This is a genomic window from Pseudomonas sp. NPDC096950, from assembly GCF_044762525.1.
Lineage (GTDB): Bacteria > Pseudomonadota > Gammaproteobacteria > Pseudomonadales > Pseudomonadaceae > Aquipseudomonas.
This window is the reverse complement of the sequence record NZ_JBIWEL010000011.1, coordinates 72,599-127,202: the sequence shown is the minus strand read 5'-3', so window position 1 is coordinate 127,202 and position 54,604 is coordinate 72,599. Positions and strand designations below refer to the sequence as shown.

Sequence of the window (54,604 nt, the reverse complement as noted above, 5' to 3'; positions counted from 1 at the left end):
TCGAAACCGGCTTCTTTCAAAATATTCGCGGCGTGCCGGGCGACTTCTTCAGCCGTGCCGTACACCGAGCCGGAAAGGATGGCGACTTTCATCAATCTGATCCTGAAGCTGTAAAAGACGGGCGATATTAACAGCACCGGCAAAAAACCTGCGATCGCCTCTCAATAAGTGCTGGTGGCCAGTAGACAGCCACTTTTGTTCTTCTAGAATGCAGCGCTTAATCAACTCGGAAAGGATTCTCTGATGATCAACGCCCAACTGCTGAAAATGGTGATCAACGCCTCCAACGACGGCATCGTGATTGCCGAAAAGGAAGGCGAGCAAGACAACATCCTGATTTACGTCAACCCGGCCTTCGAACGCTTGACCGGTTACACCAGCGAAGAAATCCTCTACCAGGACTGCCGCTTCCTGCAATCCGGCGACCGGGATCAAGAAGCACTGGCGACGATTCGCCAGGCACTGGACAGTGGCGGCTCGTGTCGGGAAGTGCTGCGTAATTACCGCAAGGATGGCACTCCATTCTGGAACGAGCTGTCCCTTTCGACGGTTAAAAACGAAAGTGACGGACAAACGTACTTTGTGGGTGTCCAAAAAGATGTAACGGTTCAGGTCAAGGCGCAGCAGCGAGTTACGCAGCTGGAAGCGCAGGTGGCTGAGTTGCAGGCCGAGCTGGCGGCGCTCAAAACGACGAACGGCGAAAACAAAACTGCGAATTAATTGTCATTAACTACAATCACCGATGACTTTGTAACTTTTATTTACGAGCAAGCCATGCAACGCGACGCACTCTTGACCCAGGATGAGCTGGATTTTATCCAGACCATGCAGCACAACCCGCAGCTCAATGTGCGGGATGCAACGTCGAGCCTGCTCGTCAACGGTGGATCGCAAATCCGTGATCTGCTGACGCGCCTCGCCGCCCATGAGCAGGTCACCATCCAGGCCAACTTCGAAAACCAGCAAATGACTTTCCCCCTGCACCTGGTGGAGGACGAGTTCCACGCGCTGCATTTGCGCCTGGGCGTGCCGAGTATTTTTGAAGACGGGCCAATGGTCCGGCCATGGCGCCTGACACTCGAAGAACCGGTCGCGCTGGAGAATGCCAAGGGCCAGCCCGGCACGATGTGGGTCCACGAAGTGTCGTTCAAAGGGGTTTTGCTGGAAGTTCGCAACAAGACCAAACCGCCGAAGCATTTCGCGTTGTGGTTCAGCCCGTCAGGCTATGAACGGATCGCGTTGCGCGGCACGTTTGAACGGGAAACCGAACAAGGCTTCTTCGCCTACCAGTTGAGCCAAAGCGACAAGGACGAAACCGAACGTCTGCGTCAATTCATCCTGCAGCAACATCGCCTGACCCATCCTGCCTTGCACGTCTGAGCTTCAAGTATCCAGGTTACCCGCCAGGAATTGCTTCAGACGCTGACGCATCAACAAGCCTTCGTTACCCAGACAACCGATTGATGACCCGGCCAGGTTTTCCTGCGCCAGGTCGGATGCATCGCCTGCGAGCATCAACTGACAATCCAGGCTCATGGCCAGGCGATTCAGACGTCGTGGCAGCTCGGGTGCGGGGACGTGGTTGGAAAACAGCACCAGCGCCTGGGGCTGGATTCTTTCGCACACCAGCGTCAGCTCATCGAATGGCTGGCCGATCGTCAGCACACGAACTCCCGAATTCGCCCCGCTCAAAAACAGCGCCGCCACCAGCAATTCCAGTTCACGGCACTGGCCGGCCAGCGCGCTGACAACGATCCGGCGCGGTGAGGTATCACGAATCAGTAACAGGCGCTGCGCCACCCGTGATCGCAGAAACGCGTCGAAGAACAACCATTCACTGGTCTGGCCGAATGCTTCCTGACGCTGCAACAGTTGCTTCCAGAGCGGCATCAGAATGTCCTGGAACACCACCGGCAGTGAGTAACTGGAAAAAATCTGCCCGTAGACCCGCTCCAGCTGCACATCGTCAAACGCACTGACCGCCGTCTGAACCTGCTGCTGCCACTGGCTGTAGTCAGCGAGCACCAGTTCATTGGGAATGATGTGCGCGAGCGCCTTGAGCGGTTCGGTCTTGGCCAGTATCTTGCCGACCTTGCTCACTGCCACACCGCGATCGATCCAGTCCAGGATGCTGCGGACCGTCTCGATATCGGCCATGGAATACAGCCGATGCCCACTTTCGGTGCGGGTTGGCTGAATCAGGCCATAACGACGCTCCCACGCTCGCAGTGTGACCGGATTGATCCCGGTAAGCCGTGCCACTTCTCTAATCGGAAAAAGTTCTTCCCGTTCCAGGGAAGCAGCTGGCAGCAAGCCAGGGACAACGTCAGTCAGGACAGGCATTTGGGCGTGATCGTCCAAGGTCTAATTGGATCCTATTCTAGCGCTTAACCCCCGTAATCATTCAACCCATTGATGGATGCCACACAGGAGAGTGATGGCCGATGAATGCCTCTGGTGTAATTTTCATAATCAGGAATAATCCTTGCTTGTCCCAGGACGCAGCCCATCACCCCGGCGCTGCGTCTGGCGAAACTCCTACCCGGAGCGACGCAATAGCCTTACGGAGATACACAATGTCTACCTCACCCGTCACGCTGATGGTGGCGCGCCGCGTTGCCGATGGACGTTATCAGGACCTGATCGCCTGGTTGCGTGAAGGCGAACAACTGGCCACTGACTTTCCCGGTTATCTCGGTTCAGGCGTGCTCGCTCCGCCACCCGACGATGACGAATTCCAGATCATCTTCCGCTTCGCCGACGAACAGACCCTGCACGCCTGGGAGCATTCCGTCTCGCGCACTGCCTGGCTGGGCCGTGGCAGCGACTTGTTCGCCCATCCGACGGAACATCGGGTCAGCGGCATCGAAGGCTGGTTCGGCGCTGTCGGTCAACGTCCGCCACGCTGGAAACAGACCGTGGCCATTTGGCTGGCGTTCTTCCCGGTCTCGCTGTTGTTCAACTTCGTCCTGGGGCCGTTGCTGGGTGAAATGAGCCTGCTGCCGCGTGTGCTCATCAGCACGTTGTGTCTGACGCCGTTGATGGTCTATTTCTTTATTCCGTTGTCGACCCGCCTGTTGGCCAACTGGCTGCACAGCACGCCGGCGCGGCCATTGCCTGCGGCACCCACTACCCAAAACCACTGATCTCCCTGTGGGAGCGGGCTTGCTCGCGAAGGCGGCGTGTCAGACAACATTGATGTCGACTGGCATGGCCCCTTCGCGAGCAAGCCCGCTCCCATACAAGCCAGCTCCCACAATAGGTGTACGTCGCCGCGCGCTGGTATAGTTTTGCTCTCACCGCGACGCGAGCCGTTCATGACTTCTTCCGCAGCCCCAATCCTCATCACCGGTGCCGGCCAGCGTGTCGGCCTGCACTGCGCCCGGCGTTTGCTCGAAGACGGCCACGCCGTGATCTTCAGCTACCGCAGCGAACGCCCCGGCGTGCAAACGTTGCGCGATCTGGGCGCGACGGCGGTGTTCGGGGACTTTTCCAGCGAAGCCGGCATCCTCGCGTTCATCAGTGAACTCAAGACCCACACCGACAGCCTGCGGGCGATTGTCCATAACGCCTCCGAATGGCTGGCCGAAACCCCGGACACCGACGCCCAGGCATTTACCCGAATGTTCAGTGTGCACATGCTCGCGCCCTACCTGATCAACCTGCACTGTGCCGACTTGCTCGAACGCTCGAGCCCTGCCGATATCGTGCACATCAGCGACGACGTGACCCGCAAGGGCAGCAGTCAGCACATCGGCTATTGCGCCAGCAAAGCCGGGCTCGACAGCCTGACCCTGTCCTTCGCCGCGAAATATGCGCCAACGATCAAGGTCAACGGCATCGCGCCAGCCCTGCTATTGTTCAATCCCGACGACGACGCGGCGTACCGCGCCAAGGCCCTGGCCAAGTCCGCGCTGGGCATCGAACCCGGCAGCGAAGTGATCTATCAGAGCCTGCGCTATTTGCTCGACAACCCTTATGTCACCGGCACGACCCTGACCGTCAACGGCGGACGGCACGTCAAATAAGCCGCCCCCGCGAGGATGCACCATGACGTTATCCCTGCCCCAGAACGCCTTGTCCCAGAGTTATCGCGAAATCCTCATCGGCCTGGGTGAAAACCCCGACCGCGAAGGCCTGCAAGACACCCCGATGCGCGCCGCCAAGGCCATGCAGTACCTGTGTCATGGCTACGAGCAAAGTGTCGAAGAGATCGTCAACGGCGCGCTGTTTTCGTCCGATACCGACGAGATGATCATCGTCGCCGACATCGAGCTCTATTCGCTGTGCGAACACCACATGCTGCCCTTCATCGGCAAGGCCCATGTGGCTTATATTCCGACGGGCAAGGTGCTGGGCCTGTCGAAGATTGCGCGACTGGTGGACATGTTCGCCCGTCGCCTGCAGATTCAGGAAAACCTCACCCGGCAGATCGCCGAAGCAGTGCAACATGTGACGGACGCCGCCGGTGTCGCCGTGGTGATCGAGGCCAAGCACATGTGCATGATGATGCGCGGCGTCGAGAAACAGAATTCGACCATGAACACCTCGGTGATGCTCGGTGCCTTCCGCGAGTCGAGCAACACCCGCCAGGAGTTCCTGCAATTGATTGGACGGAGCAAGTAGCAATGCCACAACTTCAACCAGGAATGGCGCGCATCCGGGTCAAGGACCTGTGCCTGCGCACCTTCATCGGCATCAACGAAGACGAAATCCTCAACAAGCAGGACGTGTTGATCAACCTGACCATCCTGTACGCAGCGCAAGAAGCGGTGCGCGACAACGACATCGATCACGCGCTGAACTACCGCACCATCACCAAGGCGATCATCGCCCACGTGGAAGGCAATCGGTTTGCCCTGCTCGAACGCCTGACCCAGGAAATTCTCGATCTGGTCATGGTCAACGAATCGGTGCTGTACGCCGAAGTGGAAGTCGACAAACCCCACGCCTTGCGATTTGCCGAGTCGGTGTCGATTACCCTGGCCGCAAGCCGCTAAGCCCGTCTGGCGCATTAGTCGTCAGGCTTTTATCATCCGCGCCACGATTTGATTGCACAGAGCCCGCCATGAACGATCAACAACGCCTGGAACTTGAAGCCGCCGCCTTTCGCCGGCTGGTCGCCCATCTGGACAGCCGCAAGGACGTGCAGAACATCGACCTGATGAACCTCTCGGGTTTCTGCCGCAACTGCCTGTCGAAGTGGTACAAGGCCGCCGCCGACGAACGCCAGATCGACGTCACCCTCGACGACGCCCGCGAAGTGGTCTACGGCATGCCGTACGCCGAATGGAAAGCCCAATACCAGCAAGAAGCCAGCGCCGAACAACAAGCGGCGTTCGCCAAAGGAAAACCCAATGAGTGATTTGAACACCCTGCGCGCCAGCCTCAACAGCGGCGAACACGCTTTCGCCGACACCCTGGCTTTCATCGCCGCCGGTTACGACTATCAGCCGCAAGCCTTCAACAACGGTGGCGTGGAAAACGCCGCCGGGCAGAACGAAGGTTCGTGCAAGACCTTGGGCCTGGCGCTGCTGGAAGGCTTGAGCGATGAAGAAGCGTTACTGGCGTTTGGCGAACACTATCGCTCTGTAGTGGCGACGCCTGAGGGCAGCGATCACGGCAATATCCGCGCATTGATCGCCCATGGTCTGGCCGGTGTGAAATTCACCCAGCCCCCCCTGACCCGCCGCTAACCGCTTTTTCTGTGGGAGCGTGGCTTGCCCGCGAAGGCAATCTCAAGACCGCCATCGCCGGCAAGCCGTGCTCCTGCAACACATCCCGACTTTTAAGATTGACCCGGCGACTTTATTTCGTTTGCCGCTTCCCCCTGCTCACGGCTTAGATAAAAAGAAGCATCCCTTCTTCTGAGTCAGGTATCCATGAGCAGCGAAACCATCAGCCAGTCGATCAACGTCGTGCATCCCGTCACCCTCAGCCACGGCAAGAATGCCGAGGTGTGGGACACCGAGGGCAAACGCTACATCGACTTTGTCGGCGGCATCGGCGTGCTCAACCTCGGTCACTGCCACCCGCGCATCGTCGAGGCCATTCGCGACCAAGCCACCCGGCTGACCCACTACGCGTTCAACGCCGCCCCGCATACGCCCTACATCGAGTTGATGGAGCGTCTGACGGCGTTCATTCCCGTGGACTACCCGGTCAGCGGCATGCTCACCAACAGCGGCGCGGAAGCGGCGGAAAACGCCTTGAAGATCGTGCGTGGCGCCACCGGCCGCACGGCCGTCATTGCGTTTGATGGCGCCTTCCACGGTCGCACATTGGCCACCCTCAACCTCAACGGCAAAGTCGCGCCCTACAAACAGAAAGTCGGCGTATTGCCAGGCCCGGTTTACCACCTGCCGTTCCCGAGCAAGGACAGCGGTGTGAGCTGCGCCGAAGCCCTGAAGGCAATGGATCGGTTGTTCAGTGTCGAGATCGACGTCAATGACGTGGCGTGTTTTATCCTCGAACCGGTACAGGGCGAAGCGGGTTTCCTGGCGCTGGACGTGGAATTCGCCCAAGCGTTGCGGCGCTTCTGTAACGAGAAAAACATCCTGCTGATCGCTGATGAAATTCAGTCCGGTTTCGGCCGTACCGGTGAACGTTTTGCGTTCTCGCGACTGGGCATTGAACCGGATTTGATCCTGCTGGCTAAAAGCATTGCCGGCGGTATGCCGCTGGGTGCGGTGGTCGGGCGCAAGTCATTGCTCGACACCTTGCCCAAGGGCGGACTGGGCGGCACCTATTCCGGCAACCCGATTGCCTGCGCTGCAGCACTGGCGACCCTGGACGAGATGACCGATGCGAACCTGCACACCTGGGGTTCGCAGCAGGAAGAAGCCATCGTCAGCCGTTACGAAGCCTGGCGCGCCAACAAACGCTCACCGTTTCTGGGACGCCTGACTGGCGTCGGCGCGATGCGCGGCATCGAGTTGAGCAACGCTGATGGCACGCCGGCCTCAGCGCAGTTGACGCAATTGCTGGCCTTGGCACGGGATGCGGGGTTGCTGTTGATGCCTAGCGGAAAGTCGCGGAACATCATTCGGCTTTTGGCGCCATTGACCACCGAGGCTACGGTGCTGGAAGAAGGCTTGGATATCCTCGAGGCGTGCATAAAGAAACTGACCTGATCACAAATCCCCCTTGTGGGAGCGGGCTTGCTCGCGAAGGCGGCATAACATTCAACATGGATGTCGACTGACACACTGCATTCGCGAGCAAGCCCGCTCCCACACTAGTCCTGTATTGACCATGAAATCGCGTGCACAAAAAAACCGGCCGAAGCCGGTTTTTTCATTTCAACGCTATCAGAACTTGGCGTTCTGCAGATCGTCGAGGTAACGCTCTGCATCCAGTGCCGCCATGCAACCAGCGCCGGCGGAGGTGATCGCTTGACGGTAAACGTGGTCAGCCACGTCACCGGCGGCGAAGATGCCTTCCAGGTTGGTTGCAGTGGCGTTGCCTTCACGGCCGCCGTGCACCACCAGGTAACCATCTTTCAACGTCAGTTGGCCTTCGAACAGCGAAGTGTTCGGGGTGTGGCCGATGGCGATGAACACGCCGTCGACTTTCAACTCGTCGAAGCTGCCGTCGTTGTTCTTCAGGCGAGCACCGGTCACGCCCATGTTGTCGCCCAGGACTTCGTCCAGGTTCGAGTTCAGCTTCAGGATGATCTTGCCTTCGGCAACCCGTGCATTCAGCTTGTCGATCAGGATCTTCTCGGCGCGGAACGTTTCGCGACGGTGGATCAGGGTCACGGTGCTGGCGATGTTGGCCAGGTACAGGGCTTCTTCCACAGCGGTGTTACCACCACCGACCACAGCCACTGGCTTGTTGCGGTAGAAGAAACCGTCGCAGGTCGCGCAGGCCGACACGCCTTTGCCCATGAACGCTTCTTCCGACGGCAGGCCCAGGTAACGAGCGCTGGCGCCAGTGGCGATGATCAGGGCGTCGCAGGTGTAAGTCGCGCTGTCACCAGTCAGGGTGTACGGCTTGGCAGCGAAGTCCACGGCATTGATGTGATCGAACACGATCTCGGTTTCAAAGCGTTCGGCGTGCTCTTTCATCCGCTCCATCAACGCCGGGCCGGTCAGGCCGTGGGCGTCGCCCGGCCAGTTGTCGACTTCGGTGGTGGTGGTCAGTTGACCGCCGGCCTGCATGCCAGTGATCAGCAGTGGCTTGAGGTTGGCACGGGCGGCATACACCGCAGCGCTGTAACCGGCAGGGCCGGAACCGAGAATAATCACTCGCGAATGACGGACTTCAGACATGACCTGCTCCTGTTAACCGGCCGGAACTCTGGCGCGGAACGCCGGGTTTGCCGGCGGGAATAAAAAAGGACTGTTGAAAGCACTTGGGGAAGGCTTGAGCTCGACAGTCCTGTAAAAAGAATGGGTGCAGCGTATCGAGGGGGCGAAGATTAAGGAAATACGGTTTAACAATCCAGCTCATAGGCGGTCTCTATCCCGTTACGGTGATTTTATAGACGCCTTTGTTACAGTGAATGTCGATGCCGCTGCCGCGCTTTCACCCGCCCGGCAAAGTCGGTAAGGTCGGCGCGTTTACCCTCTGCTCGGAGCACGCTATGCCCGCCCCTGTTCTGTCCGGCCCGCAATACCTGCGCGAAGGCCTCAAGCTGGTCCTGAGCCCGGGCCTGCGTTTGTTCGTGTTGTTGCCCCTGATGATCAACCTGGTGCTGTTCGTCGGATTGATTTACCTGGCCGGCCATCAATTCAGTCTGTGGGTCGACACACTGATGCCGTCCCTGCCCGACTGGCTGAGTTTCCTCAGTTATATCCTCTGGCCGATTTTCGTGGTGCTGGTGGTGCTGATGGTGTTCTTCACCTTCACCATGCTCGCCAACGTCATCGCCGCGCCATTCAACGGCTTCCTCGCGGAGAAAGTCGAAGTGGTGGTGCGCGGCACCGACGACTTCCCGGCCTTCAGCTGGGGCGAACTGATCGAAATGATCCCACGCACCCTGGCCCGGGAAATGCGCAAACTCGGCTACTTCTTGCCCCGGGCCATCGGGCTGTTCATCCTCTCGTTCATCCCGGTGGTGAACATCATCGCCGCACCGCTATGGCTGTTGTTTGGGGTGTGGATGATGGCGATCCAGTACATCGACTATCCGGCGGACAACCACAAGCTCGGCTGGAACGAGATGCTCGCCTGGCTGCGGCAGAAGCGCTGGCAGAGCATGAGTTTCGGCGGGATTGTTTACCTGGTGTTGCTGATTCCGGTAGTCAACATTCTGATGATGCCCGCCGCTGTGGCCGGAGCGACTTTGTTCTGGGTGCGTGAGCGCGGGGCAGAGAATCTGGTGGTGCAGCGCTGAGCCCGTCACAAATCCATCATCGAAACGCCACAATGACGACATAGCCTCAGCCGACACTGAGGTCATGACGACAGCTCTGCATATCACCCTGATCACCGAAACCTTCCCTCCGGAAATCAACGGCGTGGCCAATACCCTTGGCCGCTTGTGCGACGGTTTGCGTGCGCGTGGGCATCAGGTCGAGTTGGTACGACCACGTCAGGGCTGTGATCAGCAGCAAGGCAGTGACGATGCGTTGCTGCTGTGTCGCGGCTGGCCGCTGCCGGGTTATCCGGGGTTGCAGTGGGGCCAGTCGTCGATGCACAAGTTGCTGCGGCGCTGGAAACGCCATCGCCCGGACGTGCTGTACATCGCCACCGAAGGGCCGCTGGGTTTGTCGGCATTGCGTGCGGCGCGACGCCTGGGGATTTCGGTGGTCAGCGGTTTTCACACCAACTTCCAACAGTACTCAAGCCAGTACGGGCTTGGCCTGCTGGCGCGGTTGCTGACTCACTACCTGCGCTGGTTCCACAACCGCTCGACGTTGACCCTGGTGCCCAGCGTCAGCCAACGCCTGGAATTGGAGCGCCGGCAGTTCGAACGCCTCGCGCTGTTGTCCCGGGGCGTCGACAGCCAATTGTTCCACCCGACCAAACGCCTGAATGCGCTACGTGAGCAGTGGGGTTTGGCGGACGATGAAATTGCCGTTATCCACGTTGGACGCCTGGCCCCGGAGAAAAACCTGGGATTGCTCAAGCGTAGTTTCGACGCACTGAAGGCGACTTATCCACAGCGCAACATGAAGTTGATCGTGGTCGGCGACGGACCGCTGCGGATGGCCCTGGAGAAAGAATTACCGGAAGCGATTTTCTGCGGCTCACAGCGCGGTGAAGCCCTGGCCAGTCACTATGCGTCAGGGGATGTTTTTCTATTTCCGAGCATGACCGAAACCTTCGGTAATGTGGTGCTTGAGGCGCTGGCCTCGGGGCTGGGCGTGGTGGCGTACGATCTGGCGGCGGCGGGTCAGCACATTCGCCACGGCTATAACGGCGTGTTGGCCATGCCCGGGGATGAAGAGGCGTTCTGCGATGCGGCGCGCTGGTTGCTGGAGGAACGGGAAACCTTGCGCTGCGTGCGGCTGAATGCGCGTCAGCATGCGAGTCGCCAGGGGTGGGCGGCGATTATCGAGCAGTTTGAGGGGCAGTTGCGGGGGGCTTGTGTGGGAGAGCAGGTGGTGCCGAATGCGCCGACCTTGCCTTGATTTTCGGTGACCGTAAGTAGGCCTTCGCGAGCAAGCCCGCTCCCACAATTGATCTCATGTGGGAGCGGGCTTGCTCGCGAAGAGGCCCTTCCAGCCGCTGCTTAAACCAGCGTCATCAACGCCTCACGGCTGAACGGCAGAATGTCTTCTTCACGACCATCACGCACTTTCTGCGCCCAGTCCGGGTCGACCAACAGCGCACGCCCTACCGCCACCAGATCAAACTCGTCGTTATTCAAACGTTCCAGCAGTTTTTCCAGGCTGGCCGGTTGGGCGATCTTGTCGGTGTTGACCATGAACTGCAGAAACTCGCCGTCCAGGCCAACGCTGCCCACGGTGATGGTTGGCTTGCCGGTGAGCTTGCGGGTCCAGCCAGCCAGGTTCAGTTCGGAACCGTCAAACTCCGGCTCCCAGAAACGTCGCGTCGAGCAGTGGAAAATATCCACACCCGCGTCGGACAGTGGCTTGAGGAATTCGCCCAGGGCTTCCGGGGTCTGCACCAGGCGTGCGGTGTAATCCTGCTGCTTCCACTGGGAGAAACGGAAGATGATCGGGAAACCTTCGCCGACTGCAGCGCGCACGGCCTGAATCAATTCGATGGCGAAGCGCGAACGGTTGGCCAGGCTGCCGCCGTATTCGTCGGTGCGCTGGTTGGTGCCTTCCCAGAAGAACTGGTCCACCAGATAGCCATGGGCGCCGTGGATTTCCACGCCGTCCATGCCGATGCTTTGTGCATCCTTGGCCGACTGGGCGAACGCGGCGATCACGTCCTGGATATCTTGTTTAGTCATGCCGTGAACCACGACCTGACCGTCCTTCAGTTTTTCCGACGGGCCGTAACCCGGAACGCTGGCGTCCGGCTCGGTGCCGATGCGACGCACGCTGCCCACGTGCCACAGTTGCGGGACGATCTTGCCGCCTTCGGCGTGTACTGCGTCGACGACTTTCTTCCAACCGGCCAGCGCTGCTTCACCATAGAAGTGCGGCACGTTCGGGTAGCCGTTGGAGGCCTTGTGGCCAACGGTGGTGCCTTCGGTGATGATCAGGCCTACACCAGCAGCGGCGCGGCGACGGTAGTACTCGATCACTTTGGAATTGGGTACGCCGCCCGGGGAGAAGGAGCGGGTCATTGGCGCCATGACGACGCGGGTCGGCAGTTCGAGGGTGCCGAGGTGGAACGGTTTGAACAAGGCTTTGACGGGCATGGGACGCTCCACGGGGAAATGACTTTATGACGGCGATAATATGGAGAGTTGCCAGCCTTGAACAGCACTATTGATTTAAGTGATTAAGGATTAGAAACGAAAAGATCGCAGCCTTCGGCAGCGCCTACACGGGAATGTGAACACCCGAAGGCTGCGATCTTTAGATCTTACGGATTCAGCTCAGCGCTTTTTCAATCGCATGCACAATCGTCGGATCATCCGGCGCCGTGCGTGGCGAAAACCGCGCCAGGACACGCCCGTCTTTACCGAGCAGGAATTTTTCGAAGTTCCAGGTGATGTCACCCGGAAACTCCGCGCCCTCGCCCGCCAGCAAACGGTACAACTGATGACGCTCATGACCGTTGACTTCCAGCTTGCTGGACAACGGAAAGGTCACGCCATAGTTGAGGCTGCAGAATTCCTGGATCTCTTGCTCGGTGCCCGGTTCCTGTCCCGCAAACTGGTTGCACGGCAAGCCCAGCACGCTGAAACCTTTACCTTTGTATTGCTGGTAGAGGTTTTCCAGCGCCGCGTACTGTGGGGTCAAGCCACATTTGGAGGCAACGTTGACCACCAGCACGACGTGCCCCTTGAAGGGCGCCAGAGGTAGCTCCTGACCATCCAGGGCTGTCAATTTAAGGTCGTGGAAAGCACTCATGACGAACTCCAAATTCCCGTGTTCTTCTCGAAACAGCCACCTGGCGGCGTCGCCTTGGGACAGCCGCGGACTAAAAAGGCGCCCTCGGGCGCCTCTCCAGTTCTCTGAGCTTAGCGCAGAAATCAGTGGTGATGGCCACCTTCGCCATGGACGTGACCATGAGCGATTTCTTCCTGGCTGGCGTCACGGATGTCAACGATCTTGACCTGGAAATTCAGGCGCTGACCGGCCAACGGGTGGTTGCCGTCGACGGTGACATCGTCGCCGTCCAGGTCACGGATGGTGACAATTTGCATCTGGCCGTCCGGCGCGGAAGCGTGGAACTGCATGCCCACTTCCAGTTCGTCGACGCCTTCGAACATGCTGCGGCTCAAAGTGCTGACCAGTTCGGCAGCGTATTCGCCGTAGGCATCTTCAGGTTCTACGGCAACGGTCAGTTCGTCACCGACGGTTTTGCCTTCCAGGGCTTTTTCCAGGCCCGGGATGATGTTACCTGCGCCTTGCAGGTAGACCAGCGGCGCGCCGCCGGCGGAGCTGTCGATGACCTCACCAGCGTCGTTGGTCAGGGTATAGTCGATGGAGACAGCCTTATTGGCGGCGATCAGCATGGGGCGAGACCTTTTGCAGAAGAATATAGAAAGAACGAGTTTAGCGAAGCAATCGCCCGAAAGCGAACACAACCCGGACAGACGGATGACGGCGCCAGGCTCGACGATCACAGGTTTCCATCAGGATGAGGATGGCCATTGGGTGGCAGAGCTTTCCTGTGGCCATACGCAACACCTGCGTCATCAGCCGCCCTGGCAATCCCGGGCCTGGGTCCTGGACCCGGCGCAACGTATTGAAAAAATAGGCCAGCCCTTTGCTTGCGGTTGGTGCGCACAAGGCTCGGTTAGCGATAACCTTGGCGACTGAAATTCGGCAGATCGTCAGACATAGATGATCGCCACTGCCATGCACCTCCAGAGAATCCGCATGCAAACTTTTTTTATCGCGCCCACCGATTTTGGTGTGGGTCTGACCTCCATCAGCCTCGGGCTGGTGCGTACCCTTGAGCGAGCCGGGCTGAAAGTCGGCTTTTTCAAACCGATCGCCCAGCCCCATCCGGGCGACACCGGCCCTGAGCGCTCCACCGAACTGGTGGCGCGCACCCACGGCCTCAAGCCGCCGCAACCCCTGGGCCTGGCCCATGTCGAGCGCATGCTTGGCGACGGTCAGCTGGATGAGCTGCTCGAAGAAATCATCACCCTGTACCAGCAGGCCGCCATCGGCAAAGACGTGCTGATTGTTGAAGGCATGGTCCCGACCCGCAGCGCCAGTTATGCCGCGCGGGTCAATCTGCACCTGGCCAAGAGCCTCGATGCCGAAGTGATCCTGGTCTCGGCGCCGGAAAACGAAGTGCTGACCGAGCTGTCCGGCCGGGTGGAATTGCAGGCGCAATTGTTCGGCGGGCCGAAAGACCCGAAAGTCCTCGGCGTGATCCTCAACAAGGTCAAGACCGATGAAAGCATGGAAGCCTTCGCCTCGCGCCTGAAGGAACACTCGCCGTTGCTGCGCAGTGGCGACTTCCGTTTGCTCGGCTGCATCCCGTTCCAGCCGGAATTGAACGCGCCGCGCACCCGCGATGTGGCCGACCTGATGGGCGCGCAGATTCTCAATGCCGGTGACTACGAAACCCGGCGCATGACCAAAATCATCATCTGCGCCCGCACCATGCGTAACACCGTGGAGCTGCTCAAGCCCGGTGTGCTGGTGGTGACGCCGGGCGATCGCGACGACATCATCCTCGCGGTCAGCCTCGCCGCCATGAACGGCGTACCCCTGGCCGGCCTGTTGCTGACCAGCGACACCCTGCCCGACCCACGGATCATGGACCTCTGTCGCGGCGCCTTGCAGGCGGGTTTGCCGGTGTTGTCGGTGAGCACCGGTTCCTACGACACCGCCAACCAGTTGAACGGCCTGAACAAGGAAATCCCGATCGACGACCGCGAGCGTGCGGAGATCATCACCGACTTCGTCGCCAGCCACCTCGATGCCAAGTGGCTGCATCAGCGTTGCGGCACGCCACGGGAAATGCGCCTGTCGCCTGCCGTGTTCCGCTACCAACTGATCCAGCGCGCCCAGGCCGCCAACAAGCGCATCGTGTTGCCCGAAGGCAGCGAGCCGCTAACCGTGCAAGCTGCCGCGATCTGCCAGGCCCGTGGTATCGCCCGTTGTGTGTTGCTGGCCAAACCGGCCGACGTCGAAGCCGTGGCCCGCGCCCAAGGCATCGAGTTGCCGCCGGGTTTGGAGATTCTCGACCCGGATCTGATTCGCGGTAACTACATCGAACCGATGGTGGCCCTGCGCAAAAGCAAAAGCCTCAACGCGCCAATGGCGGAGCAGCAACTGGAAGACACCGTGGTGATCGGCACCATGATGCTGGCGCTGGATGAAGTCGATGGCCTGGTGTCCGGGGTCATTCACTCCACCGCCAACACCATCCGCCCCGCCCTTCAGTTGATCAAGACTGCACCGGGCTGCACGTTGGTGTCGTCGGTGTTCTTCATGCTGTTCCCGGAAGAAGTGCTGGTCTACGGCGACTGCGTGATGAACCCGCACCCGAGCGCCAGCGAACTGGCCGAGATCGCGTTGCAAAGCGCCGACTCGGCGGCGGCGTTTGGCATCACGCCACGCGTTGCGATGATCAGCTATTCCAGCGGTGAGTCGGCCAGTGGCGAAGAAGTCGAGAAGGTCCGCGAAGCGACATTGCTCGCCCACGAACAACAGCACTCATTGCTGATCGACGGTCCGTTGCAGTACGACGCCGCCGCCAACGAAACCGTGGCCAAGCAATTGGCACCGAACAGTCAGGTCGCCGGTCGCGCCACGGTGTTCGTGTTCCCGGACCTGAACACCGGCAACACCACCCACAAAGCCGTACAGCGCAGCGCCGATTGCGTGAGCCTCGGGCCAATGCTGCAAGGCCTGCGCAAACCGGTGAACGACCTGCCGCGCGGCGCGCAAGTCGATGACATCGTCTACACCATCGCGTTGACCGCGATTCAAGCAGCCAACCGACCTATGGATCTTTAAATGCTGGATTTCCTGCCTGCCGCTGTGCGCGGTGTGATTGCTTCGCTATTGCTGGCCCTGAACACCATTCTGCTGTGCTCATTCCTGTTTATCGTGGCGCTGTTCAAAGTGTTGCCCTTCGCCCTTACCCGGCGCTTCACGCTCTGGCTGATGAGCCACACCCACGAAGCCTGGATCAGCAACAACAAAGCCTGGATGAACCTGGTCTGCCGCACCCGCTGGCATCTCAGCGGTCTTGAAGGGCTGGACTATCAGCACTCGTACCTGATCACCAGCAACCACCAGAGCTGGGTCGACATCATGGTCCTGCAATACGTGCTCAACCGACGTATCCAGCCGTTGAAGTTCTTTCTCAAGCAAGAGCTGATCTGGGTTCCCGTGATTGGCCTGGCGTGGTGGGCGCTCGGGTTTCCGTTCATGAAACGCTACTCCAAGGCCTACCTGGAAAAGCACCCGGAGAAGAAAGGCAAAGACCTGGAAACCACCCGCAAGACCTGCGACAAATTCCGCAACAACCCGGTGGGGATTTTCAACTTCGTCGAAGGCACGCGCTTCACCGAGGGCAAACACGCCCAGCAGAAATCGCCGTTCAAGTACCTGCTCAAGCCCAAGGCCGGTGGCATTGCGTTTGTGCTGGATGCGATGGGTGAACAGCTTGAGTCCATCGTCAACGTGACCATCCACTACCCTGCTGGCCGTCCTGGCTATTGGGATTTGCTCTGCGGGAACGTGAAGGATGTGGTGGTGCATTTTCAGGAGCTGACAATACCGCCGCAATTCGTTGGCAAGAATTACGACCAGGATGGCGAGTACCGATTGCAGTTCCAGGGCTGGATCAATCAGCTGTGGGAAGACAAGGATGCGTTGCTGGGGCAGATGCACCGCGAATACCCAGGCAAACACTGATCCCCTGTGGGAGCGGGCTTGCTCGCGAAAGCGGACTGACATTCAACATTGATGTCGACTGACACACCGATTTCGCGAGCAAGCCCGCTCCCACATTGGAAAATCACCTGGCACAAAAAAACCCGCCGATGATCACTCATCGGCGGGGTTTTTATGAGCCGCTAACGCTTAGATCGCGCCACGCTGACGCAGCAGATCCAGCACTTGCTTGACGCTTTCTTCCAGCGACAGCGACTGGGTGTCGACCACAAGGTCGGCGTCCAGCGGCACGTCGTACGGGAAGGAATCGCCCGGGATGTTGTCGCCACCGGCGGCGTACAGCCCTTGCGGATCACGCTCGGCGCACACGGTCGGCGAGGCCTGGACGTAGACCGTCAGCAGACGCTCCTTGCCGATCAGGTCCTTGGCCTGCTCGCGACCTTCGGCACTCGGCGCAACGAATGCCGCCAGCGTCAGCAAACCGGCTTCGTTGAACTGACGCGCAACGTGTGCCGCACGACGCCAGTTCTCGGTACGCCCGGAACGATCCTGTGGCAGACCTTTGTTCAGGTCATGACGCAGGTTCTGGCCATCGAGTACAAACACCGCACGACCCATGTCGAACAGCTTGCGTTCAACCGCGTAAGCCAGGGTGCTTTTGCCCGCGCCGGACAAACCGCTGAACAACACGGTGGCCGGTTGCTGGCCGAAGCGCTGGGCGCGTTCTTCGGTCGCGACGTGCGCCAACTTGCCATGGTGCGTGCTGCTGCCATGAGCCAACGGCTGAGCGATGATCATGCCCGCCGCGACGGTGCCATTGGTCAAGCGATCGATGACGATGAACGAGCCGGTGGTGCGGTTGCTCGCGTAACCGTCCAGTGCGATGGCGGCGTCGAGGCTGACCTTGACCCGACCGATCTCGTTCAGATTCAGCGAACTGGCCGGACCTTCTTCCAGGGTATTCACGTCAACACGGTTGACGATGCTGGTGATCGAACCCGGCACGTAGGACGTGGCGCGTTTGATGTCGTATTTCTTGCCCGGCAACATCGGCTCTTCAGCCATCCACACCAGCATGGCGTCGAAGGCGTCAGTCACTTGCGGCAGGTTGTCGGCGTGCACCAGCAAGTCGCCGCGAGAGATGTCGATCTCGTCTTCCATGGTCAGCGTCACCGCTTGACCCGGACCGGCGTGTTCCAGCTCACCTTCGAAGGTGACGATGGATTTGACGCGGCTGCTCTTGCCTGACGGCAGCACCACGACTTCGTCGCCCTTGTGCACGATACCGCTGGCCAAAGTACCGGCGAAACCACGGAAGTTCAGGTTCGGACGGTTGACGTACTGCACCGGGAAACGCAGGTCGGTGTAGTTGCGGTCGTTAGCGATCTCGACGGTCTCGAGAATTTCCATCAGCGACTGGCCGGTGTACCACGGCGAGCGCTCGGATTTGTTCACCACGTTGTCGCCCTTAAGGGCCGACATCGGCACGAATGCCATGGTGGTCGGCTTGAACGCGATGCCTTCGGCGAACTTCAGGTAATCGGCCTTGATCGACTCGAACACGGTTTCGTCGAAGCCGTTGAGGTCCATCTTGTTGATGGCGACCACGATGTGTTTGATGCCGAGCAACGAAGCAATGAAGCTGTGGCGACGGGTCTGAGTCTGCACGCCGTAGCGGGCGTCGACCAGAATGATCGCCAGGTCACAGGTGGACGCACCGGTGGCCATGTTGCGAGTGTACTGCTCATGGCCAGGGGTGTCGGCGATGATGAATTTGCGCTTGGCGGTAGAGAAATAACGGTAAGCGACATCAATGGTGATGCCCTGCTCCCGCTCGGCCTGCAGGCCGTCGACCAGCAACGCCAGGTCGATGTCTTCGCCGGTGGTGCCGACTTTTTTCGAGTCGCGGGTGATGGCTTCCAGGTGATCTTCGTAGATCATCTTGGAGTCGTGCAGCAGGCGCCCGATCAGGGTGCTCTTGCCGTCGTCGACGTTGCCACAGGTCAGAAAGCGCAGCATTTCCTTGCGTTCGTGCTGGCCCAGGTAGGCGAGGATGTCCTCGCTGATCAAATCAGATACGTGCGACATGACAACCCCTTAGAAATAACCCTGACGTTTCTTTTCTTCCATCGAGCCAGCGCCATCGTGGTCGATGACCCGGCCCTGGCGTTCGGAAGTTCGCGTCAGGAGCATTTCCTGAATGATGTCGGTCAGGCTGGTGGCCTCGGACTCGACCGCACCGGTCAACGGGTAGTCGCCCAGCGTACGGAAGCGGACCTTTTTCTTGACGATGCGCGCCTTGTCTTCGTCGCTCAGGTGATTGAGCAGGCGTTCGTCGTCGATCATGATCCAGGTGCCGTTCATCTCGATAACGTCGCGCTCGGCGGCGAAATACAGCGGCACGATCGGGATGCCTTCGAGGTAGATGTACTGCCAGATGTCCAGTTCGGTCCAATTCGACAAAGGGAACACACGAATGGATTCGCCCTTGTTGACGTTGCCGTTGTAGACGTTCCACAACTCTGGACGCTGGTTTTTCGGGTCCCAGCGGTGCTTGGTGTCGCGGAAGGAATACACGCGCTCTTTGGCACGGGACTTCTCTTCGTCGCGACGGGCACCACCAAAAGCGGCGTCGAAACCGTACTTGTCGAGGGCCTGTTTAAGGCCTTCGGTTTTCATGATGTCGGTGTGTTTTGCACTGCCGTGGGTCAGCGGGTTGATACCCTGTGCAACGCCATCGGGGTTGACGTGCACCAGCAGGTCCAGGCCGAGTTCTTCGACCATGCGGTCGCGGAACGCGTACATTTCCTTGAACTTCCACCGGGTGTCGACGTGCATCACCGGGAACGGCAGTTTGCCCGGGAAGAATGCCTTGCGCGCAAGGTGCAGCATTACGGCGGAGTCTTTACCGACGGAGTACAGCATCACCGGGTTATCGAACTCGGCGGCGACCTCGCGGATGATGTGGATGCTTTCGGCCTCCAGCTGTTTCAGATGCGTCAGTTTGTCGACCATGGCTACTCACGAAAACGATCTTATGGACGGCCAGCGGGCCGTGTTCGAGCGGGGAATCCTAGCACAGCGCCCCCTTCTAATCAGGACGCCAACTAGATCGAAAGGGTATATGAATATACCTGCCCGTTCGGGCGCGGAGGACCCATGTGGGGGCGGGCTTGCTCGCGAATGCTGACTCACATCCACCATGGATGTCGACTGATACACCGCTTTCGCGAGCAAGCCCGCGCCCACATTTTGTTCAGTGGTGATGTCAGATCGGGTTCGGGCAGTCGATGAAGAGGTGCTCCACGGCGAATCGGCGCGCGAGGTAATCGCCCAATGCCTGAACGCCGTAGCGCTCAGTGGCGTGATGACCGGCGGCGATGAAGCTGATGTCGTTTTCCCGGGCGCTGTGGAAGGTCTGCTCCGACGCTTCGCCACTTAGGTACAGATCGACCCCCGCCAACACCGCCTGATCGATATAACCTTGGCCACCACCAGTGCACCAGCCAACGCGACGAATCATCTCGCTGCCTTCAATCAGCAACGGCTCGCGCCCCATGACTTCCTGCACGCGACGGGCAAAGTCGCGGGGACTCATCGGTTCGCTCAGCGAGCCGACCAGGCCGACGATTTTCAGGTTGTCGGGATCAAGCGGGCCTTCGACGGTGATGTCCAACTGACGCGCGAGCTGCACGTTGTTGCCGACGTCCGGGTGCAGATCCAGCGGCAAGTGATAAGACAGCAGACTGATGTCGTGCTTGAGCAGGGTTTTCAAGCGACGCTGCTTCATGCCGGTGATGCACGGGTTCTCGCCCTTCCAGAAATAGCCGTGGTGCACCAGCACCAGATCGGCCTTGGCCTCGACCGCCGCGTCCAGCAGCGCCTGGCTGGCGGTGACGCCACTGACGATGCGCATCACTTGCGGACGACCTTCGACCTGCAAGCCATTCGGGCAGTAGTCGGCAATCTTTGAACTGTTAAGGTAACGGTCGGCTTCTTCGACCAGGGTGCTCAGGGCGACGGCCATAAAAGACTCCTAAATATCCCGTTCAGAGGCGCGCTCGCCTCGTATAATGCGCGACATTATGGGCGGTCTCATACCACCTGCAACCTTTCCAGGACTTGCTTAATGCTTAAGGCGCTGCGTTTTTCCGGCTGGCCGCTGTTGGCCGGCGTGCTTATCGCTCTGTTGATAATCCAGCGTTACCCGCAGTGGGTCGGGCTTCCGAGCCTCGACGTCAATCTTCAGCAAGCCCCGCAAACCACCAGTGTGCAACAGGGGCCGGTGTCCTATGCCGATGCCGTGGTCATCGCCGCGCCGGCGGTGGTCAACCTGTACACCACCAAAGTCATCAACAAACCGAATCATCCGCTGTTCGAAGACCCGCAATTCCGCCGCTTCTTCGGCGACAACTCGCCCAAGCAAAAGCGCATGGAGTCGAGCCTGGGTTCCGGTGTGATCATGAGTCCGGAAGGCTACATCCTGACCAACAACCACGTGACCACTGGCGCCGACCAGATTGTCGTGGCGCTCAAGGATGGCCGTGAAACCCTGGCCCGGGTGATCGGCAGCGACCCGGAAACCGATCTGGCGGTATTGAAGATCGACCTGAAAACCCTGCCGTCGATCACCATCGGGCGTTCCGACAACATCCGCATCGGTGACGTCGCGCTGGCCATCGGTAACCCGTTCGGTGTCGGCCAGACCGTGACCATGGGCATCATCAGCGCCACCGGGCGTAATCAGCTGGGCCTGAACAACTACGAAGACTTCATCCAGACCGACGCCGCGATCAACCCCGGCAACTCCGGCGGTGCGCTGGTGGATGCCAACGGCAACCTGACCGGCATCAACACCGCGATCTTCTCCAAATCCGGCGGCTCCCAAGGCATCGGTTTCGCGATCCCGGTGAAACTGGCGATGGAAGTGATGAAGTCGATCATCGAACACGGGCAGGTCATTCGTGGTTGGCTCGGGATTGAAGTGCAGCCGCTGACCCAGGAACTGGCGGAATCGTTTGGCCTGTCCGGGCGTCCGGGCATTGTGGTGGCGGGGATTTTCCGTGACGGCCCGGCACAGAAGGCCGGCCTGCAACTGGGCGACGTGATCCTCAGCATCGATGGCGAACCGGCCGGCGATGGCCGCCGCTCGATGAACCAGGTGGCGCGGATCAAACCGACCGACAAAGTCACGATCCAGGTGATGCGTAACGGCAAGGAGCTCAAGTTGAGCGCCGAGATTGGCCTGCGTCCGCCGCCGGCCCCCGTAAAAGAAGAAGAGTAAGCAGCCACCCATTGATCGTTCCCACGCTCCGCGCGGGAATGCCGCCATGGACGCTCCGCGTCCATTGTGACGCGGAGCGTCACGGGATGCATTCCCACGCAGAGCGTGGGAACGATCATGGGAGGGGGTTGGTTTAGAGGTCGCCGAGGCCGTCGATCAGCGCCTGGTTCTGCTCTGGCGTGCCGATGGAGATTCGCAGGAACTGGGCAATCCGCTCCTGCTTGAAGTGCCGAACGATCACACCCTGCTCCCGCAACTTCGCCGCCAGCCCCGCCGCATCGTGTTGAGGGTGACGGGCGAAAATGAAGTTGGCTGCTGACGGCAGCACTTCAAAACCCTTCGCTTCCAACTGCCCGACAACCTTCTCGCGATGCTCGATGACCAGGCGGCAGGTCTTGTCGAAGTACTCGCGATCCTCGAACGCCGCCGCTGCCCCGACATTCGCCAGGCGATCCAGCGGGTAGGAGTTGAAGCTGTTCTTGATCCGCTCCAGCGCCTCGATCAGGTCCGGATGCCCTACCGCCAGACCGACCCGCAATCCCGCCAGGGAACGGGACTTGGACAGGGTCTGAGTCACCAACAGGTTCGGGTAACGGTCCACCAGGCTGATCGCGGTTTCGCCGCCAAAGTCGATATAGGCTTCATCGACCACCACCACGGAATCCGGGCTGGCCTTGAGGATTTGCTCCACGGCGTCCAGCGCCAGCAGGCAACCGGTCGGCGCATTCGGGTTCGGGAAAATGATCCCGCCGTTAGGCTTGGCGTAGTCCGCCGGGTTGATCTGGAACTGTGCGTCCAGTGGCACCGCATCGAACGCTATGCCATACAACCCGCAGTAGACCGGGTAGAAGCTGTAGCTGATGTCCGGGAACAGCACCGGATTGTCGTGTTGCAACAAGCCGTGAAAGATGTGCGCCAGGACTTCATCGGAACCGTTGCCGAGGAAGACCTGATTGCTCTGCACGCCGGAGTACTTGGCCACGGCGTTTTTCAGCAGATCGCTGTTCGGGTCCGGGTACAGGCGCAGGTTGTCGTTCAGTTCGGTCTGCATCGCGGCCAGGGCTTTGGGCGATGGGCCGTAGGGGTTTTCGTTGGTGTTGAGCTTCACCAGTTTCGCCAGCTTCGGCTGCTCGCCCGGCACGTAAGGCACCAGATCCTTGACGAACGGGCTCCAGAATTTACTCATGTTCAGTTCCCCTTCTTGTCGTCAACGATGCGGTATTCAGCGCTGCGGGCGTGGGCGGTCAGCGACTCGCCACGGGCCAGCACGGAAGCGGTCTTGCCCAGTTCGGAAGCACCCTGCTCGGAGCAGAAGATGATCGACGAGCGTTTCTGGAAGTCATACACACCCAGCGGCGACGAGAACCGCGCGGTGCCGGAGGTCGGCAACACGTGGTTCGGGCCGGCGCAGTAATCGCCCAACGCTTCGGAGGTGTGGCGCCCCATGAAGATCGCACCGGCGTGACGGATTTGCGGCAACCAGGCTTGCGGGTCAGCAACCGACAATTCCAGGTGCTCCGGCGCGATGCGGTTGGCCACTTCGATGGCTTGCTCCATGTCGCGGACCTGGATCAGTGCGCCACGGCCGTTGATCGAGGTTTCAATGATCTCGGCGCGTTCCATGGTCGGCAGCAGTTTGGCGATGCTCGCGGCGACCTTGTCGAGGAACTCGGCGTCCGGGCTGACCAGGATCGCCTGGGCGTCTTCGTCGTGCTCGGCCTGGGAGAACAGGTCCATGGCGATCCAGTCCGGATCGGTGTGACCGTCGCAGACCACGAGGATTTCCGAAGGACCGGCGATCATGTCGATACCGACCTGGCCAAACACGTGGCGCTTGGCGGTGGCGACATAGATGTTGCCCGGACCCACGACCTTATCGACCTTCGGCACGCTTTCGGTGCCGTAAGCCAGCGCCGCTACTGCTTGCGCGCCGCCAATGGTGAATACGCGGTCCACGCCGGCGATGCAGGCTGCGGCCAGCACCAGCTCATTGAGTTCACCGCGCGGGGTCGGCACGACCATGACCACTTCGGTCACACCGGCCACCTTGGCCGGAATCGCGTTCATCAGTACAGACGATGGATACGACGCCTTGCCGCCCGGCACGTACAGGCCAGCGCGATCCAGCGGCGTGACTTTCTGGCCGAGCACCGTGCCATCGGCCTCGGTGTAGCTCCAGGAGTCCTGCTTCTGTTTTTCGTGGTAGCTGCGCACTCGGGCCGCGGCTTTTTCCAGGGCTTCGCGCTGGGGCACGGTGATGCGGGTCAGGGCCAGTTCCAGGCGTTCGCGCGGCAGGATCAGGTCTGCCATGGACGCAACCTGCAGGCCGTCGAACTTCTGGGTGAATTCCACCAGCGCCGCATCGCCGCGCTCGCGCACAGCCTTGATGATGTCCAGCACCCGCTGATTGACCGAGTCGTCAGACACACTTTCCCAGCTCAGCAGATGATCCAGATGATGCGCGAAATCCGGGTCAGCAGCGTTGAGTCGGCGAATTGCAGTCGGTGCGGTCATAGCGAGAGCCTCATAGGAATGGCAAAAACTCAGGCGCCCTAACTTAGCAGTCGTTTCCGCTTGGGCACCTGAGAATTCTGGCTATGAGGCGGATAGACGGGCGCGACTCAGCGTCGCGCAGGTGAATCAGCCGCGGTGTCGAGACTCCACTGCCTTGCGCAGGGTGTCGATCAACGCCTGGATACGGGCGTGCTGCATTTTCATCGAAGCTTTGTTGACGATCAGCCGGGAGCTGATGTCGGCGATGAAATCCTGTGGCTCCAGGCCGTTGGCCCGCAGCGTGTTGCCGGTGTCGACCACGTCGATGATCTTGTCGGCCAGGCCGATCAGCGGCGCCAGCTCCATCGAGCCGTAGAGCTTGATGATGTCGACCTGACGGCCCTGCTCGGCGTAGTAGCGCTTGGCAACGTTGACGAATTTGGTGGCGACGCGTAGACGCCCCTTGGGCTCGACGGCACCGACTTTGCCGGCCGTCATCAGCTTGCACAGGGCAATTCGCAGGTCCAGTGGCTCGTAGAGACCCTGGCCGCCGTATTCCATCAGCACATCTTTACCGGCGACGCCCAGGTCCGCGGCACCATGCTCGACATAGGTCGGCACGTCGGTGGCGCGCACGATCAGCAGACGTACATCCGGCTGGGTCGTGGGGATGATCAGCTTGCGGCTCTTGTCCGGATTCTCGGTCGGCACGATGCCCGCTTCAGCCAGAAGCGGCAGGGTGTCGTCAAGGATGCGGCCCTTGGACAGTGCGATGGTCAACATGGGAAACGTCAGTCCTTATCAAGGTACTCATGCCCGGTCGCAAACGGCGCCGGACACACATCGAGGCCATCACAGCCTCGATGAAGCAAATCAGTTAACAGCAAACTGTGGAGAGGGAGCTTGCTCCCGCTGGGTCGCGAAGCGGCCCCAACAGCGGGACTGCTGCGCAGTCCAACGGGAGCAAGCTCCCTCGCCACAATTGCAGCAGAAACTAGCCCGGTACGCGGCGGATCTTGGCGCCAAGCATCTGCAGTTTCTCTTCGATGCACTCGTAACCACGGTCTATGTGGTAAATGCGATCGATCAGGGTGTCGCCTTCAGCGATCAGCGCCGAGATCACCAGGCTGGCCGATGCACGCAGGTCGGTGGCCATGACTGGCGCGCCTTTGAGCTTCTCGGTGCCGGTGACGATGGCGGTGTTACCTTCGACCTGGATCTTGGCGCCCATGCGGTGCAGTTCGTACACGTGCATGAAGCGGTTTTCGAAGATCGTCTCGATCACGGCACCGGTGCCTTCGGCAATGGCGTTGAGGGAGATGAACTGCGCCTGCATGTCGGTCGGGAACGCCGGGTACGGCGCGGTCCGCACGTTGACGGCTTTTGGCCGCTTGCCGTGCATGTTCAGCTCGATCCAGTCGTCGCCGCAGGTGATTTCGGCACCGGACTCACGGAGTTTTTCCAGAACGGCTTCGAGGATCGTCGGATCGGTGTCCTTGACCTTCACACGACCGCCGGTCACGGCTGCCGCTACCAGGTAGGTGCCAGTCTCGATACGGTCCGGCATCACTTTATAGGTGGCCGGGTGCAGACGCTCAACGCCATCGATGGTGATGGTGTCGGTGCCGGCGCCAGTGATCTTGGCGCCCATGGCGATCAGGAAGTTCGCCAGGTCGATGACTTCAGGCTCGCGCGCGGCGTTGGCCAGGACGCTGCGGCCCTTGGCCAGGGCTGCCGCCATCATGATGTTTTCGGTACCGGTCACGCTGACGGTGTCGAAGAAGAAGTGCGCACCGCGCAAACCGCCTTCCGGCGCCTTGGCCTTGATGTAGCCGCCTTCGACGTCAATGATCGCGCCCATGGCTTCGAGGCCACGGATGTGCAGGTCAACCGGACGCGAACCGATGGCGCAACCGCCAGGCAGTGCGACTTCGGCTTCACCGAAACGGGCAACCATCGGGCCCAGCACCAGAATCGAGGCACGCATGGTTTTCACCAGTTCGTACGGTGCGATCAGGGTCTTGATGGTGCGCGGGTCAATTTCGACGCTCAGCTTCTCGTCGATCACCGGCTCGATGCCCATGCGACCGAACAGCTCGATCATGGTGGTGATGTCGTGCAGGTGCGGCAGGTTGGCTACGGTGACCGGGCCATCGCACAGCAAAGTGGCGGCCAGGATCGGCAGGGCAGAGTTCTTTGCCCCGGAGATGCGGATTTCGCCATCAAGACGAACGCCGCCAGTAATAATCAATTTATCCATAAGAATCTCGACGCCCTTGGGCTCAGGTGCGCTCGGCCCAGGCCGCGCTGCTGAAAAATTTCATAGTGACCGCATGGATGCTGCCATCGGTGATCCATGGGTTCAAATGGGCATAGATCTGCTGCTGACGCTTCACCGGGCTCAACGCCGCCAGTTCATCGCTAATCACGTTCAGCTGAAAGTTGCAGCCTTCGCCTTCAACTTCGACTTGAGTTCCCGGCAGCTTTCCTTCGAGAAAGCTCTTCACTTCTACGGCCTGCATGCTCAACCTCAATCGGCGCCCTGTGCGCGCGGGTCGGACATCATACAAAAAAGCCCCGCGCCTGCGAACCCCGCATTCACAGGACTCTGACGGGGGGCTTCTTTAATGGATGTCGTTAGGGGTGCGCCAACAGCTCGGTCAATTCGCTGACCTGAGCGATTTCACGCATGTCTTCGGGCATTGCGCGGATGCTCAGGGCCTTGCCGGCCGCCTGGGCATCACGCATGAAGCACAGCAGCAGCGACAAGCCGACACTGCTGGACTTCACCACTGCCGAACAATCAACCACCACGGCGGTGGCGTCGCTGGACTTGATCAGCGCCTGGCCCTGCTTGCGCAAGTCAGGGCCGGTGCGGTAATCCAGCACGCCGCTGAGCAGCAACTCGCCGGTTTCGCTCATGCGAACGGCCGACTCACTCATTGGGCGGACTTCTTGTCGGCGCCTTCGGTAGAGGCCTTGGCCTTGGCGACTTCCCCGGCCCAACCGTTGATGGTCTTGTCGAGGTCGTTGCCATTGCGCTGCATCGCGTCAGCGAACTGATCGCGGAACAGCTTGCCGATGTTGATGCCGTTAATGATCACGTTACGCAGTTTCCACTCGCCATTGATCTTCTCGAGCGTGTACTGCACTGGATAAACCGAGCCATTGCTGCCTTTAACGGTCATGCCGACGCTGGTGCGGTCGCCCGATTCGTCCTTGGCAGGTTCAACGGTGATGCCCTGGTTGTTGTACTCAAGCAAGGCGTTGCCATAGAACTGGAACAGGCCTTTCTTGAAGTTTTCCTGGAACGTTTGCATCTGCGCAGGCGTGGCCTTGCGCGAATACTTGACCGTCATGATGCTCTTGGAAATACCCTCGGCATCCACCACAGGCCCGACGATGGTGTTCAGCGCCGTGTAAAAGTCTGCGGGATCCTGCTTGTACTTCTCTTTGTTGGCCGACAGGTCGGCGAGCATCCGGGTGGTGGTGTCCTGAACCAGATCGTGCGCCGAAGGCGCCGCCACGGCGTTAGCCATCAACGGCAGGGCCGCCAGTAAAACCAACAGGCCACGTCGCAAGGTAGAGATCATTCAAAAGCTCCTCATTTGGCGTCTTTGCTAACGGTATTGAGCAGGAATTTACCGATCAGGTCCTCGAGCACCAACGATGACTGGGTGTCATGGATGGTCCCACCATCCTTGAGCAAGGCTTGTTCCCCGCCCACGCTGATACCGATGTACTTCTCGCCCAACAGGCCAGCCGTCAGGATAGATGCAGTGGAGTCAGTCGGCAGATTATCTACGCGCTTTTCCAATTGCATGGTCACCCGACCGGTGAAACTGTCGCGGTCCAGATCGATCGCCGTGACCTTGCCGATGGTCACACCGGCCATGGTCACTTTAGCTCTGACAGTCAAACCGGCGATATTGTCGAAGTACGCATAAAGTTTATACGTTTCGGCGTTTGCGGTCGGCGACAGGCCACTGACTCGCAGTGCAAGCAGCAGCAAAGCCAGGATGCCAGCCAGCAAGAAAAGGCCGACACCGATTTCCAGGGTGCGGTTTTGCATCAGAAATCTCCAAACATCAAGGCGGTCAGAATAAAGTCCAGGCCGAGCACTGCCAAAGAGGCATACACCACGGTCTTGGTTGTGGCACGACTGATCCCCTCGGAAGTGGGCTCGCAGTCATAGCCTTGGAATACGGCAATCCAGGTCACGACAAACCCGAAGACGATGCTTTTGATGATGCCGTTGAGCACGTCGCCATTGAACGTCACGCTGTTTTGCATGTTGGCCCAGTAGGAGCCGTCATAGACACCCAGCCAGTCGACTGCCACCCACGAACCGCCCCAGATCCCGACGACGCTGAAAATCATCGCCAGCACCGGCAGGGAAATGAAACCGGCCCACAGGCGCGGGGCAACGATGTACTTGAGCGGGTCGACGCCAATCATTTCCAGACTGGACAACTGCTCGGTGGATTTCATGTTGCCGATTTCGGCGGTCAGGGCCGAACCCGCGCGCCCGGCGAACAGCAATGCCGTGACCACCGGCCCCAGTTCACGCAGCAATGTCAGGGCAACCATCTGCCCGACCGCCTGCTCCGAACCGTAGCTGGACAGGATATTGAAGCCTTGCAGCGCCAACACCATGCCGATGAATACCCCGGAGACCACAATGATCACCAGGGACATCACGCCGATCGAATGCAGTTGTTTGATCAGCAAGCCGAAACCGCCACCAATACCGCCGCGCCCCAGCAACGCATGAAACAGGAAAATCGCCGCACGCCCGAACACCCCGACGGCATCGATCGCCACCTGGCCGAACCGGCGTACTCTTTCTATTAGTGAAATCTTGCGCATCAGCGCTTCCCCAGAAGATCTGCGCGGTAATCCGTCGCTGGAAAGTGATAGGCGACCGGGCCGTCAGGTTCGCCTGTCATGAATTGACGGATACGCGGCTCTTGCGAGTTCATCAGCTCTTCAGGCGTGCCCTGCCCCAACACTTGCCCTTCGCCCACTACATAAATGTAATCGGCAATGCTCGCGGTCTCGGCCAGATCGTGGGAAACCACGATGCTGGTGATGCCCAGGGCGTCGTTGAGCAGGCGGATCAGGCGCACCAGCACGCCCATGGCGATCGGGTCCTGCCCCACGAAGGGCTCGTCATACATGAGGATCTGCGGATCAAGGGCAATCGCCCGGGCCAGCGCGACGCGACGCTTCATGCCGCCGGACAATTCGTCCGGCATCAGGTCGATGGCGCCACGCAACCCCACGGCCTGCAATTTGAGCAGGACGATGTCGCGGATCATTTCTTCCGGCAGCTCGGTATGAACGCGCAGCGGGAAGGCAACGTTCTCGAACACATCGAGATCGGTAAACAGCGCGCCGCTCTGAAACAGCACGCCCATATGCTTGCGCGCATCGAACAGGTCGCTGCGGGACAATTTGGGCAAATTCTGACCGTTGACCCAGACTTCGCCGCTTGTAGGTCGCAACTGTGCGCCCATCAGCCGCAACAGCGTGGTCTTGCCACACCCGGAAGGCCCCATGATGCCGGTGACCTTGCCCCGCGGGATGCGGATATCGACGTTATTGAAAATGCTGCGCGTACCGCGCTTGAAGGTCAGTCCCTTCAGCTCGACCGCGTAGGCGTTATCGGCACTCATCTAAACTCCTTGCGATGCAGCCTCTCACTCGGACGCCTGGCTTTCTGACGAAAGCACATACCTCCCCGGGCAGGCCGAACTGGCGGCGAACTATATCACTGCATAGGGCAAGCGCCCAAGGCCCAAGCCGGCGCATGTTCAGCAACAGGACAGGGTAAAAGCTTCTATTTGGAGGGTTTCGGTAACAGGGAATGACAAAGCACGACGAACTAGCGTGAGGGTTTCGATCATTACCGCTATAATCGCCGCCTTTTCATCGGGCTATACGATTCTGACATGAGCCAATCCAGCGACCTGATTCAATCGGCACAACGCACCATCCGCCTCGAAGTGGAAGCCGTAAAAGGCTTGTTACCCCATATCGACGCAGATTTCGTACGCGCTTGCGAGATGATTCTGGCCAGCAAAGGCCGCGTGGTCGTGCTCGGCATGGGCAAATCCGGGCACATCGGCAACAAGATTGCCGCCACCCTGGCCAGCACCGGCACCACGGCTTTTTTCGTTCACCCGGCTGAAGCCAGCCACGGCGACATGGGCATGATCACCCGCGACGACATCATCCTGGCGCTGTCGAACTCCGGCTCCACCAATGAAATGGTCACCCTGCTGCCGCTGATCAAGCGCCAGGGCATACAGTTGATCAGCATGACCGGCAACCCCGACTCAGCGCTGGCCAAGGCTGCCGAGATCAACCTCAATGTGCATGTCGAGCACGAAGCTTGCCCGCTGAACCTGGCGCCGACTTCCTCGACCACCGCCGCGCTGGTCATGGGCGATGCCCTGGCCGTGGCGCTGCTGGAAGCCCGCGGCTTTACCGCTGAAGACTTCGCGTTTTCCCACCCGGGCGGTGCGCTGGGCCGACGTCTGCTGCTGAAAGTGGAAACCGTGATGCACGCCGGCGCAGAATTGCCCCAGGTGCAACGGGGCACGCTGCTCAAGGACGCCTTGATGGAAATGACCCGCAAGGGCCTGGGCATGACCGCGATCGTGGAAGCCGACGGCAAACTGGCCGGGATCTTCACTGACGGCGACTTGCGCCGCACCCTCGACCGGACCATCGATATCCACCATACGACCATCGACGAGGTCATGACTGTTCATGGCAAGACCGCCCGCCCCGATATGCTGGCAGCCGAAGCCCTGAAAATCATGGAAGACCATCGAATCAACGCACTGGTAGTCGTCGACAAGGAAGACCGCCCGGTTGGCGCCTTCAACCTGTCCGACCTGCTGCGTGCAGGAGTAATGTAATGAGCGACGACCTGCTGCAACGCGGCAAGCACATCAAACTGGCGGTTTTCGACGTCGACGGCGTCCTCACCGACGGGCGCCTGTATTTCCTCGAAGACGGCAGTGAATTCAAGACTTTCAGCACCCTCGACGGCCAGGGCATCAAGATGTTGATGGCAGCCGGCGTGCAGACAGCTATCATCAGCGGCCGTAAAACCCCGGTGGTCGAACGTCGAGCGAAAAACCTCGGCATTCCACACCTGTACCAGGGTCGCGAAGACAAACTCGTGGTCCTTGACGAGCTTCTTGGCCAACTCAACCTAAGCTATGAACAGGTTGCCTACCTCGGTGACGATCTGCCGGACCTGCCGGTGATTCGCCGCGTCGGCCTGGGCATGGCGGTGGCCAATGCAGCCAGTTTTGTGCGCGAACACGCCCACGGTGTGACCCAGGCCCGTGGTGGTGAAGGTGCCGCCCGCGAATTCTGCGAACTGATCCTGCGCGCCCAGGGCCGTCTAGATGCGGCCAACGCCGCGTACTTGTGAGCCTACTATGTTTATTCTGAGCAAAAAGTTTCGCAGATTCGTGCTGTTCGGTTGCATCGCTGCGATATTCGCCGCGGTCGGCTACTGGAACATCAGCCCGGAACGCTTCCTCGACAAGCCGGTCGTCAAGGTCGATGAAAGCGCGATTGACTATTACGCACTCAACGCCCACAGCGTTCAGTACCTGCCCGACGGCGGCCTGCAATATGACCTGACGTCCGACAAGGTCGAGCACCTGAAGGCGACCGACGTGTCGTTGCTGACCAACCCCGACCTGAATATGTACCGCGGCACTGAATTCCCGTGGCATGTCACCAGTTTGCGCGGCGAAGTGAACGCAGACGGTACTCAGGTTGAGCTGATCGACTCGGTACGTATCGCACGCACCGATGAACAGAACCGTGAATTGATTGTTACCAGTACCCGCATGACGGTGTTCCCGCAGCAGCAATATGCGCAGACCGATCAACCCGTTAGAATCGACGGCGCTGGCGGTGTATCGACTGGCAACGGAATGAAAGCGTATTTGAAAGAAAGCAGGATACACCTGCTATCGAACGTAAGAGGACAGTATGAGGCTCGTTAAAACTCTCCCTATTTTGCTCAGTCTGGGCGCAGCACTGGGAAGCGTGAGCGCCTGGGCTCTGCCGAACGATCAAGAGCAGCCTATCCGCATTCAGGCCGACGATGCCCAACTGGACGACAAGAATGGCGTTGCCACCTATAAAGGTGACGTGATCATTACCCAGGGTTCGATGAAGGTCACCGGCAACACCGTGACCATCACCCGCACCCCGACCGGCGACATCGATGTGGTGACCTCGGTGGGCAACCTCGCCTACTTCGAGCAACTGCAGACCGCTGGCGACACCAAGCCTGTTCAGGGCTGGGGCGTGACGATCCAGTACCACGCCGCGCAAAACCGCGTCGTGCTGATCGATAAGGCCAAGGTTGTCGACAAGGACAACAACACCACCCAGGGCGAGAAAATCGTCTACGACACGGTCAAGAAGCTGGCCAGCGCCGGTCGTGCCACGGGCAACAAGGTTACCGAGGCGCGTCCGCGCATCGACATGGTGATCCAGCCGAAGCCGAAAACCGACCAGAAAAAGGCCAATTAATGGCAACTCTGAAAGCTCAGCATCTGGCCAAGAGCTACAAGAGCCGCCAGGTCGTGCGTGATGTCAGCCTGTCCATCGACAGCGGTCAGATCGTCGGCCTGTTGGGCCCGAACGGCGCCGGCAAGACCACCTGTTTCTACATGATCGTCGGCCTGGTACAGGCCGATCAGGGTCGCGTGCTGATCGATGACCTGGACGTCAGCCACCAGCCGATGCACGGTCGTGCCAAGGCCGGTATCGGCTATCTTCCGCAAGAAGCGTCGATCTTCCGCAAACTGTCGGTGGCCGACAACATCATGGCCATCCTCGAGACCCGCAAGGAACTCGACAAGGCCGGTCGTCGCAAGGAGCTGGAAAGCCTGCTGCAGGAATTCCACATCAGCCATATCCGCGACAACCTGGGCATGAGCCTGTCCGGTGGCGAACGCCGCCGGGTGGAAATCGCCCGCGCACTGGCGACCAATCCGAAATTCATCCTGCTCGACGAACCATTCGCCGGTGTGGACCCGATTTCGGTAGGCGACATCAAGCAGATCATCCATCACCTCAAGGCCAAGGGCATTGGCGTGCTGATCACCGACCACAACGTCCGTGAAACCCTGGATATCTGCGAAACCGCCTACATCGTCAACGATGGCCAACTGATCGCCGAAGGTGACTCTGCCACCATCCTGGCCAACGAACTGGTCAAGGAAGTGTATCTGGGCCATGAGTTCCGCCTTTAAGCACTGAGGTGTCTGGCTGGTTGGCAGAGCGCTTGTCTCGATAAAAAATCAATAGTTTTTTATTGTTACAGCGCTCTAGGCAAACGCTGCGGTTTCGGGCATATAATTTGCTTAAGTTTGGCGCTCCGGCGCCCTGTAGTGGATGGCGCATGCGCGCCGGCGAATAAGGTGTTAAGCCCCTGCCATGAAACCATCGCTAGTCTTGAGAATGGGCCAGCAGCTGACGATGACACCTCAGCTGCAACAGGCCATCCGCCTGCTCCAATTGTCGACCCTGGACCTGCAACAGGAAATCCAGGAGGCCCTGGAGTCCAATCCGATGCTCGAACGCCAGGAAGAAGGCGACGACTTCGATAACGCCGACCCCTTGGCCGACAAAGCCGAACAGCAACCCAACGCCGATGTTTCGGAACCCTCCTACCAGGAAACCGCCCCGACGGTGGACAACCTCGAGGAAGGCGACTGGAACGAGCGCATTCCCAACGAACTGCCCGTCGACACCGCGTGGGAAGACGTCTACCAGACCAGCGCCAGCAGCCTGCCGAGCAACGATGACGACGAGTGGGATTTCACCACCCGCACATCCGCTGGCGAAAGCCTGCAAAGCCACCTGCTGTGGCAACTGAACCTGGCGCCGATGTCCGACACCGATCGCCTGATCGCCGTGACCCTGATCGATTGCATCAACAATCAGGGCTACCTGGACGAAACCCTCGAGGAAATCCTTGAAGCGTTCGATCCGGAACTGGACATCGAACTGGACGAAATCGAAGCCGTCCTGCACCGCATCCAGCAATTCGAACCGGCCGGCATCGGCGCCCGCAACCTGGGCGAATGCCTGTTGCTGCAATTGCGCCAACTGCCCGCCAAGACGCCTTGGCTGGCCGAGGCCAAGCGCCTGGTCACCGATTACATCGACCTGCTCGGCAGCCGCGACTACAGCCAGTTGATGCGCCGCATGAAGCTCAAGGAAGATGAACTGCGCCAGGTCATCGAGCTGGTCCAGAGCCTGAACCCGCGTCCGGGCTCGCAAATCGAGTCCAGCGAAGCCGAATATGTCGTTCCCGACGTGATCGTGCGCAAGGACAACGAACGCTGGCTGGTGGAGTTGAACCAGGAGTCGGTGCCACGGCTGCGGGTCAACGCCCAGTACGCCGGTTTCGTACGCCGCGCCGACACCAGCGCCGACAACACCTTCATGCGCAACCAGTTGCAGGAAGCCCGCTGGTTCATCAAGAGCCTGCAAAGCCGCAACGAAACCCTGATGAAAGTAGCCACCCAGATCGTCGAGCATCAGCGCGGCTTCCTGGAATACGGCGACGAAGCGATGAAGCCGCTGGTCCTGCATGACATCGCCGAAGCGGTGGGCATGCACGAATCGACGATTTCACGGGTAACCACCCAGAAGTTCATGCATACCCCTCGGGGCATATATGAGCTGAAATACTTTTTCTCCAGCCATGTCAGCACCTCTGAAGGCGGTGAATGCTCGTCCACAGCGATCCGCGCGATCATCAAAAAACTGGTTGCCGCGGAAAATCAGAAAAAGCCGTTGAGTGACAGCAAGATCGCTGGTTTACTGGAGGCACAAGGCATTCAGGTGGCTCGCCGCACCGTCGCCAAGTACCGCGAGTCCTTAGGGATCGCGCCTTCGAGCGAACGCAAGCGGTTGATGTAAGCCACAGCACAGCGTTCCAGTGGCAGGTACCTCTACCTGCCGCTTTATGCACTGGCAACGAAGGAGAAGCTGTATGCAAGTCAACATCAGTGGACACCAACTGGAAGTGACCGAACCCCTGCGCGCCTACATCGGCGAAAAGCTCGAGCGATTAGAGCGGCATTTCGACAAGATCACCAACGTGCAGGTGACGATGACGGTCGAGAAGCTGAAGCAGAAAATCGAAGCCACCCTGCATATTCCCGGCAGTGAAGTGGTCGCCAACGCGGAACATACCGATATGTACGCGGCGATCGACTCACTCACCGACAAGCTGGATAAACAACTCAAAAAGCATAAGGAAAAGACCCAGAGCCTCCTCCAGGGCGCGACCGGTCGTTAACACTCCCAACCCATGATCCGACTTGAAAACATCCTGACCCCCGGCCGTTCCCTCGTGAACGTGCCGGGCGGCAGTAAAAAGAAAGCCCTCGAGCAAATTGCCAACCTGATCGCCCGGGAAGTGCCGGATCTGGAGATGCAAGATGTCTTCGAGGCTCTGATTGCCCGTGAAAAACTCGGTTCCACCGGTTTTGGCAACGGCATCGCCATCCCTCACTGTCGCCTCAAGGGTTGCAACTCGCCGATCAGCGCTCTGATGCACCTTGATGCACCTATCGATTTCGACGCCATCGATGGCGCCCCGGTTGACTTGCTGTTTGTCCTGCTCGTCCCGCAAGCCGCCACCGATGCGCACCTGGAGTTGCTGCGCCAGATCGCCAGCATGCTCGATCGCAAGGAAGTGCGCGAAAAACTGCGCAGCGCCCCGAGCAACGAAGCCTTGTATCAGGTTGTCCTGGACGAGCAAAACGGTCACTAATCATGCGCCTGATCATTGTCAGTGGCCGTTCCGGCTCCGGTAAAAGCACCGCGCTCGATGTCCTTGAGGACAACGGCTACTACTGCATCGACAACCTGCCCGCCGGCTTGTTGCCGGAGCTGGCCGAACGCGCCCTGATTCATACCGAGCTGGCACAACCGCTGGTCGCCGTGTCTATCGACGCGCGCAACCTGCCCAGCCACCTCTCGCGCTTTCCCGAATTACTTGAAGAAGTCCGCAGCCGGCATATCCAGTGCGATGTGCTGTACCTGGACGCCGATGAAGAAACCCTGCTCAAGCGTTTTTCGGAAACCCGTCGCCGTCACCCGCTGAGCAATGCCAATCGCTCACTGGCCGAGGCGATCGAGGACGAAACCCAGCTGCTGGGTCCGATTGCCGACCTGGCCGACCTCAAGGTCAACACCACCAACCTGAACCTGTACCAGCTGCGCGACACCATCAAGTTGCGCCTGCTGAACCAGCCGGAGCCCGGCACTGCGTTCCTGGTGGAGTCTTTCGGATTCAAGCGTGGCATGCCGGTGGATGCCGACGTGGTATTCGACGTGCGCTGCCTGCCTAATCCCTACTGGAAACCGGAGCTGCGCGCACAATCCGGACTCGATCAACCGGTGGCCGAGTACCTCGCGGCACAACCGGACGTCGAAGAGATGTTCCAGGACATCTACAACTACCTGTTCAAGTGGCTGCCCCGCTTCGCCGCCAGCAACCGTGCCTACGTCACCATTGCCATTGGCTGCACCGGCGGTCATCACCGCTCCGTCTACCTGACCGAACGTCTGGGCCAAGCTCTGCAACAATCCCTGAAGAACGTCCAGGTTCGCCACCGCGACCTCAGCTAAAGGATTCACAACGCGATGCCTGCTCTGGAAATTGAAATCATCAACAAGCTGGGCCTGCACGCCCGGGCTTCCGCGAAATTCGTTGGCGTTGCCGGTGAGTTCAAGGATTGCACGATCCGGGTCGGACGCAATCCCGAGTCCATGGTCGACGGTAAAAGCATCATGGCCATGATGATGCTCGCGGCCGGCAAGGGCACCATCATTCACCTGAAAACCGAAGGTGAGCAGGCTGACGAAGCCTTGCAGGCATTGGTGGATTTGATCAACGACTACTTCGGCGAAGGCGGTTAAGCACTCGCTAGGCGAGTGCCGTATCCATCACCATCATCAAGCAAAACCCCATCAACAACCCCAGGCTGGCCAGTTTGTCGTGACCATTGCGTCGCGACTCCGGGATGACTTCATGGGTCACCACCAGCAGCATTGCCCCGGCCGCCAGCGCCAGACCCAACGGCAACAGCAATTCAGCCAGGCTCACCAGCCACGCACACAACAGCGCGAACACCGGCTCCACCAACCCTGATGCCGCACCGATCAGGAACGCCTTGACCCGCGACATCCCCGCCCCGGCCAACACCAACGCAATCACCAGTCCTTCGGGCACATCCTGCAAGGCGATGCCCATGGCCAGACTGTCGGCGTCCGGCATGCCGCCACCCGCCGATACCCCGACCGCCATGCCCTCGGGAATGTTGTGGGCGATGATGGCGAAGACAAACAGCCAGATTCGCGGCGGAATCACTGGCCGTTCCAGCGTGCCGACCAGCATTTCCGGGCTTGCTCCAGAGACTTTACGGTCCACCAGAAACAGCCCGAACGCGCCGAGCATGATGCCGAAGCTGATCAGACCGCTAGCCGCCCAAGGCGTCAGCCCCAGGCTTTCCGCCGCGGAAATGCCCGGCACGATCAACGAAAACGCCGTCGCCGCGAGCATTACCCCGGCACCGAAACCGAGCAAGGTATCGCTGAGCGCCTGGGGCATGCGCCGAATCACCAGCACCGGCACCGCGCCCAGCGCTGTACCCAAGGCGCAAATCGCCCCGCCTTGCAGCGCGCGCAGCAGCTTCGGCTCCAGGTCCAGCCATGCCAATCCCTGGGCACCCAACAACGTCATACCCGCCAGCAGTAACAGCGATCCCAACGCGTAACGAAACATTCGTCCGCTGCCGATCGCCAGTGTTTCAGTGCCCATAGTCAGCCTTGGATTGTTTTTATAGATGACTTAAACCAGCGCAGCCTGATAGCGCGCCGCGACTTCAGGCCAATTGATCACGTTGTAGAACGCGTTGATGTATTCCGGACGACGGTTTTGATAACGCAGGTAATAGGCGTGCTCCCAGACGTCCAGGCCGAGGATCGGCGTGTTGCCGTTCATCAATGGGCTGTCCTGATTGCCACTGCTTTCCACGACCAGGGTCTTTTGCGGCGTAACGCTCAACCACGCCCAGCCACTGCCGAAGCGGGTCAGCGCGGCTTTGGTGAAAGCGTCCTTGAAACTGTCGAGGCCGCCCAGTTGTTCCTCGATGGCTGTGGCCAGCGCACCGTCAGGTTTGCCGCCGGCGTTGGGCGCCATGACTTCCCAGAACAGCGAATGGTTGGCGTGGCCGCCGCCCTGGTTGATCACCGCGGCGCGCAGTTTTTCTGGTAATTGCTGGACGCTGGCTACCAGTTTTTCCACCGACCACTCGGCGAACTCGGTGCCTTCGACGGCCGCGTTGAGGTTGTTGATGTAGGTCTGGTGGTGCTTGGTGTAGTGGATTTCCATGGTTTGCGCATCGATATGCGGTTCCAGGGCGTCGTAGGCGTACGGCAAGGCAGGCAAGGTAAAAGCCATTTCAATGGACTCCATGTTGAAGAGGGACAGGCTGATGCCGGGGCGACGCAGCATCCATGTGCAGCAAACGATGGGTGCGCGGGTATTCGCCGTGCTCACTGATGAAATTCAGCAGTTCGACGTAGGTTTTGCTGCTCTGGCGCAGCGCAGCCTCGCGCAAGGCCGGGGCCAGTCGCGGGTCCTGCATGGTCTGCAACAACCGTTGATGGATGGCGCACATGTACTCGGCGCTCTCCTCCGGCTGGTTCAGGCGCAAGTGCAGGTCCGCCAGGTTGTGGTGGGAAATCACGCAAGCGGCCACCGCTTCGTCGGCATCCGCCCAGCGCTCGAACAACACCTGGGCCAACGCCAGTGCCTGCAAGTAAGCCTCGCGGGCATCGACGAACTCGCCCAGCATGAAATGGCGATTGGCCCTTTCGATCGTGCGTTTCCAGTGCTCCATGGTGAGCCTCCAAAGCGGTAGCAGTGATTACACGCCGCCTGCGGTGAGCTTCTCTGGGTTGAGCAACTCTTCCAGTTGGCTGCGCGACAGGTCGGTGTGTTCCAGGGCGACATCAATCACCGGACGGCCCTGCTGATACGCCCTCTTGGCGATCTCCGCGGCTTTTTGGTAACCGATGATCGGGTTGAGTGCGGTGACCAGAATCGGATTGCGTGCCAGCGCTTCCTTGATCCGGGCCTCGTTGACCTTGAAGCTGGCGATGGCTTTGTCGCCTAGCAGGCGGCTGGAGTTGGCCAGCAACTCGATGCTGCTCAGCAGGTTCTGGGCGATAATCGGCAGCATCACGTTGAGTTCGAAGTTACCGGACTGGCCGGCAATGGTGATCACCGTGTCGTTGCCGATCACTTGGGCGGCGACCATTGCGGTGGCTTCCGGGATCACCGGGTTGACCTTGCCCGGCATGATCGACGAGCCCGGCTGCAAGGCTTCGAGTTCGATTTCGCCGAGGCCGGCCAATGGCCCGGAGTTCATCCAGCGCAAGTCGTTGGCGATTTTCATCAGGGATACGGCGGTGGCCTTGAGCTGACCGGACACCGCGACCGCCGTGTCCTGGGAACCGATCAGCGCAAACAGGTCCTTGCCTGGCTGGAATTGCACTTGGGTCAGTTTGCTCAGTTGCTGGCTGAACAGCGCCGCGAACTGCGGATGCGCGTTGATCCCGGTGCCGACTGCGGTGCCGCCCTGGGCCAGGGATTGCAGGCTCGGCAGCAAGTCCTGCAGATGGCCGATGTTGGCCTTGAGCTGTTGCGCCCAGCCATTCAGCACCTGGCTCATGCGCACGGGCATGGCGTCCATCAGGTGAGTGCGACCGATTTTGACGTGGTGATGTACCTGCTCGGCCTTGCCCTCGATCACTTGCACCAGATGCACCAGCGCCGGCAGCAACTGCTCATGCAGTGCCAGCGCGGCGCTGACGTGGATGGTGGTCGGGATGATGTCGTTGCTGCTTTGGCCGCAGTTGACGTGATCGTTGGGGTTCACCGGCTCGCCGAGCAGTCGGCTGGCCAGGGTGGCGATCACTTCGTTGGCGTTCATGTTGGAGCTGGTGCCGGAACCGGTCTGGAAGATATCCACCGGGAAATGCTGCATGAAATCGCCTTCAAGCAAGCCTTGCGCCGCGTCGACGATGGCTTTGCCTTGCGATTCGCTGATCTGCTTGAGCTCGACGTTGGCCCGGGCGGCGGCAGCCTTGGCCAGGATCAACGCGCGAATGAACTGCACCGGCATCGGTTGGCCGCTGATCGGGAAGTTATCCACCGCACGTTGGGTTTGCGCGCCGTAGAGGGCGGCCTCCGGGACTTGCAGCTCGCCCATGCTGTCGCGTTCGATACGAGTGTTACTCATCGGGAAATCCTTGCACCAGTTCTATGAGGGGAATCGAGGGCTGCAACTCGCAGATCGCCAGTTGCCAGGTGTAGCTCTGCCAGCGTTTGAGGCGGCATTTACACAGGGAGAGACGTTCCAGTTCGCGCAACGGGCGCCAGGCCTGGTCGAGACAGTAAGTGCGCCAGTGCCACGGCAACGCGACATCGGCGGCGGTGTCGAGCAGCAAACGGAAGGAAGTTTCGGCGATGGTCCAGGGCGAGGTGGCCGTGCAACACGCCAGATACCGGCCTTCGGCCAGGTAATGTTCGATCAGGCGCGGTTCATCGGGATCCATCGCGCAACGGATCTGGCGACTCATCCAGCGCCAGCTTTCGAGGTAAGGCTGCTCGTGCAAGGCAGAACTCATAATCCGGGCTCATTCGGTAATGAGATTTATTATTAGATGATAATGAGAACCAAAACAACCCCAAGCACATACACAGATCCATGTGGGAGCGGGCTTGCTCGCGAAGGCGGAGTGCCAGTTACCATCATTTGCGGCTGACACACCGCCTTCGCGAGCAAGCCCGTTCCCACAAGGGGACTTTTGCAGCGCCCATAAAAAAGGCGCGCCATCCGATGGGATGGCGCGCCTTTTTGTGTAACGGCCGGGCTTAGCTACCCGCCACCGTCATCCGCTCGATCAACACCGAGCCGGTGCGAATGTTACTGCGCAGTTCCAGGTCATTCCCCACCGCAACGATCTGCTTGAACATGTCGCGCATGTTGCCAGCGATGGTCACTTCCTGGACCGCGAACTGAATTTCTCCGTTCTCGACCCAGAAACCCGCCGCGCCACGGGAATAATCGCCGGTGACCATGTTCAGACCTTGGCCCATCAGTTCGGTGACCAGCAGGCCACGGCCCATGCGCCGCAGTAGCGCGGCCTGATCTTCGTCGCCATGGGTGACGAACAGGTTGTGCACGCCCCCCGCGTTGGCGGTGCTCGGCATGCCCAGTTTGCGACCGGAATAGGTGCCGAGGATGTACGACACCAGCACGCCATTTTCGACGAACGGTTTGGCGTAGGTCGCCAAGCCATCGCCATCGAACGCCGAACTGCCCATCGCCCGCATCAAGTGCGGACGCTCATCGAGGGTCAGCCATTCCGGGAACAGTTTCTGACCCAGGGTGCCTTCGAGGAACGACGATTTGCGATACAGACTGCCGCCGGACACCGCCGACAGGAAGCTGCCGAACAAACCACCGGCCAACTCAGCCGAAAACAGCACCGGCACTTCACAGGTCGGCACCGGACGCGCGCCGAGACGGCTCGCCGCCCGCTGCGCGGCGCGTTGGCCGATGCTCACCGGGTCGGCCAGCAAGCTGCCCTGACGGTTCACGTCATACCAGTAATCACGCTGCATCTGGCCTTCGGCTTCGGCGATCATCACGCAGCTCAGACTGTGGCGGGTCGACGCGTAACCGCCGATAAACCCGTGGCTGTTGCCATACACGCGGCAGCCTTGGTGAGTGCTGAGGGTGGTGCCGTCGGCGTTCTTGATCCGGCTGTCGGTGGCAAACGCCGCCGCTTCACAGCTCAGGGCCATTTCGATGGCTTGCTCGGGGGTAATGTCCCACTCGTGGAACAAGTCGAAATCCTGCAGGTCCTTGGCCATCAACGCGGCGTCTGCCAGGCCCGAGGCCTCGTCTTCAGAGGTGTGCTTGGCGATGGCGAGTGCGGCGGCGACGGTTTCGCGAATCGCCTCCGGACCGCTGGCCGAGGTGCTGGCCGAGCCTTTGCGCTGGCCGACGTACAAGGTGATGCCAAAGCCCTGGTCGCGATTGAATTCGACAGTTTCGACTTCACGCTGACGGACCGACGTGGACAGGCCCTGTTCCAGCGACACCGCCACTTCACAGGCACTGGCGCCCTGGCGCTTGGCTTCAGCGATGATCTGCTCGACTTGCTCTTGCAGTGCCGGCAACGCTTGTGGGCCGACGCTTTCAACTGCACTCATGCTGTTCTCCACTCAAATTCTGCTTTCGGCTGGGGCCTTCGAGCGACCGGGCCGGACAAGCGGCCCCCGACTGGTTATCATGGCGGCGTTTCTTTGCGGACGGCCACCATGGTTGATTCTTACGACGACTCCCTCGATACGGGAGAAAAAAGCAAATCCCAGGTTAAACGCGAGCTGCATGCTCTGGTTGACCTCGGCGAACGCCTTACAACGCTCAAGCCTGACTTGCTGGCAAAACTGCCGTTGACCGACGCTATGCGCCGGGCCCTGGCCGATGCGCCCAAGCACACCGCGAATATCGCGCGTAAACGGCACCTTATGTTCATCGGCAAATTGATGCGCGATCAGGACACTGACGCCATTCTGATGTTGCTCGATCAACTCGATGCCTCCACCCGGCAGTACAACGAACGTTTCCATGGCCTGGAACGCTGGCGCGATCGCTTGATCGCGGGCGACGATGCAGTCCTGGAGAAGTTCGTGCTCGACTACCCGGAGGCTGATCGTCAACAGTTGCGCTCCCTGATCCGTCAGGCCCAGCACGAACTGGCGACCAACAAGCCACCGGCATCGAGCCGTAAAATCTTCAAGTACATCCGTGAGCTGGACGAGACTCAACGCGGTCTGCGTTAAGTCCCGAATCGGGCGGGTTGCCACGCAACTCGCCCGAAGCTCCATCCATCAGGATCCTGTGCCACCCACAGTGATCGCATCGATTTTCAGCGTTGGCTGGCCGACACCCACCGGCACCGACTGCCCATCCTTCCCGCAAGTACCCACGCCGCTGTCCAGCGCCAGATCGTTACCGACCATCGACACCTTGCTCATCGCTTCCGGCCCGTTGCCGATCAACGTCGCGCCTTTGACCGGGGCGGTGATCTTGCCGTCTTCGATCAGGTACGCCTCGCTGGTGGAGAACACGAATTTGCCGCTGGTGATGTCCACCTGACCGCCGCCGAGGTTGGCGCAGTAGATGCCACGTTTCACCGAGGCAATGATTTCTTCCGGGTCGCTTTCGCCGGCCAGCATGTAGGTGTTGGTCATCCGAGGCATCGGCAGGTGCGCGTAGGATTCGCGACGACCGTTACCCGTGCGGGCCACGCCCATCAGGCGCGCGTTGAGCTTGTCCTGCATGTAACCCTTGAGCACGCCGTTTTCGATCAGCGTGGTGCACTCGGTCGGGGTGCCTTCGTCATCGACGCTCAGCGAGCCACGACGACCCGCGATAGTGCCGTCATCGACGATGGTACAGAGCTTGGAGGCAACCATTTCGCCCATGCGCCCGCTGTAGGCCGAACTGCCCTTGCGGTTGAAATCGCCTTCCAGGCCATGACCGACCGCTTCGTGCAACAGCACGCCGGACCAGCCCGAACCCAGCACCACCGGCAACGTACCGGCCGGTGCCGGAATCGCTTCCAGGTTCACCAGCGCCTGACGCAACGCTTCACGGGCATAACCCATGGCGCGGTCGTCGCTGAGGAAATAACGGTAATCGGTACGCCCGCCGCCGCCATGCCCACCGCGCTCGCGGCGACCGTTCTGCTCGACGATCACGCTGACGTTGAAGCGCACCAACGGCCGCACATCCGCCGCCAGGCTGCCATCGGTGGACGCGACAAGAATGCGCTCCCACACACCGGCCATGCTCACGGTGACTTGCTGGATACGCGGGTCGAGGGCGCGGGTCGCGACATCGATGCGCTTGAGCAGGTCGACTTTCTCAGCGCGGGTCATCACTTCCAGCGGGTTGTCCGGCCCGTAAAGCTGGGCGACATCCTGGGTGGTGAACGCTTGCACGGTGCCATTCTGCCCGGCACGGGAGATCGAGCGGGCCGCACGAGCCGCCGCGCCCAGCGCTTCGAGGGTGATGGCATTGCTGTAGGCAAAACCGGTTTTCTCACCGGATTGCGCGCGCACGCCGACGCCCTGGTCGAGGTTGAAGCTGCCTTCCTTGACGATCCCGTCTTCCAGCGCCCAGGACTCGGAAATCTGGCCCTGGAAATACAGGTCGGCAGCATCGATACCCGGGCCGGCCAGATCGCCGAGCACACTTTGCAGGCTCTCGATGGTCACGCCGCCGGGCGCTAACAGGTGGTCACTGACTGAGGACAACAACTCGCTCATATGCTTTACGCCTTAAATTCATCGTTCTGAGGCAGGTCGCTGGGCGCCCTGCGAGAAAAAGCGCCGGTGATTGGACACCGGCATCCGCGCCCTGATCGACGCCTGTTCGCTGCTATCGCGTTCGGCCAGCAACACGGCCTCGCCTTGATCCTGTTGCGCCACCACGCGTCCCCACGGGTCAACGATGGCAGCGTGTCCATAAGTCTCACGCGGCCCCGGATGGGTGCCACCCTGGGCGGCCGCGAGTACATAACACTGGGTTTCAATGGCCCGTGCGCGGATCAGCACATCCCAATGGGCCGCGCCGGTCACGGCGGTAAAGGCCGACGGCGCGGTGATCAGCTCCGCACCGGCAGCACGCAATTCGCTGTACAGCTCAGGGAAGCGCAGGTCATAACACACGGTCAGACCAACCCGACCGACGGGCGTGTCCGCCACCACGACGCCACTGCCATAAGCATAGTCATCGGATTCCCGATAACGCCCGCGATTGTCCGCCACATCGACATCGAACAGGTGCAACTTGTCATACCGCGCAACGGTTTCGCCCTGGTCATCCACCAGCAGCGAGCAGGCGTGCACTTTCGCCGTCGGCTGATCCACCGGCGGCAACGGCAAAGTGCCGGCGACTATCCATAACTTGAGGGCGCGGGCGGTCTGTTTCAACCACGGCAGGATCGGACCTTCGCCCAACGCCTCGGCGCGGCCGATGTCGGCGATGTCGCGACGGCCCATGGCCGCGAAGTTTTCCGGCAGCACCGCCAGCCGTGCGCCCGCGTTCGCCGCTTGCTCGAGCAGGCGACGGGCCTGGGCCAGATTAGCCAGCACATCGCTCTGGCTGACCATTTGAATCACCGCTACAGACATGGCCATTTCCTTTCTGTTGATTTCACACCGATGCCATCAACGCGGACCTCCTGTACGGCTGGCGAAGCCTGCGTTCGGCTGCGAAGCAGTCGCAAAATCAGACACTGCGGTCATTCAGACAAACCGCGCATACCGAACTTGCGACTGCTACGCAGCCGAACGCAGGCTTCGCCAGCTGCTACATTGGCCTCGCCTTACCGCTGCGTTGGACCATGCTACTCCATCGCCCCGATACGTGGATTTTGAAAGTGAAGCGTTAAAAAGGCTTGTCCAGGGTGATCTTCGGTTCTTTCCATGGGCCTTTGACGGTGTATTTGACGCTGGCGAAACGCGCCACGCGGTCGCCAATCAGCTTGTCGATCAGGAACAGCGCACCGCCAATGGCCGGCGCGCCGACAATCAACGCGGCAATCGGCAGGTTATTGGTCAGTGGCAAGGTCACCAGCAACTTGGCATCGACCTGATCGCCGACCAGATCGAGCGTGCCGTTCAGCTCAAGGTTGCTCGACGGGCCGGTCAACAGGATCGGCTCGCGGGTCACGTACACCCCGTTGCTCGCTACCAGCAGGCCTTTGACCCGATCGTAGCTCAGGCCTTTGCCGAACAGGTCGGAGAAGTCCAGGCGCAGACGCCGGCCGATGGAGTTGAAGTTGAGCAAGCCAAACACCCGCAACGCTTGGGCGCTGCCCTCGACTTCAACGAATTGACCTTTATTCAGCGAAGCGTCGAGGCTGCCAGAGAAGCGCTTGGTGGCCAGCCACGCAGGAGAGCCAGGCCAGCGACCGTCGACGTCCATATGAAACTCTTCACTGGTCACGCTCGGCGCAAAGCCCCAGCCCTTGAGCACATCGGCGAGGTTTTTGCCGCTGATCCGGCCCTTGTACCAACTGCTGGTCGCGCCCGGCGTACCTTCCCAACCACCGCTGCCCTGCAACAGGATGCCCTTGAGGCCCATGTCCAGGGTATTGAGGGCGATGCCCTTGGCGGTCGGGCGAACTTTCAGCGACCAGGCGCCCACCAGGTCTGCGCCCTGGAACAGCTGATTGATGGTGATATCCAGCGCCGGGATTTTCGTCGGGTCCACGGAGACCAACGGGTCCGGCGAGTTTTCGTCAGCCAGTACGGTCGGATCGGGCGCCGGCAGACGCACGTATTGCAGATTGATCGCAATCGGCGCGGCTTTCGCGTCAGGGATGTTCACGTTGCCCTTGGCCTGCTGACTGTCGAGCTGCAAGGCCCAGACCGATGGCTTGCGGGTCAACTGCACCGAGGCTTGATCGAGGGTAGTCCCGAAACCACTGAGCTTATCGACCTTGAAGTCCGCGCCGCTGAGCAACTGCTTGGCGCTACCACCCGGATCCTGGCCGGCGTACTTGTCCACAAGGTCCTTCCACGGGCCGACATCCAGTTCCGACAGCACACCACTGACGCGCAAGCCCTTGTTAGCCGGCAGTACGGCATTGCCGCCGCCGAGGAACAATTCACCGCGACCGTCGGCGAAATTGCCGGCGGGGGCTGCGAACGTGAAATTCGCCAGGTCGCCATAGGTGACCCAATAACGCCGTTCCGGCCCTTGCAGGGTCATGCGGAACACGGTGTCGCGGCCCACATCGGCCGCCATGCCGAACGGCGCCGGCAAATCGACGGCGACGCCTTTGAGATTGGAACTGACGATCAACTGGCTGTCCGCGCCGTTGAGGTTCAGTTGCAGTTGGTAAGGAACGGTGCCAGATACCGGCAACGGCTGGGTCACGTTCAGCCAGTCGGTGAGTTTCTTCACCTCGACCTGACCGGAAGCGGCGACCCGGGTATCGAGCTTGCCCGGACTGCCATCGGCGAAGATCTGCGCGGTCACCGGTTTGTCGAAGGCCTTCGCGGTGATGTTCTGCCCGCTCAAGCCCTTGCTGCTGTCGAAACGGAAATCACCCTTGAGCTGCGTCAGCTCCAACGTCGGCTCGGCCAGTTTCAGTCGGGCCTTGTTGGTCTTGAAGTCGACGAGAATCTTCGGCAGGTCACCCTTGGCCAGCGGGATGTCGAGCTTGAGCTTGCCCTGCAAATCGCCCTCGCCTTCCCACCCGGCGAAGGTGTCGGCGGTGCCGATCGGAGCTTGCTGCAAAATCTTCAGGCCATCGCCCAAGCCGCCGGCAAAACTGCCGTCGAGGAACATGTGGACGTTCTGCCCGGCCGGCGCATGGGGAATATTGACGTAGACATCGCTGACCTGCGTATCGAGCAACTGGCCTTTGCTGGCCAGGATCCGCACGCCGCTGTCTTCGATAAACACATCGCCACTGACCTTGCTGACATGCGGCCAACCCGGCTGGAACGCCAGTTCGGCGTCGTGCACCTTGAAGAACAGGCTGATGCTGCGCGCGGTGTCTTCGGCGCCATGGTTCAGCGAGCCCTGGTACTGGAAGAAACCCTGGTCCACAGCGCCTTTGAGAATCGCCGTGCGCAACCATTCATCCAGCGCCGGGCTGAGCACGGTCGGCAGGTACTTGGCGGTGTATTTGCCGTCGCCGTCCACCAGGCCGACCCGCAGGTCCATGTAGTCTTCCTGGGTGTGGTCGAAATGCAGGCGGATCAGGAAGTCGCCAGCAATCTTGCCCTCTTCGCCCAGCACCTTCAGGTACGGCGCGATCAGGGTGAAGCCTTCTTTATCGAGCTTCCAGGTCAGCCGGGCATTGGCCTGGATGTATTGCCATGGTTTGGCGAATATCGGGTCCAGGTGCAGGGAAAAATCCTTGCTGTCCATGCGCAGCTCGCCGTGACCGAGGTCGCCGCTGATGCTGCCGCTGACATTCCGCGCCGCCGGTGCGCCGTGATAGGCGTCGAAGCCGACCCGCTCCAGGTTGGCGGCGAAACTGAATTTGCTGTCGTCGGTGGCATTGGGCCGCATGTCGACCAGCACATTACGCAACGCACCGGTGACCTTGAGCTTTTCCACCGCCGTGGCCACACCTTCAGGCAATGGCCCCAGAGCATTGAGCAGCGGCGTGAGCGGTGTCAGGTCCAGACGGTCGGCTTGCAGGTGCCAGAGTTCTTCGGTTTTGTCGGTGGCGACACTCTGCTTGAGTTGCAGACGGGTTTCCCAACGAGTGTCGCCAAAGTTCATCGACAAGGAATCGAGGGTTACCAGTGCGCCTTCGTCGCTGCGCTGGAAGTACGCGTTGAGCGCGAGGTTGTTGAGTTGGATCGGCTTACGCTCGGCGTAGGCGCCCTTGATTTGCGGGGCATTCAGGCGAATCGCCGCGCTTTGCACGGCACCTTTGTCCCAGTTCAGCCACAGCTCGCCACCGGCCTTGATCTCGGAGAAATTCCATTGCCGGGTCAGGCGCCCGGGCAACCATTTCGACCAGTCGCTTTGCGGCAGGCTCAGGTAAGCCTCCGCCGCGCCATCCTTCCAGGCGCTGGCGCGAATGCGGGTGCGCAGGCTCATCGCCACGGGTTGACCGTCGGGCAGGGTCAGGCGCGCGTCGAGGCGTTGACGGGAGGCACCGGTTTTCAGATTAAGGCCGACGTAAGTCAACGTCAGCGGAGGATGATCCACCGGTTGCAAGGTGATCTGGCTATCAAGGACCGACAGCTGTTCGACCATCTGCATGCGATTGAGCAACTGCTCCGGATCCAGTGGCTGGTCTTGCTGCACCGGAAGACCTTCCAGCGCCCAATGGCCGTCCTCGCCTTCCTTGAGGCTGATCTTCAGGCCGTTGAGTTCCAGGTGAGCAATGCGCACTTCCCGGGCCAACAGACTGGCCCAAAGGTCGGGCACGGCGCGTACATTGTCCAGGCGCAGCACATTGGTGCCCGCACCGACCGTCACGTCGTGGGCCAGCAAAATCGGCGCGAAACCAATCCAGCTGCCTTCCAGCTTACCGATTTGCAGGGGCATGCCCAGCGCGGCACTGGCCTTGGTCTCGACGTCGGCGCGGTATTCGGCCACCAGCGGCGTCAGTTCCCGACCGAGGCTGACGTACAGCGCCATCAGCACCAGAACCAACGCACACAGGCCCAGTCCCCAGCGGGTCAGTGCGGCCAAAATGCGTGTCAGACGGTCCATGTCAGTTGGCTCCCATGGCAAAAATACTGCAAAAAGCTGAGGCCAGCCGTTCTAGTCGCGGTGAAACCTGGAGATTCAGAGCAGCACCACGTCGTATTGTTCCTGGGAATACATGGTTTCGACCTGGAAACGAATGGTACGACCGATAAACCCTTCGAGTTCGGCCACGTTGCCCGACTCTTCATCGAGCAAGCGATCCACCACTTTCTGATTCGCCAATACACGATAGCCTTCCGCCTGATAGGCGCGGGCTTCGCGAAGGATTTCGCGGAAAATTTCGTAGCAGACCGTTTCCGGAGTCTTCAGCTTGCCGCGGCCCTGGCAACTGCTGCACGGTTCGCACAGCACCTGTTCGAGACTTTCGCGGGTGCGCTTGCGGGTCATCTGCACCAGGCCCAACTCGGTGATGCCGATGATGTTGGTCTTGGCGTGATCGCGCTCCAGTTGCTTCTCAAGGGTGCGCAACACCTGGCGTTGGTGCTCTTCGTCTTCCATGTCGATGAAGTCGATGATGATGATCCCGCCAAGGTTGCGCAGGCGCAGTTGACGGGCGATGGCGGTGGCGGCTTCGAGGTTGGTCTTGAAGATGGTTTCTTCGAGATTGCGATGGCCGACGAACGCCCCGGTGTTGACGTCGATGGTGCTCATGGCCTCCGCCGGGTCCACTACCAGATAGCCGCCGGACTTGAGCGGCACCTTGCGTTCCAAAGCTTTCTGGATTTCGTCTTCGACGCCGTACAGGTCGAAAATCGGTCGCTCGCCGGGGTAATGCTCGAGACGATCAGCGATTTCCGGCATCAGCTCGGCGACGAATTGCGTGGTTTTCTGGAAGGTTTCCCGGGAGTCGATGCGGATCTTCTCGATCTTCGGGCTCACCAAGTCACGCAAGGTCCGCAACGCCAGGCCGAGGTCTTCGTAAATGACGCTCGGGGCGCCGATGGTTTGGATCTGGGCGTTGATCTGGTCCCACAAGCGGCGCAGGTAGCGGATGTCCATGAGGATTTCATCGGCCCCGGCACCTTCGGCGGCGGTGCGCAGAATGAAGCCGCCGGCTTCCTTGATACCTTCTTTGGCCACGCAATCGGTGACCACTTGCTTGAGCCGTTCGCGCTCGGCTTCATCTTCGATTTTCAGGGAAATGCCGACGTGGGCCGTGCGCGGCATGTACACCAGATAGCGCGACGGAATCGACAGCTGTGTGGTCAGGCGCGCGCCTTTGGAGCCGATTGGGTCCTTGGTGACTTGCACCACCAGGCTCTGACCTTCGTGTACCAGGCTGCTGATGCTTTCCACTGCCGGGCCTTCACGCAGGGAAATTTCCGAAGCGTGAATGAATGCGGCACGGTCCAGGCCGATGTCGACGAAAGCCGCCTGCATGCCCGGCAATACCCGCACGACCTTGCCTTTATAAATGTTGCCTACGATGCCGCGTTTTTGTGTGCGCTCGACGTGAACTTCTTGCAGGACACCGTTTTCAACCACCGCCACGCGCGATTCCATCGGCGTGATGTTGATCAGGATCTCTTCACTCATGGCAGGGTCTCGTTCAGGCATGTTCACGATAATGGCCGCATCTTGTCAGTACGACGCTTAGCGCGCGTTAAGGGTTTGCCAACAGGGTATGCCGAAATGGCCGAGCAGTTCTGCGCTTTCGCACAGCGGCAGTCCGACCACCGCTGAATAGCTGCCCTCGAGCCCGGCGACAAACACGGCGCCCAACCCTTGAATCCCATAGCCGCCGGCCTTGTCCCGGGGTTCGCCGCTGGCCCAGTAGGCCGCCGCTTCCTCACGACCAATGTCGCGGAAACGTACAAGGCTGCGCACCACCCGCGATTCACAACGCTCGCCGTCCAGCACGGCAATCGCTGTCAGCACTTCGTGTTCTTTCCCCGACAACATCATAAGCATGGCGCAAGCGTCGGCTTCGTCCACTGGCTTGCCGAGAATTTTCCCGTCCAGCACCACGGCGGTGTCCGCGCCCAATACGCAAAATGCGCTGTTGGACACGACCGTACGGCGCCCGGCCTCGGCCTTGCCGCGCGCCAGACGCTCGACATAGGCCGAAGGGGATTCGTTGTGCAAAGGGGATTCATCGATGTCCGCGCTGATGGCGGAAAACGGCACGCCGATCTGCGTGAGCAGTTCACGTCGACGCGGCGAGCCTGAGGCGAGGTATAACTGCGTCATCAAGACATCTCCCTTGTCCAGTGCGGGCTAATGCCTGACCGAATTAATTGATTTTGTAGCGCCGACGCAAGCCACGCAAACCGAAGCTGATCCATGGCCAGAGCAAGGCGCTCACCAGGGCCGGCAGCACCAAAGCCAAGGTTGGCTGACGATTGCCGGTCAGGGCGCTGAGCCATAGTTGGACCAGTTGGGCCAGGCCGAAGATCACCAGAAGCACCAGGCACTGCTGCCACATCGGGAACATCCGCAGGCGCTGTTGCAACGCCAGCACCAGATAGGTGATGAGCGTCAGGATCAGCGCATTCTGGCCAAGCAAGGTGCCATAGAGCACATCTTCCGCCAGCCCCAGGCAAAACGCAGTGACCATGCCGACTTTCTGCGGCAGGGCCAATGCCCAGAATGCCAGCAGCAACGCCAGCCACAGGGGACGCAGGATTTCCATGAATTGCGGCAACGGCGAAACGCTGAGCAGCAGGCCGATGGCAAAGGTGAGCCAGACGATCCAGCCGTTTCGGGATGAAGTAGCACCCGCCATTATTCTCTTCCCCCAGTGGTGGCCGGTGCAGAGACAGGCGGTTTGGCAGCGGGTTTCGCCGCAGCCGGCTTGGCGACAGGCTTGGCAGGATGGGTTGGCTTGGCCGGTGTCGTTGCAGCGGGCGCAGTGGCCGCAGGCGTCGCGGCCGGCGCAGCAACTGCAGGCGTCGGCACAACCGCAGGAATCGGTTTCGGCACCGTGGCCGGAATAATCGGCCCGCCGCCGTGCTGGTCCAGTGCTTCCTGGGCCTGGGCGGCATCATTGGCACGTTCTTCAGCAGTGCGGCCATCGCTGAACACCAGCAACAGATAACGGCTGCGGTTCAAGGCAGCGGTCGGCACGGCGCGAACGATGGCAAATGGCTGGCCGGAATCGTGGATCACTTCCTTGACCGTGGCCACCGGGTAACCTGCCGGGAACCGCTGGCCGAGGCCGGAGCTGACCAGCAGATCGCCTTCTTTAATGTCAGCGGTGTCGGCCACGTGACGCAGTTCCAGGCGCTCCGGGTTACCGGTGCCGCTGGCAATCGCCCGCAGACCGTTGCGGTTTACCTGCACGGGAATGCTGTGGGTGGTGTCGGTCAGCAACAGCACACGGGAGGTGTACGGCATCAACTCGACCACCTGCCCCATCAGGCCGCGGGCATCGAGCACCGGCTGACCGAGGATCACACCGTCGCGCTCACCTTTGTTGATGATGATGCGATGGGTGAAGGGGTTGGGGTCCATGCCGATCAACTCGGCCACTTCGACCTTCTCGTTGACCAGCGCGGAGGAATTGAGCAACTCGCGCAGCCGAACGTTCTGCTCGGTGAGGGCGGCAAGCTTTTGCATGCGACCCTGCAACAGCAGGTTTTCGGTCTTGAGTTTTTCGTTCTCGGCAACCAGTTCGGTACGGCTGCCAAATTGGCTGGCCACACCTTGCCATAGCCGCTGCGGCAGGTCGGTGATCCAGTAAGACTGCATCAGCACCAGCGACATCTGACTACGCACTGGCTTGAGCAGTGTGAAGCGGGCATCGACGACCATCAGCGCGACCGATAGCACGACCAGCACCAACAAGCGCACGCCCAGTGAGGGGCCCTTGGCGAAAAGCGGTTTAATAAGCCGCTCCTCCCAGGCAAATGTTCTCTTTATTCATACGGCATCAAACCGGCCTGGATGCAGACTGACAGAAGATAAACGCAACAGGCAGCACTGCAAAGTGCTGCCTGCGCGCTCACAGCATAGATGCAACCCAACGACTTATTCGCTGGAGAGCAGGTCCATGGTGTGTTTATCCATCATTTCCAGGGCACGGCCACCGCCGCGAGCCACACAGGTCAGCGGATCTTCGGCAACGATCACCGGCAGACCGGTTTCCTGGGCCAGCAACTTGTCGAGGTCGCGCAGCAAGGCGCCACCACCGGTCAGTACCAGGCCACGCTCGGCGATATCGGAAGCCAGTTCCGGCGGCGATTGCTCCAGGGCACTTTTCACAGCCTGAACGATGGTGGCCAGGGACTCTTGCAGAGCTTCCAGCACTTCATTGGAGTTCAGGGTGAATGCGCGTGGAACGCCTTCCGCCAGGTTACGACCACGTACGTCGACTTCACGTACTTCGCCGCCCGGATAGGCCGTACCAATTTCCTGCTTGATGCGCTCGGCGGTGGATTCGCCGATCAGGCTGCCGTAGTTGCGACGCACGTAGGTGATGATCGCTTCGTCGAAGCGGTCGCCGCCAACCCGTACGGATTCGGCGTAGACCACACCGTTCAGGGAGATCAGCGCGATTTCAGTGGTACCGCCACCGATATCGACAACCATCGAACCGCGTGCTTCTTCGACCGGCAGGCCGGCACCGATCGCAGCAGCCATCGGCTCTTCGATCAGGAACACTTCACGTGCGCCGGCACCAAGGGCCGATTCACGGATGGCACGACGCTCCACCTGGGTGGATTTGCATGGAACGCAGATCAGCACACGAGGGCTAGGCTGCAGGAAGCTGTTTTCGTGAACCTTGTTGATAAAGTACTGCAGCATCTTTTCGCAAACGCTGAAGTCGGCAATGACGCCGTCTTTCATCGGACGAATGGCTGCAATGTTGCCCGGCGTACGACCGAGCATGCGCTTGGCCTCGGTGCCGACAGCAACGACACTTTTCTGGTTACCGTGTGTCCGAATAGCCACAACCGATGGCTCATTCAGGACGATTCCGCGCTCGCGCACGTACATAAGGGTTTTGGCAGTGCCCAGGTCTATGGAAAGATCGCTGGAAAACATGCCACGCAGTTTCTTGAACATGGGAAAGGGAC

The 54,604-nt window shown here is 60.2% G+C and carries 59 protein-coding genes (1 of these 59 only partly in view); 26 read left to right on the top strand and 33 right to left on the bottom strand.

The genetic code is table 11. The features are described 5' to 3' along the window. Positions 1-92, bottom strand: partial view of a flavodoxin gene (locus tag ACIQY3_RS18310; RefSeq protein WP_403021890.1) — the start only. It extends 364 nt beyond the left edge of the window; 92 of the gene's 456 nt are visible here — the first part of the coding sequence; the start codon lies at positions 90-92; the stop codon falls past the left edge of the window. 151 nt (positions 93-243) lie between these two features. Here ACIQY3_RS18310 and ACIQY3_RS18305 point away from each other — a divergent pair, with 151 nt between their 5' ends. Together ACIQY3_RS18305 and ACIQY3_RS18300 are read left to right on the top strand one after the other, a co-directional pair. After that, a complete protein-coding gene (locus ACIQY3_RS18305) occupies positions 244-720 on the top strand; it encodes a PAS domain-containing protein (RefSeq protein WP_403021888.1) in 477 nt (158 codons plus the stop codon). Between the two features lie 54 nt (positions 721-774). Beyond that, positions 775-1,380 carry a hypothetical protein gene (locus ACIQY3_RS18300; protein WP_054616118.1) on the top strand — a complete coding sequence of 202 codons (606 nt, stop codon included), beginning with the start codon at positions 775-777 and terminating at the stop codon, positions 1,378-1,380. Positions 1,381-1,383: 3 nt separating this feature from the next. On the opposite strand, the gene ACIQY3_RS18295 is transcribed toward ACIQY3_RS18300, so the two are convergent. Beyond that, positions 1,384-2,343: a MerR family transcriptional regulator gene (locus tag ACIQY3_RS18295; protein WP_403021886.1), complete on the bottom strand. Its 960-nt coding sequence runs from the start codon at positions 2,341-2,343 to the stop codon at positions 1,384-1,386. 233 nt (positions 2,344-2,576) lie between these two features. Between ACIQY3_RS18295 and ACIQY3_RS18290 the strand changes: the two genes are divergently transcribed. The 7 genes from ACIQY3_RS18290 to ACIQY3_RS18260 all read left to right on the top strand — a co-directional run bounded on the left by ACIQY3_RS18290 (position 2,577) and on the right by ACIQY3_RS18260 (position 7,133). Beyond that, positions 2,577-3,146, top strand: coding sequence for an antibiotic biosynthesis monooxygenase (locus tag ACIQY3_RS18290; RefSeq protein ID WP_403021884.1), 570 nt, complete (start codon positions 2,577-2,579; stop codon positions 3,144-3,146). A 171-nt stretch (positions 3,147-3,317) separates the two neighbouring features. Further along, positions 3,318-4,028 (top strand): dihydromonapterin reductase, encoded by a 711-nt coding sequence (gene folM / locus ACIQY3_RS18285; RefSeq protein WP_403021882.1) that lies wholly within the window; start codon positions 3,318-3,320, stop codon positions 4,026-4,028. Positions 4,029-4,050: 22 nt separating this feature from the next. After that, on the top strand, positions 4,051-4,626 hold the full coding sequence (gene folE / locus ACIQY3_RS18280; protein WP_403021881.1) for a GTP cyclohydrolase I FolE: 576 nt from the start codon (positions 4,051-4,053) through the stop codon (positions 4,624-4,626). A gap of 2 nt (positions 4,627-4,628) precedes the next feature. Then, entirely contained in the window at positions 4,629-5,000 is a 372-nt protein-coding gene (gene folX, locus ACIQY3_RS18275; protein WP_054049847.1) for a dihydroneopterin triphosphate 2'-epimerase, read from the top strand. A gap of 68 nt (positions 5,001-5,068) precedes the next feature. Next, positions 5,069-5,365, top strand: a complete 297-nt coding sequence (locus tag ACIQY3_RS18270) for a DUF1244 domain-containing protein (protein WP_403021879.1) — start codon at positions 5,069-5,071, stop codon at positions 5,363-5,365. Beyond that, positions 5,358-5,696: a HopJ type III effector protein gene (locus ACIQY3_RS18265; RefSeq protein ID WP_403021877.1), complete on the top strand. Its 339-nt coding sequence runs from the start codon at positions 5,358-5,360 to the stop codon at positions 5,694-5,696. Before ACIQY3_RS18270 ends, ACIQY3_RS18265 begins: the two co-directional genes overlap by 8 nt. A 186-nt stretch (positions 5,697-5,882) precedes the next feature. Then, on the top strand, positions 5,883-7,133 hold the full coding sequence (locus ACIQY3_RS18260) for an aspartate aminotransferase family protein (RefSeq protein ID WP_403021875.1): 1,251 nt from the start codon (positions 5,883-5,885) through the stop codon (positions 7,131-7,133). A gap of 177 nt (positions 7,134-7,310) precedes the next feature. Here the strand turns inward: ACIQY3_RS18260 and trxB are convergent, their stop codons facing one another. After that, positions 7,311-8,273, bottom strand: coding sequence for a thioredoxin-disulfide reductase (gene trxB / locus ACIQY3_RS18255; RefSeq protein WP_403021873.1), 963 nt, complete (start codon positions 8,271-8,273; stop codon positions 7,311-7,313). A 314-nt stretch (positions 8,274-8,587) separates the two neighbouring features. Here trxB and cysZ point away from each other — a divergent pair, with 314 nt between their 5' ends. Beyond that, entirely contained in the window at positions 8,588-9,340 is a 753-nt protein-coding gene (gene cysZ, locus ACIQY3_RS18250) for a sulfate transporter CysZ (protein WP_403021871.1), read from the top strand. Positions 9,341-9,380: 40 nt separating this feature from the next. Further along, positions 9,381-10,580, top strand: a complete 1,200-nt coding sequence (locus ACIQY3_RS18245; RefSeq protein WP_403022024.1) for a glycosyltransferase family 4 protein — start codon at positions 9,381-9,383, stop codon at positions 10,578-10,580. 101 nt (positions 10,581-10,681) lie between these two features. Here ACIQY3_RS18245 and ACIQY3_RS18240 read toward each other — a convergent pair whose 3' ends face one another. The 3 genes from ACIQY3_RS18240 to ACIQY3_RS18230 form a co-directional block, all read right to left on the bottom strand. After that, the gene (locus tag ACIQY3_RS18240) at positions 10,682-11,785 is read right to left on the bottom strand and encodes an NADH:flavin oxidoreductase (protein ID WP_054049862.1); all 1,104 of its coding nucleotides are present in this window, start codon (positions 11,783-11,785) and stop codon (positions 10,682-10,684) included. A gap of 175 nt (positions 11,786-11,960) precedes the next feature. Then, positions 11,961-12,443, bottom strand: coding sequence for a glutathione peroxidase (locus ACIQY3_RS18235; protein ID WP_403021869.1), 483 nt, complete (start codon positions 12,441-12,443; stop codon positions 11,961-11,963). Between the two features lie 122 nt (positions 12,444-12,565). Next, complete coding sequence (locus ACIQY3_RS18230) at positions 12,566-13,051, bottom strand: peptidylprolyl isomerase (protein WP_145252538.1); 486 nt, start codon at positions 13,049-13,051, stop codon at positions 12,566-12,568. Here ACIQY3_RS18230 and ACIQY3_RS18225 point away from each other — a divergent pair. Genes ACIQY3_RS18225 through ACIQY3_RS18215 form a run of 3 tightly spaced genes read left to right on the top strand, consistent with a single transcriptional unit; the run spans position 13,020 to position 16,424 of the window. Further along, complete coding sequence (locus ACIQY3_RS18225; protein ID WP_403021866.1) at positions 13,020-13,358, top strand: DUF3565 domain-containing protein; 339 nt, start codon at positions 13,020-13,022, stop codon at positions 13,356-13,358. The genes ACIQY3_RS18230 and ACIQY3_RS18225 overlap by 32 nt on opposite strands. Before the next feature lie 60 nt (positions 13,359-13,418). Continuing rightward, complete coding sequence (pta, locus tag ACIQY3_RS18220; RefSeq protein ID WP_403021864.1) at positions 13,419-15,518, top strand: phosphate acetyltransferase; 2,100 nt, start codon at positions 13,419-13,421, stop codon at positions 15,516-15,518. Beyond that, on the top strand, positions 15,519-16,424 hold the full coding sequence (locus tag ACIQY3_RS18215) for an acyltransferase (protein WP_403021862.1): 906 nt from the start codon (positions 15,519-15,521) through the stop codon (positions 16,422-16,424). Between the two features lie 168 nt (positions 16,425-16,592). Here the strand turns inward: ACIQY3_RS18215 and cysN are convergent, their stop codons facing one another. The 3 genes from cysN to ACIQY3_RS18200 all read right to left on the bottom strand — a co-directional run bounded on the left by cysN (position 16,593) and on the right by ACIQY3_RS18200 (position 20,430). After that, a complete protein-coding gene (gene cysN / locus ACIQY3_RS18210; protein ID WP_403021860.1) occupies positions 16,593-18,491 on the bottom strand; it encodes a sulfate adenylyltransferase subunit CysN in 1,899 nt (632 codons plus the stop codon). Positions 18,492-18,500: 9 nt separating this feature from the next. After that, positions 18,501-19,418 carry a sulfate adenylyltransferase subunit CysD gene (gene cysD / locus ACIQY3_RS18205; RefSeq protein WP_010463281.1) on the bottom strand — a complete coding sequence of 306 codons (918 nt, stop codon included), beginning with the start codon at positions 19,416-19,418 and terminating at the stop codon, positions 18,501-18,503. 253 nt (positions 19,419-19,671) lie between these two features. Continuing rightward, positions 19,672-20,430: a Nif3-like dinuclear metal center hexameric protein gene (locus ACIQY3_RS18200; protein WP_403021857.1), complete on the bottom strand. Its 759-nt coding sequence runs from the start codon at positions 20,428-20,430 to the stop codon at positions 19,672-19,674. 102 nt (positions 20,431-20,532) lie between these two features. Between ACIQY3_RS18200 and algW the strand changes: the two genes are divergently transcribed. Then, the gene (gene algW / locus ACIQY3_RS18195) at positions 20,533-21,687 is read left to right on the top strand and encodes a Do family serine endopeptidase AlgW (RefSeq protein ID WP_403021855.1); all 1,155 of its coding nucleotides are present in this window, start codon (positions 20,533-20,535) and stop codon (positions 21,685-21,687) included. Between the two features lie 133 nt (positions 21,688-21,820). Here algW and hisC read toward each other — a convergent pair whose 3' ends face one another. From hisC to ACIQY3_RS18145, 10 genes are all read right to left on the bottom strand, one after another. Continuing rightward, complete coding sequence (hisC, locus tag ACIQY3_RS18190; protein WP_403021853.1) at positions 21,821-22,873, bottom strand: histidinol-phosphate transaminase; 1,053 nt, start codon at positions 22,871-22,873, stop codon at positions 21,821-21,823. A 2-nt stretch (positions 22,874-22,875) separates the two neighbouring features. Continuing rightward, positions 22,876-24,201 (bottom strand): histidinol dehydrogenase, encoded by a 1,326-nt coding sequence (hisD, locus tag ACIQY3_RS18185; protein WP_403021851.1) that lies wholly within the window; start codon positions 24,199-24,201, stop codon positions 22,876-22,878. A gap of 126 nt (positions 24,202-24,327) precedes the next feature. Next, entirely contained in the window at positions 24,328-24,963 is a 636-nt protein-coding gene (hisG, locus tag ACIQY3_RS18180; protein ID WP_121757288.1) for an ATP phosphoribosyltransferase, read from the bottom strand. 211 nt (positions 24,964-25,174) lie between these two features. Further along, positions 25,175-26,440 (bottom strand): UDP-N-acetylglucosamine 1-carboxyvinyltransferase, encoded by a 1,266-nt coding sequence (gene murA, locus ACIQY3_RS18175; RefSeq protein WP_213939705.1) that lies wholly within the window; start codon positions 26,438-26,440, stop codon positions 25,175-25,177. A 22-nt stretch (positions 26,441-26,462) separates the two neighbouring features. After that, positions 26,463-26,702 carry a BolA family protein gene (locus ACIQY3_RS18170; protein ID WP_046052891.1) on the bottom strand — a complete coding sequence of 80 codons (240 nt, stop codon included), beginning with the start codon at positions 26,700-26,702 and terminating at the stop codon, positions 26,463-26,465. A gap of 115 nt (positions 26,703-26,817) precedes the next feature. Beyond that, a complete protein-coding gene (locus ACIQY3_RS18165; protein ID WP_403021847.1) occupies positions 26,818-27,123 on the bottom strand; it encodes a lipid asymmetry maintenance protein MlaB in 306 nt (101 codons plus the stop codon). Continuing rightward, positions 27,120-27,773, bottom strand: coding sequence for a phospholipid-binding protein MlaC (locus ACIQY3_RS18160; protein ID WP_403021845.1), 654 nt, complete (start codon positions 27,771-27,773; stop codon positions 27,120-27,122). Before ACIQY3_RS18160 ends, ACIQY3_RS18165 begins: the two co-directional genes overlap by 4 nt. 11 nt (positions 27,774-27,784) lie before the next feature. Then, on the bottom strand, positions 27,785-28,252 hold the full coding sequence (mlaD, locus tag ACIQY3_RS18155) for an outer membrane lipid asymmetry maintenance protein MlaD (RefSeq protein WP_054049893.1): 468 nt from the start codon (positions 28,250-28,252) through the stop codon (positions 27,785-27,787). Then, positions 28,252-29,049: a lipid asymmetry maintenance ABC transporter permease subunit MlaE gene (gene mlaE, locus ACIQY3_RS18150; protein ID WP_403021843.1), complete on the bottom strand. Its 798-nt coding sequence runs from the start codon at positions 29,047-29,049 to the stop codon at positions 28,252-28,254. The genes mlaD and mlaE overlap by 1 nt, the downstream gene beginning before the upstream one ends. After that, the gene (locus ACIQY3_RS18145; protein WP_054049897.1) at positions 29,049-29,858 is read right to left on the bottom strand and encodes an ATP-binding cassette domain-containing protein; all 810 of its coding nucleotides are present in this window, start codon (positions 29,856-29,858) and stop codon (positions 29,049-29,051) included. The genes mlaE and ACIQY3_RS18145 overlap by 1 nt, the downstream gene beginning before the upstream one ends. A 276-nt stretch (positions 29,859-30,134) precedes the next feature. Between ACIQY3_RS18145 and ACIQY3_RS18140 the strand changes: the two genes are divergently transcribed. The 10 genes from ACIQY3_RS18140 to ACIQY3_RS18095 all read left to right on the top strand — a co-directional run bounded on the left by ACIQY3_RS18140 (position 30,135) and on the right by ACIQY3_RS18095 (position 37,167). Further along, positions 30,135-31,109 carry a KpsF/GutQ family sugar-phosphate isomerase gene (locus ACIQY3_RS18140; protein ID WP_403021840.1) on the top strand — a complete coding sequence of 325 codons (975 nt, stop codon included), beginning with the start codon at positions 30,135-30,137 and terminating at the stop codon, positions 31,107-31,109. Further along, positions 31,109-31,633 carry a KdsC family phosphatase gene (locus tag ACIQY3_RS18135; protein WP_403021838.1) on the top strand — a complete coding sequence of 175 codons (525 nt, stop codon included), beginning with the start codon at positions 31,109-31,111 and terminating at the stop codon, positions 31,631-31,633. The genes ACIQY3_RS18140 and ACIQY3_RS18135 overlap by 1 nt, the downstream gene beginning before the upstream one ends. A 13-nt stretch (positions 31,634-31,646) precedes the next feature. Then, positions 31,647-32,219: an LPS export ABC transporter periplasmic protein LptC gene (gene lptC, locus ACIQY3_RS18130; protein ID WP_403022022.1), complete on the top strand. Its 573-nt coding sequence runs from the start codon at positions 31,647-31,649 to the stop codon at positions 32,217-32,219. Beyond that, positions 32,206-32,754, top strand: a complete 549-nt coding sequence (gene lptA / locus ACIQY3_RS18125) for a lipopolysaccharide transport periplasmic protein LptA (protein WP_403021836.1) — start codon at positions 32,206-32,208, stop codon at positions 32,752-32,754. Before lptC ends, lptA begins: the two co-directional genes overlap by 14 nt. Beyond that, positions 32,754-33,479 (top strand): LPS export ABC transporter ATP-binding protein, encoded by a 726-nt coding sequence (gene lptB, locus ACIQY3_RS18120; protein WP_054049904.1) that lies wholly within the window; start codon positions 32,754-32,756, stop codon positions 33,477-33,479. The genes lptA and lptB overlap by 1 nt, the downstream gene beginning before the upstream one ends. Before the next feature lie 184 nt (positions 33,480-33,663). Next, positions 33,664-35,157, top strand: a complete 1,494-nt coding sequence (locus tag ACIQY3_RS18115) for an RNA polymerase factor sigma-54 (RefSeq protein WP_032828652.1) — start codon at positions 33,664-33,666, stop codon at positions 35,155-35,157. Between the two features lie 73 nt (positions 35,158-35,230). Further along, a complete protein-coding gene (gene hpf, locus ACIQY3_RS18110) occupies positions 35,231-35,539 on the top strand; it encodes a ribosome hibernation-promoting factor, HPF/YfiA family (protein WP_054049907.1) in 309 nt (102 codons plus the stop codon). A 12-nt stretch (positions 35,540-35,551) separates the two neighbouring features. After that, positions 35,552-36,016 carry a PTS IIA-like nitrogen regulatory protein PtsN gene (ptsN, locus tag ACIQY3_RS18105; RefSeq protein ID WP_054049909.1) on the top strand — a complete coding sequence of 155 codons (465 nt, stop codon included), beginning with the start codon at positions 35,552-35,554 and terminating at the stop codon, positions 36,014-36,016. A 2-nt stretch (positions 36,017-36,018) separates the two neighbouring features. Then, a complete protein-coding gene (rapZ, locus tag ACIQY3_RS18100; RefSeq protein WP_123516330.1) occupies positions 36,019-36,876 on the top strand; it encodes an RNase adapter RapZ in 858 nt (285 codons plus the stop codon). 15 nt (positions 36,877-36,891) lie between these two features. Continuing rightward, positions 36,892-37,167 carry an HPr family phosphocarrier protein gene (locus ACIQY3_RS18095; protein WP_403021832.1) on the top strand — a complete coding sequence of 92 codons (276 nt, stop codon included), beginning with the start codon at positions 36,892-36,894 and terminating at the stop codon, positions 37,165-37,167. A gap of 7 nt (positions 37,168-37,174) precedes the next feature. Here ACIQY3_RS18095 and ACIQY3_RS18090 read toward each other — a convergent pair whose 3' ends face one another. The 6 genes from ACIQY3_RS18090 to pmbA form a co-directional block, all read right to left on the bottom strand. Beyond that, entirely contained in the window at positions 37,175-38,068 is an 894-nt protein-coding gene (locus ACIQY3_RS18090; RefSeq protein ID WP_054049914.1) for a ZIP family metal transporter, read from the bottom strand. 30 nt (positions 38,069-38,098) lie between these two features. Beyond that, positions 38,099-38,710, bottom strand: coding sequence for a superoxide dismutase (locus ACIQY3_RS18085; protein WP_403021830.1), 612 nt, complete (start codon positions 38,708-38,710; stop codon positions 38,099-38,101). Between the two features lies 1 nt (position 38,711). Then, the gene (locus ACIQY3_RS18080) at positions 38,712-39,152 is read right to left on the bottom strand and encodes a hypothetical protein (RefSeq protein ID WP_403021828.1); all 441 of its coding nucleotides are present in this window, start codon (positions 39,150-39,152) and stop codon (positions 38,712-38,714) included. A 27-nt stretch (positions 39,153-39,179) separates the two neighbouring features. Continuing rightward, a complete protein-coding gene (locus tag ACIQY3_RS18075) occupies positions 39,180-40,556 on the bottom strand; it encodes a class II fumarate hydratase (RefSeq protein WP_403021826.1) in 1,377 nt (458 codons plus the stop codon). After that, positions 40,549-40,944, bottom strand: coding sequence for a FagA protein (locus ACIQY3_RS18070; RefSeq protein WP_403021824.1), 396 nt, complete (start codon positions 40,942-40,944; stop codon positions 40,549-40,551). The genes ACIQY3_RS18075 and ACIQY3_RS18070 overlap by 8 nt, the downstream gene beginning before the upstream one ends. Positions 40,945-41,191: 247 nt before the next feature. Further along, positions 41,192-42,538 carry a metalloprotease PmbA gene (pmbA, locus tag ACIQY3_RS18065; RefSeq protein WP_123405275.1) on the bottom strand — a complete coding sequence of 449 codons (1,347 nt, stop codon included), beginning with the start codon at positions 42,536-42,538 and terminating at the stop codon, positions 41,192-41,194. A gap of 108 nt (positions 42,539-42,646) precedes the next feature. Between pmbA and yjgA the strand changes: the two genes are divergently transcribed. Then, positions 42,647-43,171: a ribosome biogenesis factor YjgA gene (yjgA, locus tag ACIQY3_RS18060; protein ID WP_054049927.1), complete on the top strand. Its 525-nt coding sequence runs from the start codon at positions 42,647-42,649 to the stop codon at positions 43,169-43,171. Positions 43,172-43,219: 48 nt separating this feature from the next. On the opposite strand, the gene tldD is transcribed toward yjgA, so the two are convergent. The 8 genes from tldD to mreB all read right to left on the bottom strand — a co-directional run bounded on the left by tldD (position 43,220) and on the right by mreB (position 54,593). After that, positions 43,220-44,662 (bottom strand): metalloprotease TldD, encoded by a 1,443-nt coding sequence (gene tldD, locus ACIQY3_RS18055; protein ID WP_403021822.1) that lies wholly within the window; start codon positions 44,660-44,662, stop codon positions 43,220-43,222. An 18-nt stretch (positions 44,663-44,680) separates the two neighbouring features. After that, on the bottom strand, positions 44,681-45,529 hold the full coding sequence (locus tag ACIQY3_RS18050; protein ID WP_403021820.1) for a carbon-nitrogen hydrolase family protein: 849 nt from the start codon (positions 45,527-45,529) through the stop codon (positions 44,681-44,683). Positions 45,530-45,785: 256 nt separating this feature from the next. After that, positions 45,786-49,589 carry a YhdP family protein gene (locus ACIQY3_RS18045; RefSeq protein ID WP_403021818.1) on the bottom strand — a complete coding sequence of 1,268 codons (3,804 nt, stop codon included), beginning with the start codon at positions 49,587-49,589 and terminating at the stop codon, positions 45,786-45,788. 75 nt (positions 49,590-49,664) lie between these two features. Further along, on the bottom strand, positions 49,665-51,122 hold the full coding sequence (rng, locus tag ACIQY3_RS18040) for a ribonuclease G (protein WP_054049935.1): 1,458 nt from the start codon (positions 51,120-51,122) through the stop codon (positions 49,665-49,667). A 57-nt stretch (positions 51,123-51,179) separates the two neighbouring features. Further along, entirely contained in the window at positions 51,180-51,776 is a 597-nt protein-coding gene (locus ACIQY3_RS18035) for a Maf family protein (protein ID WP_403021816.1), read from the bottom strand. A 43-nt stretch (positions 51,777-51,819) separates the two neighbouring features. After that, on the bottom strand, positions 51,820-52,311 hold the full coding sequence (mreD, locus tag ACIQY3_RS18030; protein ID WP_054049939.1) for a rod shape-determining protein MreD: 492 nt from the start codon (positions 52,309-52,311) through the stop codon (positions 51,820-51,822). After that, positions 52,311-53,366 carry a rod shape-determining protein MreC gene (mreC, locus tag ACIQY3_RS18025; RefSeq protein WP_403022020.1) on the bottom strand — a complete coding sequence of 352 codons (1,056 nt, stop codon included), beginning with the start codon at positions 53,364-53,366 and terminating at the stop codon, positions 52,311-52,313. Before mreC ends, mreD begins: the two co-directional genes overlap by 1 nt. A 189-nt stretch (positions 53,367-53,555) precedes the next feature. Continuing rightward, positions 53,556-54,593: a rod shape-determining protein MreB gene (mreB, locus tag ACIQY3_RS18020; protein WP_403022018.1), complete on the bottom strand. Its 1,038-nt coding sequence runs from the start codon at positions 54,591-54,593 to the stop codon at positions 53,556-53,558. Between the last annotated feature and the right edge of the window lie 11 nt (positions 54,594-54,604).

What these genes read in the sequence shown, in the direction of transcription:
- folE (WP_403021881.1), top strand. Translation starts at nt 4,051, where the DNA reads ATGACGTTATCCCTGCCCCAGAACGCCTTGTCCCAGAGTTATCGCGAA.
- ptsN (WP_054049909.1), top strand. Translation starts at nt 35,552, where the DNA reads ATGATCCGACTTGAAAACATCCTGACCCCCGGCCGTTCCCTCGTGAAC.
- ACIQY3_RS18170 (WP_046052891.1), bottom strand. Translation starts at nt 26,702, where the DNA reads ATGCAGGCCGTAGAAGTGAAGAGCTTTCTCGAAGGAAAGCTGCCGGGA.
- yjgA (WP_054049927.1), top strand. Translation starts at nt 42,647, where the DNA reads ATGGTTGATTCTTACGACGACTCCCTCGATACGGGAGAAAAAAGCAAA.
- ACIQY3_RS18240 (WP_054049862.1), bottom strand. Translation starts at nt 11,785, where the DNA reads ATGCCCGTCAAAGCCTTGTTCAAACCGTTCCACCTCGGCACCCTCGAA.
- murA (WP_213939705.1), bottom strand. Translation starts at nt 26,440, where the DNA reads ATGGATAAATTGATTATTACTGGCGGCGTTCGTCTTGATGGCGAAATC.
- cysN (WP_403021860.1), bottom strand. Translation starts at nt 18,491, where the DNA reads ATGTCGCACGTATCTGATTTGATCAGCGAGGACATCCTCGCCTACCTG.
- ACIQY3_RS18070 (WP_403021824.1), bottom strand. Translation starts at nt 40,944, where the DNA reads ATGAGTTCTGCCTTGCACGAGCAGCCTTACCTCGAAAGCTGGCGCTGG.
- tldD (WP_403021822.1), bottom strand. Translation starts at nt 44,662, where the DNA reads ATGAGCGAGTTGTTGTCCTCAGTCAGTGACCACCTGTTAGCGCCCGGC.
- ACIQY3_RS18140 (WP_403021840.1), top strand. Translation starts at nt 30,135, where the DNA reads ATGAGCCAATCCAGCGACCTGATTCAATCGGCACAACGCACCATCCGC.
- ACIQY3_RS18290 (WP_403021884.1), top strand. Translation starts at nt 2,577, where the DNA reads ATGTCTACCTCACCCGTCACGCTGATGGTGGCGCGCCGCGTTGCCGAT.
- ACIQY3_RS18295 (WP_403021886.1), bottom strand. Translation starts at nt 2,343, where the DNA reads ATGCCTGTCCTGACTGACGTTGTCCCTGGCTTGCTGCCAGCTGCTTCC.
- ACIQY3_RS18080 (WP_403021828.1), bottom strand. Translation starts at nt 39,152, where the DNA reads ATGGAGCACTGGAAACGCACGATCGAAAGGGCCAATCGCCATTTCATG.
- ACIQY3_RS18045 (WP_403021818.1), bottom strand. Translation starts at nt 49,589, where the DNA reads ATGGACCGTCTGACACGCATTTTGGCCGCACTGACCCGCTGGGGACTG.
- ACIQY3_RS18225 (WP_403021866.1), top strand. Translation starts at nt 13,020, where the DNA reads ATGGAGACAGCCTTATTGGCGGCGATCAGCATGGGGCGAGACCTTTTG.
- ACIQY3_RS18300 (WP_054616118.1), top strand. Translation starts at nt 775, where the DNA reads ATGCAACGCGACGCACTCTTGACCCAGGATGAGCTGGATTTTATCCAG.
- ACIQY3_RS18145 (WP_054049897.1), bottom strand. Translation starts at nt 29,858, where the DNA reads ATGAGTGCCGATAACGCCTACGCGGTCGAGCTGAAGGGACTGACCTTC.
- cysZ (WP_403021871.1), top strand. Translation starts at nt 8,588, where the DNA reads ATGCCCGCCCCTGTTCTGTCCGGCCCGCAATACCTGCGCGAAGGCCTC.
- ACIQY3_RS18265 (WP_403021877.1), top strand. Translation starts at nt 5,358, where the DNA reads ATGAGTGATTTGAACACCCTGCGCGCCAGCCTCAACAGCGGCGAACAC.
- ACIQY3_RS18075 (WP_403021826.1), bottom strand. Translation starts at nt 40,556, where the DNA reads ATGAGTAACACTCGTATCGAACGCGACAGCATGGGCGAGCTGCAAGTC.
- ACIQY3_RS18165 (WP_403021847.1), bottom strand. Translation starts at nt 27,123, where the DNA reads ATGAGTGAGTCGGCCGTTCGCATGAGCGAAACCGGCGAGTTGCTGCTC.
- ACIQY3_RS18260 (WP_403021875.1), top strand. Translation starts at nt 5,883, where the DNA reads ATGAGCAGCGAAACCATCAGCCAGTCGATCAACGTCGTGCATCCCGTC.
- ACIQY3_RS18200 (WP_403021857.1), bottom strand. Translation starts at nt 20,430, where the DNA reads ATGGCCGTCGCCCTGAGCACCCTGGTCGAAGAAGCCGACCGTTACCTT.
- hisD (WP_403021851.1), bottom strand. Translation starts at nt 24,201, where the DNA reads ATGACCGCACCGACTGCAATTCGCCGACTCAACGCTGCTGACCCGGAT.
- ACIQY3_RS18050 (WP_403021820.1), bottom strand. Translation starts at nt 45,529, where the DNA reads ATGTCTGTAGCGGTGATTCAAATGGTCAGCCAGAGCGATGTGCTGGCT.
- ACIQY3_RS18115 (WP_032828652.1), top strand. Translation starts at nt 33,664, where the DNA reads ATGAAACCATCGCTAGTCTTGAGAATGGGCCAGCAGCTGACGATGACA.
- ACIQY3_RS18090 (WP_054049914.1), bottom strand. Translation starts at nt 38,068, where the DNA reads ATGGGCACTGAAACACTGGCGATCGGCAGCGGACGAATGTTTCGTTAC.
- trxB (WP_403021873.1), bottom strand. Translation starts at nt 8,273, where the DNA reads ATGTCTGAAGTCCGTCATTCGCGAGTGATTATTCTCGGTTCCGGCCCT.
- hpf (WP_054049907.1), top strand. Translation starts at nt 35,231, where the DNA reads ATGCAAGTCAACATCAGTGGACACCAACTGGAAGTGACCGAACCCCTG.
- rng (WP_054049935.1), bottom strand. Translation starts at nt 51,122, where the DNA reads ATGAGTGAAGAGATCCTGATCAACATCACGCCGATGGAATCGCGCGTG.
- algW (WP_403021855.1), top strand. Translation starts at nt 20,533, where the DNA reads ATGCTTAAGGCGCTGCGTTTTTCCGGCTGGCCGCTGTTGGCCGGCGTG.
- lptA (WP_403021836.1), top strand. Translation starts at nt 32,206, where the DNA reads ATGAGGCTCGTTAAAACTCTCCCTATTTTGCTCAGTCTGGGCGCAGCA.
- ACIQY3_RS18230 (WP_145252538.1), bottom strand. Translation starts at nt 13,051, where the DNA reads ATGCTGATCGCCGCCAATAAGGCTGTCTCCATCGACTATACCCTGACC.
- ACIQY3_RS18305 (WP_403021888.1), top strand. Translation starts at nt 244, where the DNA reads ATGATCAACGCCCAACTGCTGAAAATGGTGATCAACGCCTCCAACGAC.
- mreB (WP_403022018.1), bottom strand. Translation starts at nt 54,593, where the DNA reads ATGTTCAAGAAACTGCGTGGCATGTTTTCCAGCGATCTTTCCATAGAC.
- rapZ (WP_123516330.1), top strand. Translation starts at nt 36,019, where the DNA reads ATGCGCCTGATCATTGTCAGTGGCCGTTCCGGCTCCGGTAAAAGCACC.
- pta (WP_403021864.1), top strand. Translation starts at nt 13,419, where the DNA reads ATGCAAACTTTTTTTATCGCGCCCACCGATTTTGGTGTGGGTCTGACC.
- ACIQY3_RS18215 (WP_403021862.1), top strand. Translation starts at nt 15,519, where the DNA reads ATGCTGGATTTCCTGCCTGCCGCTGTGCGCGGTGTGATTGCTTCGCTA.
- ACIQY3_RS18135 (WP_403021838.1), top strand. Translation starts at nt 31,109, where the DNA reads ATGAGCGACGACCTGCTGCAACGCGGCAAGCACATCAAACTGGCGGTT.
- ACIQY3_RS18270 (WP_403021879.1), top strand. Translation starts at nt 5,069, where the DNA reads ATGAACGATCAACAACGCCTGGAACTTGAAGCCGCCGCCTTTCGCCGG.
- ACIQY3_RS18160 (WP_403021845.1), bottom strand. Translation starts at nt 27,773, where the DNA reads ATGATCTCTACCTTGCGACGTGGCCTGTTGGTTTTACTGGCGGCCCTG.
- mreD (WP_054049939.1), bottom strand. Translation starts at nt 52,311, where the DNA reads ATGGCGGGTGCTACTTCATCCCGAAACGGCTGGATCGTCTGGCTCACC.
- pmbA (WP_123405275.1), bottom strand. Translation starts at nt 42,538, where the DNA reads ATGAGTGCAGTTGAAAGCGTCGGCCCACAAGCGTTGCCGGCACTGCAA.
- mlaD (WP_054049893.1), bottom strand. Translation starts at nt 28,252, where the DNA reads ATGCAAAACCGCACCCTGGAAATCGGTGTCGGCCTTTTCTTGCTGGCT.
- folX (WP_054049847.1), top strand. Translation starts at nt 4,629, where the DNA reads ATGCCACAACTTCAACCAGGAATGGCGCGCATCCGGGTCAAGGACCTG.
- cysD (WP_010463281.1), bottom strand. Translation starts at nt 19,418, where the DNA reads ATGGTCGACAAACTGACGCATCTGAAACAGCTGGAGGCCGAAAGCATC.
- ACIQY3_RS18035 (WP_403021816.1), bottom strand. Translation starts at nt 51,776, where the DNA reads ATGACGCAGTTATACCTCGCCTCAGGCTCGCCGCGTCGACGTGAACTG.
- ACIQY3_RS18095 (WP_403021832.1), top strand. Translation starts at nt 36,892, where the DNA reads ATGCCTGCTCTGGAAATTGAAATCATCAACAAGCTGGGCCTGCACGCC.
- hisC (WP_403021853.1), bottom strand. Translation starts at nt 22,873, where the DNA reads ATGAGTAAATTCTGGAGCCCGTTCGTCAAGGATCTGGTGCCTTACGTG.
- folM (WP_403021882.1), top strand. Translation starts at nt 3,318, where the DNA reads ATGACTTCTTCCGCAGCCCCAATCCTCATCACCGGTGCCGGCCAGCGT.
- lptB (WP_054049904.1), top strand. Translation starts at nt 32,754, where the DNA reads ATGGCAACTCTGAAAGCTCAGCATCTGGCCAAGAGCTACAAGAGCCGC.
- hisG (WP_121757288.1), bottom strand. Translation starts at nt 24,963, where the DNA reads ATGTTGACCATCGCACTGTCCAAGGGCCGCATCCTTGACGACACCCTG.
- ACIQY3_RS18085 (WP_403021830.1), bottom strand. Translation starts at nt 38,710, where the DNA reads ATGGCTTTTACCTTGCCTGCCTTGCCGTACGCCTACGACGCCCTGGAA.
- ACIQY3_RS18235 (WP_403021869.1), bottom strand. Translation starts at nt 12,443, where the DNA reads ATGAGTGCTTTCCACGACCTTAAATTGACAGCCCTGGATGGTCAGGAG.
- mlaE (WP_403021843.1), bottom strand. Translation starts at nt 29,049, where the DNA reads ATGCGCAAGATTTCACTAATAGAAAGAGTACGCCGGTTCGGCCAGGTG.